Below are 43,156 nucleotides of genomic sequence, written 5' to 3' on the forward strand. Positions count from 1 at the left end.
GGCAAACGTAGGGGCTATGCTTTTTCTGGACGGCGGAATGAGGTTCGCCTCTTCTGAGGGTCGTTCGTCTGCCGTATATTGATCTTATCCGGAAGATCTCTGTATGCTATCTTTCTTATGCAAACGGTTTGCTGCGCTGATCCCGACTCCTGGTTGGATCTTGCGACAAACACGATACCGTTCTAAAAGCAGAAGCCCGAAGCTCTTGGTAGAACTCCGGGCTTCCGTATCCTGACGATTGTCAGCGGTATGTCTTACTTCAATTCGTAGGCGATCTCCATGATCTTCACCACCTCGCCCGAGCGGTTCTTGATCGGCGAGAAAGTCGAACGGATATTGATCAGCTCACCTTTCCGGTTCTGGCGTTTGAAGGCGCCCTTCTTGGGATAGCCGTTGGCCAGATCTCTCCAGAACTGACGGTAGTCTTCGCCGTTCTTCTCTTCTTTGGATGCCAGGATGCGGTGATGCTCGCCGAGCACTTCGTCCTGCGTGTATCCAAAGAGCTCCAGGAAGTTGCTGTTCACTTTTACGATCGTACCATCGGGGTTGTAGTCTGCTACGGCCAGCGAACCGTGGATGGCGTTGAGCGTGCTTTCGGTCTCGCCCTGGCTGCGCTGCATTTCTTCCTGGGTGGCTTGCAGCTCTTCCATATTCTGGCGCATTTCTTCCTCCTGCGCGCGCATCTGTTCGGTCATCTCCTGCGACTCTTCCAGCAGGCGCTGGGTGCGGGCGTTGATCTTCACGGACGAGATGGTCGACGCAATGCTCTCGGCGATCTTCTGTACAAATTCGATCTCGAAGTCGCGGAACTCTGTAAATGAAGCGATCTCCACGACACCAAAGATCTGGTCGTTCACCTTCAGCGGTACGATGACCACGGCGGTGGGATTGGCATCCCCCAAACCAGACACGATGCGTACGTAGTTCTGCGGCACTTCCGTGAGGTATACGGTGTCGCCTTCCTGCCAGGCCTGACCGGCCAGGCCTTCGCCGCGGTGAATCTTATGGTTGAGATATTTCTTTTTATCCCAGGCATAACATGCCTTCATGGACATGGTCGGCTCTTCGTCTGCTGCGGTGTCGTCCACAATATAGAGGGCGCCCTGGTTGGCTTTGAGGTATTTTACCAGGTTGCCGATAATCTCGTCGGCCAGTTTGTTCAGGTCGCTGTTGTTGGTACGAAGGATCTCGCCGAATTTGGCCTGACCTTCTGTTGCCCAGTTACGCTTCTTATCATCTTCGGCCACCTTCGAGAGGTTGTCGCGCATGTTGATCAGGGCGTTACCCAGTACGTCGTGCTCGCTGAGCGGCTGGAACTCCGTCTGATAGTTGCCGTTACCGATGTTTTCGGCAAAGAGGCTGGTGGATTTCAAGCCGGTAACAAGGTTGTCCATGGCCACGGCCATTTCGCCGATCTCGTCGTTGCTGACATTGGCTTGTTTATCTTCTACGAGCTCACCACGGCCGAGCTTCACGACCACGTTCTTGAGGAAGTTCACCGGGCGGGTAATGGCGCGCATCAGGAAGATGGCGCTCAGCAGGCCGATCACGATGATGCCGGCGCCGAGAATAAGTGTATAGTTACGCAGGCTCTTGATCGAGCTGATCACATCCTGGTCGGATTGATCGGTCACCTTGCTTTGCTGGGCGTCGATATGGTTCAGGCGACGGATCAGATCGGAAGTACGCGGAATGATCTGGCTTTCGATCACGTCTTCGGCCAGGAGCTTGGTGATGGGGTCTTCGTAGTTCTCAAACGACTGGAGGGGAGCCATGATGGACTCCTTCTGAATGTTGATGAGTGTATCGAACTTGAGGAATACGGTATCCATGGCGCGGCGTTGCTCTTCCGACTCCCACTTGGGCATGAGCTTGGTGAGCTTGTCGTAGAGGGCCGGGTAGTCGGTCTTCTGAAGTGCCTTGAGGGCTTCTTTATCTTCCTGGTTGGTTTGCAGGTACACCCAGTTGGTGACGAGCATTTTGGACCGCGTCACCAGGAGGACAAAGTCCTGAATGGCCTCTTGTGACGGACGGTAGTTTTCGCTGGAGCTGTTAACAACGCTGTCGATCCCGTTACCCTTCCAAAAAATGATGGCGCCATTGACAATGAACAGCGCGATCAGAATGATGAAACCACCGAGTATCTTGTTGCCGATGGTTAATCGAAGACGCAACTTCTTCTGTTCTTTTTCTTCCATAGGTTAGTTTAGATCATGATGCCCAGCCGGGTCAGCTCATTGCTGACCTTTAAGTTTTGCCTGTTTACCGCCGCCTGGTTTAGTTCGAAAGCCAATTTACCATCTTTGACGATAAAGTTTATATCGCTGCCTTTGACGCCAAGTCCAGGCTCTTCGGTCACGATCAGGATGGACTGGCTGGCGACCTTGGCGAGTACGTTGTCAATCAGTGCCGACTTGTTCGAAGGCACGTAGAGGATATTGCACCGGCGGATCTCGCCCGGGCTATTGATCCTGGTCACCTTGATGGTGCGATCACCTCCTACCTTTTTCGCGGCCGCCATGTTCTTCAGCTCGTCGTAGATCGGCGAGTCGCCCAACACCAGGATCTCGAAGTCACCCTGGTTATAAGCATCCGGCCATTGCACGTAGCGTGTGAAGCTGTAAATGAAAACGGATTGGAACTTGTGTGTTTGGGTGAATCCTGGCAGAAAGGCAAAAAAGAAGAGTAGAGTGGATAGAGTCTTTCTCATGCTTTGGTAAGTATACTGCTTCTTTGATACGCTTGCAAAAATATGCCCGTTCATAATCTAAAATGTTTAAAATTTCGCCGATTTCTAACGTCTGAGGGTATTGCGAGAACTTGGTCGATTTCTATGACTGTGCAATTCCCGGCGTTTCTCGTGAGGCGCGCAGACCGTCTGCCTTTGGTGTAAAGCAAAGCGGATGCCATCCGGGCCACCCGCCGCTGCTTTCTGTTAGCATTTGGTATGTTGCCCGCAGGTATCGATTAAAGTTACTAAATCGCCCGGACGTGGAAAATCCCTTTTGTTACGCGTTTTAACACGATGGCTTTTGTAAAAATTGTCAATAAACGTACAGAAGGTACGTAGTGCTGAAGCTACGATGGGCCCGCCTTCGCTAAAGCTATGGCGGGCAGGCAGGCCACCGTGGTAAACGCTATGGACGAGATGTGAGTGGTGTATCGGGTGGTAGAATCTGCGGGATAATCGTTAGCTTCGCGCAAAATTTTTTATCAGTCGTGCAGTACGATGTTATCATTATCGGTGGTGGTGCCGTGGGGCTTGGCACCGCATTGCAGATCCTGCGTCAGCAGCCGAAGGCCCGGGTGGTGGTGATCGAAAAGGAGACGGCCGTGGCCCGTCACCAGACCGGCAACAACAGCAACGTCATCCACTCGGGTATTTATTACAAACCGGGAAGCTTGAAGGCCCGCAACTGTATCCATGGCTATGAGCTGCTGCTCGATTTCTGCCGTGAGCATGACATCCCCCATACCCTGTGCGGCAAAGTGATTGTTGCAACAGAGGAGAAGGAACTGCCCCTGCTCCAGAACATCTTCGACCGGGGCCAACAGAACGGCCTGGCCGGCTTAAAGATGCTGACGGGCGACCAGGTGCGCGAATACGAACCCCACGTAGCGGGTATTGCCGGCATCCACGTGCCGCAAACGGGCATTGTGGACTACCGCGTGGTAGCCGAAAAGTACGCCGAGGTGATCCTCCGCCAGGGCGGCCAGATCAAGCTGGGTGAAAAGGTGATCGACATCCGTACGAGCCACGATGCCGTAGCGGTGGTTACGCCGGCGGCTACCTATACCGGCAAGCTGGTGGTGAACTGCGGCGGTCTGTACTCCGACAAACTGGCACGCCTGACGACTCCCGGTCTGAACGTGCGCATCATCCCTTTCCGCGGCGAGTACTATAAGCTTAAAAAAGAAAAAGAGTACCTGGTCAAGACCCTGGTTTACCCGGTGCCCGACCCGAACTTTCCCTTCCTGGGTGTACACTTTACGACCATGCCGGGTGGCGGCGTAGAGTGCGGCCCCAACGCCGTGCTGGCTTTCCGACGGGAGGGCTACACTAAAACCGCCATCAACCTGCCGGAGCTGGGCGAGACGCTGGCCTGGCCGGGGTTCCGCAAGATCGTGGCCAAGTACTGGCAGACGGGCATGGGCGAGATGTATCGCTCCTGGTCCAAGGCAGCTTTTACCAAGGCCTTGCAGAAGCTTATGCCGGAGATCCGCGAAGAAGACCTGGAAGAAGGTGGTGCCGGCGTACGTGCGCAAGCCTGCGACCGCACGGGTGGACTACTCGATGATTTTATGATCCTGGAAGAAGCCCGGGCCATACACGTATGCAATGCCCCTTCGCCCGCCGCAACCTCCTCCCTATCCATTGGCGAGACGGTTTCGCAACTGGCGTTGAAAAGACTTTAAATTAATAGACGGCCCTCGCAGAAAGAAGCCTTCCGTTGTAGCGGAAGGCTTCTTTGCTTTTATGCATGCGGTTCGATCTAAAACTGATCGGGCCATACCTCCCACGCCAGGCTGTCGCGCAATACGCGCAGCTCGTCCTTGGCGGTGTTGGAGATGGGTGCAATGAAGGTAGCGCCATACGGCTGCTGGCTGAGGTACATCTGACCGCCGGTACGGTTCTCGGCTAGTGATGCCGTGTATACCTGGTGAATGACGTTGTTCAGGCTGGACGCGGAGAAGCCCGAGTCGAGGAACAGGCGCACGCTGAGCAGGTCGTTGTCGGCCGGCACCGTGATGTAGCGCGTTCTGCTGGCACCGAGCTCGATGGTCTGCAACAGCGTGTTGTTGGAGAAGTCGATGTACGTGGGCGATTGTGCAAACGCGTTGGCAAAGCTCTGGAGGTTGCCGACATGATCGAGCGCAATGTCGGAGATGCCGCCGTAGTCATAGAAGAATCCGAGTGTTTCCACCTTGTCCAACTCGCCGGTAATGCTTACAAAGTAATAGCCGGGTGTATCATAGAGGTGTGTCAAATAACATCCACATGTCGTCGCTTCAATGGGGGAACCGTCACCCCAATCGATGGAGAGGGCGGCATCGGAGGCCCCGAGGTCTAGCTGCACTTCCTGCTGACCGCCTGTTACAAAGGTAAGCGCCGGTACCAGGTCAATGTCAGCCAATCGCCCACCTTGTTCCTTTCGCAGCGAGCGCATGGTGAAGGTCCTGACGACCTTCTGAAAAGCGTCTGCTTTCACGACCAGCGAATAGACCTTGTCCTGATCGCCGTTGAATGCGATGCGATCCTTCAGTTTTTTCAGCAATTGACTGTAAACGGTGTCTTTTCCGTCGAGGACATATACTTTGGCAACCACTTCCGATGAAGCGGCCGGCCGCTTTCCATAGACAGCCGGGGCATTCAGCTGAATGGAAATACCTTCGGCGTCCGCCGCCGTCTTTACGCTTTCGTCTTCCTTACAGCCCGACAATGCAAGCGCTATTGCCGTCGCCGCGATGATACCATTCGTCCAGTTGATTTTCTTCATACGCTTGTTTTTAAGTAATGTTTATATGCTGATGGGTGTGGGGATGTCCAACGTGCGGGGTGTACACCTGTCCCATAAAAAAAAGGGCCTGACATTCCGCACCTTCCGGTCTGATCTGTCGCCGTTACTTCTGCTCCACACGGCGTGGAGCAGAAGCTTTGCTACGGCGGCTCTATGTGTCGTTACTCGTCGATCGATGTCGGCCAGATCTCCCAGCCATAGGTGTCGCGCAAGGCGCGCAGCTCCTGGAAGGATTGCGGCGAAGGCCATGCGATAAAGCCCCAGGTGCTATACGGCGTGTCGCTGAGGTACAGCCAGCCACCGTGCGCACCGGTCGTTACGGCATTTACGTACGCCGCGTGGATGACCTCGTCCATCGAAGCGGGTGAGAAGCCCACCTGGGCCACAAGGTCTACGGCAAACAACGGCGGCGCTTCCGGCAACACGAACGAGCGAACATCGCTATAGGCCATATGAATGGATGCGATGTGCGGGTTATGGCTGAAGTCGATCACCTGCGGCGAGTCGGCAAAGGACAACGCGAATAGCTGAAGCGCGGGCAGATAGTCGAGTGTGAGCGAACGCAGGGCGCCGTCGTCGTAATAATACTCGACGCCGGACACACTGCTCAGGTCGCTGCCGTAGACGCTGACAAAGAACTGGCCTTCGCGTCCGTACGCGTGCGTTAACCGGTTTGTGATATCGCGGATGTCGGCTACCGGCACCACGTTGCCATCACCCCAGTCGATAAACAGGTTGTCGGCCGGCCCCTGCAGGCGGAAGGCGAAGTCGTTGCCCCAGCGGGTTACGAACGTAAACGCCTGCTCGAGTGTGACGGTCAGCGGACCGCCCGACAGGCTCGGGATCAGTTCCTGTAGTACAAAGGGCACCACCTGTTTGCGATAGCCCGGCTGTACCAACACCAGTTCATAGGGCCGCTCCTGGTTGCCCACAAAGGCGATGTCGTTCGTACCGGCCGGCAACTGCTGGCTGTAGATCGTATCGGTGCCGTCAACAATATAGGCGTGGACCGACGCGAGCACCAGCGTCTCCCCTTCCGGCTTAAACACCGACAGTTTGAAATACGGGAAGGGCGCCACCGTAATGTTGAAGCTGGCGTAGCCGAAGTCCTCCGGGGTATATCCGTCGGCAACGGGCAACACCTCTACGCCCAGCTCGGTAACGTCTTCGTCATATACCGTGAAGGGTACCGGCAACGGGTCGTCTACCCACTGTGCGAGCGACGAGCCTTGTTTCGGGGTGGCGTACGACACCTGGCTGTCGGCTACGATAAACTCCGTGAGCGTGTAGTTACCCGGTGCCAGTGACAGCGGCTGACTGACGACGCTCTCACCCAACGTGATGAGTGTGACCTCCTTCAGGTCAAACACCACGTCACCGGCAGCGTTTACGACGGTGACATACAACTTCGCGCCCGAAGGCAAGGCGGACGCCTTTCTTCCGGTGGTACTACCGTCTTTCCCCGGCTGGGGCCGGATCGCAAAACGAACGTCGCCGGGCCGGGCCGGACTTTTCTCATCATCCTGACACGATGGAAAGAGCATCGCGCATGCAAGCATGCTCAAGCAAAAGAACCAACTGACTTTTTTCATACGATTTAGGGGTTGAATGTTAAGGGTTATGCGGTATTACCGTGATCGCTAAAATTCATCCGGGGAGATACTCCATCCGTAGACATCACGCAGCGCGCGAAGTTTCTCCAGCGCATCGGACGAAGGTGTTACGATCAAACGGCGTGGGACCGTATACATCGTCTCGAGGGCCAACGTGCCTACGGGCATGCGGCCCTCTACCGCCGCCCGGTAGGACACATCGATAATATGGTCGAGAGAGCTTTGCTGGAACGTGTCGTTGTTCCCCATCAGAAGGATATAGCGCACGGTCGCATCTTCTGCCAGCACGATCGAACGGGCATTGGCGATGATCATCTCGATCTCGTGCAATACGGGATTATGGGAAAAATCTACGACGGGAGGCGCTGCGGCAAATCCCTGTCTGAATCTCCTCAGCGCCGGCAGGTTGTCGAGGGTAATTTCCTTCAGTGATCCGAAATCATAGAAGAATCCCAGCTCCTCAATGTGGTTCAGGTCGTTTCCATACACGCTGACGAAATAATGATCTTTGTCGCCCGTGTATTCGTGCTCGACCTGATCGGCTATTACCGGAACGAGCGGCTCGATGGTGCCGTCACCCCAATCTACCGTCAGCTCGTCCAGCGAGCTTCCCACCACGCTGAACGCCGCACCACGATTATAACGCGTCACAAATGTAAACGCCGGCCGAAGGGCTATCTCCAGGGCCTTCTTGCCCGAGCTTATCAGCGTTTCCAACAACGTCGGAAGCGTAAAGTCCACGGTATACCGGGCATATCCGGGCTGCTCCAATACCAGCTGATAGATCGCTTCCATATCTCCCACGAATGCGATCGCGTTTATACCCGCCGGCAGCGCCTGGCTAAAGACCGTGTCGGCCCCTTGAAGTATTGACGCACGTACGGGTATAAACGCCAACCCGTTTTCGTTCAGCGTGAATACCGAGAGATTAAAATAGGGATATGCTGCTACTTGTATCCCGAAACCTACATATCCGAAGTCCTGCGGTGCGTTGGTCTCGTCAAACGGCAACACCTGCACCTGGAGTCCGGCAATGGTATTGTCCTCGACGGTGAATGCGATCGGTAGCGGGTCCTCCACCCACTGTGCCAGCGGCGACCCTTCCTGCGGCGCGACATATGACACCTGGTCGCCGGCCACGATGAACCTGGTTAAAATATAGTCTCCCGTATTGAGTGCTAACGGCTCGCTTACAGCATAGCCGCCCATGTTGACCAGTGTTACCTCCCGCAGCGAATAGACTTCTTCGCCGGCTGTAGTTGCAATAGAGACGTACAGCTTCGCCCCTTCAGGAAGGCTTTGTGTGACCCGACCGTCGGGGGCATCGGCCGAAACCCGGTGCTGCAGCGTAAACCGGACAGTGCCCGGCCTGGCGGGGTTATTATCATCTTCCTGGCAAGACGACAGGAACGCCGCGTATGTCAGCAGGGTAAGGCAAAAGACCTTATGTATTATTTTCATAGTCTGATCATGTTTATGTTTTGACGGATCGTAATAAGGCTGATGAAGTGTGTTAAAGCTGTCTTTTTTCATAACGTCGTTAAAAGGATAATTTTAGAAAATATAGAACACGCACGCACGTACCTCGCGCGCGCCGAAAAATGGCGAGTATAAAGGCATACAGCAGCCATCACAGCACATGGAGTGTGCTGCTTGCCTTGACATGGCTACCGATACATCTGTCTACTGACGCTGTGGAAAAATTTCGGGTAAGACAGGATCCTCTTCCGAAGAGCGGAAGACCCGGGCGGGTGAAACAAGATCAAGATGCCAACTATAGCTTTTCATATCGTAGGGATTTAAGTATCCATCGTTTGTAGTACGGCCACGCCTGAGGGAAGAGATACGCCACGGTATACCTATACACTGCCTGTTCCTCTTTTGAGGAAGCGTTTCTACAACCAGTCTATATGCGAGGAGCTCCCGGGAAGTTTGTTCAACGTTCTTTACACTTCAATACTTTCTTGCGGTACTTCAGCGAGAGCATGTAAATGTATCACTAATTGCCATCAATTGTTAACCTGAATAAAGAAAAAATATTGGGGAAATATAATGGAAAGGCTCCGCCCCCATGCGTGTGGGGGCAGAGCCTTTCATTCCGTACGTACATTCCGTACGTTGTAAATGCTATGTCAGAAATCGTACGGCCAGACCAGCCATCCGTGCAGGTCCCGCAGCTCGCGCAGCATCGCCAGTGACTCTTCGGTGACGGGTCCCACGAATTCCCCCGCGCCTTCGGGCATCGTACTGAGGTATAGAAAGCCCTCGTATCCATAGGTCATTTGTCCACGGTAGGCGGCTTGGATGGCAGCGTTCAACGATGCTTCTGACGTTCCCGCGTTGCCGACCAGGTCTACAAGACTCAGGCGCGCGTCTTCCGGCAGATCGAACGAGCGGATGTCACTATGAGGAAATGAGATCAGGCTGATCCGGGGATTGTGTCTGAAATCCACATATACCGGCGATCGTGTCTCGGCTGCCGCGAAGATCAGAAGATTGGGCAGGTTCACGAGTGAAATTTCCGTCGTAGGCCCATTCCCGTACGATTCCAATGCCGAGATACTCTCCAGGTCGCCGTAGATACTGACGAAGTGCAGCAGATGATCATCGGTGTAGTAATGCACAAAGGATCCGAATATGCTGGAGGTCATCGGCTCCACGACACCGTCACCCCAGTCGATCGTCAGGTCCTCCCCATTGCCCGTCAACCGGAACGTATAGAAATACGTACCGTAGGCGGTGAACGTCAATGCCGGCGTGAGTGTCACCGAAAGGGGCGCGCCATCCAGCGCTTCCAGCAGCTCGCCCAGCACAAATGTCTGGGTATGCTGGCGGTACGAGGGCTGCGTCAGCGACAAGGTATACGTCCGCGAAGGATCACCGACAAAGGCTATCGCGTTCGTGCCGGCGGGGAGCGTTTGTTTGTAGACCGTATCGGCACCGTCGAGTATGCTGGCGCGCACCGGCGAGAACACCGGGGTGTGGCTGCTATCGTAGGCAAACACCGAGAGCCGGAAGTACGGAAAGGGCGCGACGTTGACGCGAAAGGTAACATAACCAAATTCATCGGCGCTGTGTTCACCGGTGGCGAGCACCTGTACATCCTGTCCCGTCACGGCGTCCGCCGTGACGGAGAAAGATGCCGGCAGTGGGTCTGCTACCCAGGCAGCCAAGGGCGAGCCTTCTTTGGGCGTGGCGTAGAGCGTCGTACCGACAGCATCTGTTACCAGGAAATCTGTGAGCGTGTAGGTACCGGGTGGCAGCGGTAAAGGCTCGCTGACATAGTCCTCGCCGAGGGTAAGCAACGCGATCTGCTTCATTGTATATACTTCGTGACCACCCGCATCCGCGATCGTTACGTACACGGACGCACCGGCCGGCAGGACGGCTCCCACCCGGCCGTGGCTTGCTTCTCCGACCGCGCGGGCATCGATGGTAAAACGTACATTTCCCGGCACGGCCGGGCCTTGTGCTTCATCATGACATCCCGAAACGAGGACCGTCAGAACGGACAGCATGACGAATAAAATCCAGCTATTGTTTTTCATGCGAAAGGGGCTTAGGGTTAAAATCCTTCGGGCCAAATCGTCCATCCATATTCCCGGAGTGCGCTGAGCATCGCCAGTGATTCTTCGGTGACAGGGGCCACGAATTCACTTCCACCGGGGGTGGAACTGAGATACAGCGAGCCGGTGTATCCCCGCTCTATTTGTCCGAGGTAGGCCGCGTGGATGGCGGCGTTCAACGACACTTCCGATGTGCCGTCGTTGCCGACCACGTCTACCACCCGCAGCCGCGCGCCTTCCGGCAGATCGAACGAACGAACTTTACTATAGGGTACTGAAATTGTCTGGATCAGGGGATTCTTTTTAAAGTCCAGGTGGGTGGGTGATCGTGTCAGAAAAGCGGCGGCGAAATTCTGGAGGTTGGGCAGGCTTACCAGGGAAATTTCGGCGATGTCCGAGCTTCCATAGTAAAACTCTACGAGGGTGATACTGTTCACATCACCGTAAACACTGACAAAGTGCAACGGATTGCCATCCTCATAGAAATGGGTCATGTAGTCCGCGGCAGGTTCTTCCATGCCATCGCCCCAGTCGACCATCAGGTCTTGCAGATTGCCCCCGAGCCGGAATACATATTCGAACCCGATGTTTTGTGCCGAGGTAAACGTCAATGCGGGTGTGAGGGTGACCAAAAGCGGCGCGCCGTCCAGCGCCTCCAGCAGCTCGCCCAGCACAAATGTCCGGGTATATCTACGATAGGACGGCTGCGTCAGCGACAAGGTGTACGTCCGGGACAGATCGCCGACGAAGGCTATATCGTACGTACGGGCCGGCAGCACCTGTTTATAGATCGTATCGGTACCGTCGAGTATACAGGCGTGCACGGGCGTGAACGCCAGGGCGTTGGTCGTGTCGTGGGCAAACACCGACAGTCTGAAATACGGAAAAGGCGCGACCTCGACGCCAAAGGCGACATAGCCAAATTCCTCGGCGCTGTATTCGGCGATGGCCAGCACCTGTACATCGAGCCCGGTCATGGCATCCTGCGTTACCGAGAAGGATACCGGCAGCGGGTCTGTTACCCAGGCGGCCAGCGGCGAGCCTTCTTTGGGTGTGGCGTAAAGCGTGATACCGGCGGTATCTGTCACCAGGAAATCTGTGAGTGTATAGGCACCGGGCGACAGCAGCAAAGGCTCGCTGACATAGTCCCCGCCGAGGGTAAGCAAGGCGATCTGCTTCAGCGTATATACTTCTTGACCACTCGCATCTGCGATCGTTACGTACACCGACGCACCGGCCGGCAGGACCGCTCCTACCCGGCCATGGCCGGCACCCACGACCGTGCGGGCGTCGATGGCGAAGCGTACATTCCCGGGCGTAGCCGGGCCGTGTGCTTCCTGTTCTTCGTCACGGCATCCGGGGAGGTAAACCGCTACCAGGATGAACCATAAAAGCCAATAATTTCTTTTCATTTTTATAACTTGTTGTAAGGTTGTTGTTGATCCGGACAGGCATCTACTGGTATATCGTCCAGCTGAGCTCACCCATGTGGCCCAGCCGGTCCATCGGGTACGGAGAAGGCGGCCCGATGATGCCTTGTCCCGGGCCTGCACTCAGGTTAATCTCGCCGTTGAATATCTGTTGCTCGAACGCATGGTCGTGTATATCCAGAATGATCTGATCCAACACTGGCACCGGAAAGTCTGCATTACCCTCCAGGCTCATCCATCGGATCAACGGATTGTTACGGATATCGAAGTATCGGATGTCGGAGTATGCTACGTCCAACGACTCCAGCACGGGGTTATGCGAGAGGTCGACCGAGTCGGCTCCCGTAGTGTTCGCCATGCTAAAGCTTCGCAGTCCCGGCAAGGCCCGCAGGGAGTAGCGGTCGCTTTGCGTATCGGTGAAACTTAAATATTCCACGGCCGCGAGGTCGCCCGCAACACTCACATGATACTGTCCCGGCTGTGCATAGGTGTGTTGAGGCAAATAGGTCTCGCCTCCGCTCGTCGTAGGCGGAAGCACCTCTTCGGTGCCGTCGCCCCAATGGATGACAAACGGCGTGGTCTCACGGCCCGTCTGCATGGTAAACCCGAAGTAGGGCGACCGGGAGGATGCCGTAAATGTCAGCGCGTCTTCCAACGTTACCTGTAGTGGCGTGCCGTTCAGCTCGGCGAGCAGATCGGCGAGCACAAAGGTGCGCATATAGGTTTTGTACGATTCTTTCATTAAGACAAGTGTATACGTCGCCGCCAGGCTACCGGAAAATTCGATGTCGTTGATGGCCGCAGGAAGGTAGTCCTGTAGTAACGTATCACCTTCGGACAGCAGGTACGCATATACCCGCGCAAACTCGGCGCTGGAATCGCCTGCCCGGAAGACCGCGAGCCTGAAACGCGGGACGAGCATAACCTCCACCGTAAAGGTGACATAGCCGAACTGTGCCGGTTGGTAGACATCGGTCGGCAGCACCTCTACGTCCACCTGCGCAATGCCGTTATTGCTCACGGTAAAAGCCAGTGGCAGCGGGTCGTCCACCCACGGGGCCAGTTCCGAAGCTTCTTTGGGTGCGGCATACACGGCGTCGCCAGCGGCGTCGGCCACCAGGAAGTCCGTGAGCTCATAGTTACCGCCGGGCAATGCCAGGGGCTCGCTGATATACTCTTCGCCGAGCTTGAGCAGGCGTACCGGCTCCAGCGTATATACGTCGTCTCCACCTTCCCGGCGGATGCTTACGTACAACGAGGCTCCGTCGGGAAGCGACGTCGCCATGCGTCCCTGGCTGGCGGCCACGGTGGGGCGTAGCGCAAAACGGATGGTACCCGGCCTGGCCGGTGCCGGATCGTCTGTGCAGTGCTGCCATAGAAATGCCAGCACGAGGATGATACTAAATCGGGCGGTCTTTTTCATGCATAGTGTTGTTTGACGGAGGGAAAAAAGGCCCCGGGGCCAACGGCTCTTTTGTGCCGTTGGCCTCCGAAGCCCTCTCAACAAAAACGTGATCGCTATCCTGTCAAAAATCGGCTGGGTCGATCGTCCAGTCGTATGTATCGCGTAAGATGCGAAGCTCCTCCATCGCTTCGGGCGACGGTGGTCCGATGAACGTGGTCATCGAAACGGGAAAGCTGTGCGCCTCGAAACTACCATTTCTGCGATTATATTGTACTGCGGTGCTATATAAATGATGGATGAGCGCATTGAGCGACGGCACGGAGAAGTCTAAAATGCCAAACATCACGACCGATCGTATCTGCGGATTGTGCGACAGGTCCAGCTCGACAATGTCGCTGACGGCGATGTAAATACTTTCCAGGGCAGGGTTGTGCGAGAAATCGATGGTAGCGGGAGTTACGGCAAAGGTCGCCACAAAATCTTTCAGGCCGGTGAGGTATTCTACGGACATCTCAGTCGTACCGCCATAAGCATACGCAAACGCAACCCGTTCTACCTTATTCAACGTGGCGCCGGAGATGCTGACGAAATGGCCGCCGGGGGTTGCATAGAGATGTTCCGGTCGACTCTCAAATGTTTGTTGCGTAATGATGTCCTGCGTGCCGTCGCCCCAGTCGATATAGAGGGTATCGATGTCGCCCTCCAGGGTAAAGTAGACATCCTGATCCGTCAGGCGGAAGGTGAACGCCGGTTCCAGCCAGACGGTGTGTGGTGCCCCGGCCAGCGCGCTCAGCAGATCCTGTAAAACAAAGGTCTGCGTATACTTTTTATACGAGGGTTGAAGTACTACCAGCGTATAGGTGCGGGTCAGGTCGCCGTCGAACAGGATGGCGCCGGGCGCCGCACCGACGTGCTGACGATGAACGGTGTCTGCGCCGTCGAGAATGTATACCTGCGCCGGTGAGAAGACGAAGCCTGTGGGAGTCGGCTTAAATACCGCCAGGCGGAACGACGTTCCCGGCACGATGCCGACCTGGAAGGTGAGATAGCCAAACGCTGCCGGCGGGTAGGCACTCGTGGACACTACCTGTACGCTGAGGCCCGTAATGGCGTTGTCGTTCACACCGAAGGCCATGGGCAGCGGATCGTCCACCCAGCCGGCCATGTCCGAGCCTTCTTTGGGTGTGGCGTATACCACCTCGTCGGCAGCGTTGACCACCAGGAAGTCGGTCAGGTCGTAGTTGCCCGGTGGCAGCGCCAGCGGCTCGCTGATATACTCCTCGCCCATCTTCAGCAACGTGACATGTTCCAGGGTATATACCTCACCACCGCCGGCTTCCTGAATGGTTACATAGAGCGATGCGCCTTCGGGCAGCGATGCGGACACGCGCCCGCCGGGACCGCCCGTGGGGCTGATGGTAAAGCGGACATTACCCGGCTTTGCCGGGGCCTGATCTTCGGTACAATGCTGCCATACAAAGGCGAGCAAAAGCAGGATGCTGAACTTGATGATCCTTTTCATTTTCTTGTCCTTTATGTACTATAAGGGAGGTATACCCGGAACGATCGTCCATCCATACTCCATGCCGATGACGTGCAGCTGATCGAGGGCTTCCGCCGACGGCGGGCCGATGAATGTATAGTCAAAACCGGTCTCCAGGTTGAGATATCCGCCGATAATGGTATGTTCTACGACGTGTTGGTACAGGTCGTCGATCACCTTGTTCAACACCGGCACGGCAAAATCTACATTCCCCGAAAGGTCGAGCGAGCGCAGCTTGGGTGTATGGCTGATATCTACGTACCGCAGGTTGGAATATGAGCAATTGAGCTCCTCCAGTTCCGGCGTATGCGACAGGTCAAGGCTATCAGCCCCTACGACACCGGAGCCAACGTTTAAGCCCATGGAAAGGATCTTCAGTCCGGGCACCTCGCGAAGCGAAATGTTATCCGTGGCGCCGAAACCAAACACCATGGCCACCAACCGCACAGCGGCCAGGTCGCCCGACATGCTGACGTGATAATTACCGGCCGCCGCATATTCATGATAGAACGTCTCTGATTCGATCACGTCAAATTCTTCCACCGCGCCATCCCCCCAATCGATCGTAAACGACGTGCCGGGGATCGTCTCATCCACGCGGATCCAATATTCAAAGAAATCATTCCGAAAGATCGCCGTAAACGTCAGGGCGGGCGCCAGCGTGACCTGCCACGGCGCGCCGGCGAGCTCCGTCAACAGGTCGCGCAACACGAAGGTGCGGCTGTAGGTCATGAGCTCGTCTTCCATTAACACCAATGTATAGGTCCGCTCGGGGTTGCCGGGGAAGATCACATCGTTCTGGCTGGCGGGAAGGTGGCGATGATATACCGTGTCGCCTTCGTCGAGCAGGTAGGCATGTACACGGGAGAACTCGGGTCCGTCGTTCCCCTGCCGGAACACCGCCAGCTTGAAATACGGGAATGGCGCCACGTGTACGGCAAAGGTGGCATAGCCGAATTGCTCGGGCAGCCGGGCATCGACCGGCAGCACCTGCACATCGACCTGGGCGATGGCATCATCGCTCACGGCAAACGCCTGGGGCAACGGATCGTCTACCCAGGGGGCAAGCTCCGATCCTTCCTTCGGCGTAGCGTATACCACGTTGCCGGCACCGTCGGCCACCAGGAAGTCCGTCAGCTCGTAGTTCCCGCCGGGGAGCGCCAGCGGCTCGCTGATGTATTCCGTGCCGATCCGGAGCAGGCGTACCGGCTCGAGGGTATATACTTCGTCGCCACTGACGCGGCGGATGCTGACATACAGCGAAGCGCCGTCGGGTAAGGACGTTGCCTGGCGTCCCTGGCTGTTGGCCAGGACGACGGGATTGAATGCGAATCGGATATTTCCTGGTTTGGCGGGTTCGTCTTCCCGGCAGCCCGGGAAGACGAGAGCCAATACCAAAAGACTGACAAGCCAACTGATCTGTTTCATTTTCGAGAGGGGGTTAGAGAGGTTTCATGTTTTTGATGTTACCCCATACGTTGGATACGTATGGACATAGCAATAGCGTGAAAGGCCGGAGCGGCGATTCAGCCGTATCCTACCGGCCTGGGAGCCGGCATTGACACACGATCAGCGAATATCAGGATGCATTATCTGGCAGACGCGCGCAGGGCCAGGCCAGTATAACGGAAGAATACACAAAGGGCGGCGCCGCGTGCGGCAGTCGACAAAAAAGCCAGCGATTTTTTTTCATAGACAGTGGGTTTTTAAGATTAAAGACGCCAGAAGAAAACGGACTATGTACAAAGGGGATACTTGCAGGGGCCTGATCACGACCATCACCAGAAGACTCAATATCACCTAATCCCTGGAAGAGTATATAAATGTAGGACTAAATATGATATTCGCTACACCCGCAGGGATAAAAATTAAGGAACTAAGCAGGCGTTATTACGCTTATACAGACGGCTACCCGGCATTGGGTATTTTCAGCAACACGCGTACCTTTGAGATCCATGAATACACTTACAAACGAAGAGATCAAGCGCTACGGAAGACACCTGGTGTTGGAAGAGTTTGGCATGAACGGACAACAGCGACTCAAGCAAGCGCGGGTGTTGGTGGTGGGTGCGGGAGGCCTGGGCTCTCCTTCCCTGCTCTATTTAGCCGCCGCCGGCGTAGGTACGCTCGGCATCGTCGACTTTGACACCGTCGATCTTTCGAACCTGCAACGACAGATCCTGTTTACGACAGCGGACATCGGCCGCAACAAGGCGGTGGCCGCCGCCGGACGACTGCAGCAATTGAACCCGACCATTACCCTCCGTACACATACCGCGCGTATTACGGCGGCGAACGCGCCGGAGCTGGTGGCGGCCTACGACGTTGTGCTGGACGGCACCGATAACTTCCCCACGCGGTATCTGTTGAACGATGCCTGTGTGTTACTGGACAAGCCGCTGGTATACGGCTCGATCTTACGCTTCGAGGGCCAGGTTGCCGTCTTTAACTTCCGGTATGCCGACGGCCGTTACAGCGCCAACTACCGCGACCTGTTTCCGGTGCCGCCCGACCCGGCGTCGGTGCCCAACTGCGAGCAGGCGGGCGTACTGGGCGTGCTGCCCGGCATGATCGGCAGCATGCAGGCCAACGAGGTGATCAAAATACTCACCGGCGTGGGCGAACCCCTGGCCGACCGGCTCTTGTTATTGGACAGCACCACCATGCGTCAGCAGGTGATCCGCATCAAGCCGCAGGGCGGCCGCGACAGCATAAAACAATTATTGGATTATGATGAATTTTGTGGGATAAGTGCTGATAAATCCAAATCTTTGAACGTTAATAATCAAGACTATACCATGAAAGAAGTTACCGTACAGGAGCTGAAAGAGATGATGGACTCCGGAGCAGATTTTCAACTGATCGACGTGCGGGAGCCGCATGAATTCGACATCTGCAACCTGCAGGGCGAGCTCATCCCCCAGGCCGACGTTCCGCACAGCGTAGACCGTATTTCAAAAGATAAAAAAGTCGTGATCCACTGTCGCAGCGGCGCCCGGAGCGGCAACATGGTACAGTGGCTTGAAAAGAACCATGGCTTTACCAACCTGTACAACCTGCAGGGAGGCATCCTGGCATGGGCCCGCGATATCGATCCTGAAATGCCGACATACTAAAGGAATCAGTATGAGCGTGATAAAAAAGGCCGCCCCGAGGATATCAGGGCGGCCTTTTTATATACCCGCGCTTTCGCGTTATTCCAGCACTTCGAAGCTGTACGTGATCTTTGCGTTCTTTTCCAGGGTACGCGCTACCGAGCAGTATTTTTCTACCGATAAGCTTACAGCTTTTTCGGCTTTCTGCGGATCGATGTTTCCGTACAGGCGAAAGTGCGCGTGCACCTCGGTGTAGAGCGACGGTACGGCGTCCTTCTCACGCTCGCCGGTAATGGTGATTTTGATGTCGCGCAGGTCCTGGCGTTGTTTCTTTAGTACGCTGATGACGTCAATGCCGCTGCAGCCGCCCATGGCGGCCAATAACATCTGCATCGGGCGCATGCCGTTGTTGCCACCGCCGATGTCGGGCGAGCCGTCCATCTCTACGCGGTTGCCCTGCTCATTTACCGCCTCCATGTGGTAGGCGTCGTTCAAGCGATTTACTTCTATCTTTATCATAAGGCTTTTACTTCTGTTTGTTGTTGCTGGGGCCACACCAGGCTGCCGGTCACCATGGCCACCAAACTTACCAGCGTGGCCGGCACCAGGCTGGGCCACTCCGTTTCGTATAGTTCAGCGATAATCCATGTTGCCATGCCCAGCGCCATGGCCAACAATGCTCCTGTGCTGCTGGAGCGTTTCCAGTAGATGCCCAACGTGAGGGGGGCAAACAGCGACACCAGGCTGAGGATGGACGACTCGCCCACCAACTCGTAAATATTGCTGCGCATACACGCCATGGCGGTCGCTACACCGGCAAAGACCAGTACCGAAAGGCGGGTGAGCAGCAGGAACTGCTTGTCGTTATAGCGGTGCCGTGTCAGCGGCTTTACCAGGTTTTCGGAAAAGATCGATGCCGGCGCGAGGATGGCGGAGCTGGCCGTGCTCATAATGGCCGAGAGCAGCGACCCGAAGAACAGGATCTGCACCGGCAGTGCCGTGTGCGCCAGGACCATGTTGGGCAACGCCATCTGCGGGTCGCCGGCGATCATTTCCGGGTAAAGGTGTTTGGTGCAGAGGCCTATAAAGATCGGGAACATGGCAATCGTCAGATACAGGAACGCCGCATAGTAACACGAAAGTTCCGCGGTGCGCGCCGAACCTGCCGACATCGATCGCTGAAAGACGTCCTGCGAGGGAATAGACCCCAACCCCAGGACCGACCACGCGGCGAGGTATGTCACGATCTCGCGCAGATCCCACGCCGGCAGAAAACGGAACGTTTCGGCGGGTACCTCGTGCAGGATGTTGTCCAGGCCGCCCGCTTTGCCCGTCAGGATCACCGCCAGGATGACCATGCCGAGGATGATGATGACACTTTGGATAAAGTCGGTAATGGAGATGGCCCACATCCCCCCGATGTAGGTATATACCGTAACGACCACCGCGCTGATCACGATCCCCTGCCACAACACCAGGTCCGTCACGGCGGTGAGCACCAACCCCATGGCCACCAGCTGGGCGGCGATGTAGCCTACGTAGGGAATGGCCAGGAACAAGCTGGCGATGAGCTCGGTGGTCTTGCCGTAGCGCACCTTGAAGAAATCGCCCAGCGTAAGCAGGTTCATGTGATACAGCTTGCGGGCAAAGAACAAACCGAACAAGAGCAGGCAGAGTGCCGCCCCGAAGGGGTCTTCCATGACGGCGTACAAGCCGCCCTGGATAAATTCCGACGACGCGCCGAAGACCGTTTCCGACCCAAACCAGGTGGCGAACAACGCCGCCGAAGAGATGGCGATCGGCAGGCTTCTCCCGGCCAGCATAAAATCGCCGGAGGTTTGCACCCGGCGGGACGCCCAGATCCCTACCAGCACGGTCAGGATGAGGTAAACAATGATAAAAGCAAGCAGCAACGTACTACAAGGTTATGGCATGACCGCTAAAATTAGGAAAGATCGCCGGGAATTCCGCATACCCTGCCCTCCTAACGACGCTCTTGCTTCTTCAGCTGAAATGTGCGTGTGACGTTAAAGCCCAGGTGGATCTTACCGTCGAAGAAATCGCCCTGGGTCTGCGTAATGAAGGTACGCTCCGTCAGGCTGGTGGTGTTGGTCAGCACGAGCTGGAATACGTGGCCTCCGGTCTCGATGTCGATGCCGAACCCCAGGGAGTTATACCGGGGCGACAACGTTTGTGCCTCCAGCACATCGTTGTCAGGTGGATCGAGACGGTAATAATATTCCGTCGTAAGCGCTACGCTCCGCGTGAGTTTTAACCGGCCACCGACGCCCAGCGCCACGTGGTCGTTGCGTTCAACGGTCTTGCTGACGGCATTCTTGTGAATGAACGTCGGCATGAGCTGCAGTGACAACCGCGGCGAGAACTTGCGCGCCAGCAGCAGCTGCCCGGTGTATGCGAGCCGGTCAACCGTTTCGAAACCTTCCGGTTCGTCGTCGCGCCGGGGTGAAATGCTATAGGCCACGCCCCCGAGCGCCGTCAGGGTAAAGGGGAAGCTCTTCTGGCCCGAGCGTTGCGAAAGGGCCTTGTATTTCACGTAACTGTCCATGATCTTGTCTGCCGAGTTACGGCCGATGCTCACCGACAGGTTGTCGGTAATGCCGTAATCCAGGCCGAGGCGCACAAAGGCTTCGTCCAGGCCGAACATCTCGTACACGCCGCCGTCGAGCGGGCCGAAGCGGTGGGCAAAGATGAACTCCAGCGTACCGGCCTGCTTGGTCTCGATCGTGTGGCCGTTGACCAGCCGTGTGCCCTTGAACGTGGCAATGGTATAATCCGTCCCGGGTTTGGTTTTGTTAAGCTCGTCCAGCAGGTCACCCTGGGCGTGTGCCAGCAGTGGCAGGAGGAAGACAAAAGGTAGTATTCTTCTCATCATAGCATTATTGGGCGCGGTAATTAAAATCGACGGTGACCTCTACCTGCTGGGCAATATTCTGCCAGACGATCTGAGGCACCTTGATGGCGTAGTCCTGAAGCTTGAGGATAAAATTTGCCTTCATGGCCAGCATCCCGCCTTTGCGTTCGACGGTTCCGGGGAATTGCACGTCCTTCGTCACACCGTGAATGGTCATCCTGCCGACGGCGTTCACTTGCTGCAGACCCTCTACCGCCGGGTCGAACCCGACGATCTTTCCTTCGAAGGATGCCCGCGGATATTTTTCCGACTCCACGTACTTCTCGTTGAAGTGGACCTGCATCAGTTTCTTGGGGAACTGAAAGTCTTTCATGTTGAGCAGGTAGGCGATCTCCCCTTTTGACGCATCAAAGATGCTGCTCACGTTGGTGTTGGTGGCGGCAATGTCTTCGATCACGCCATCGGAATGAAACGATATGCTGGATTGCTCCAGCACAAACCGCTGCTGGGCGAAGCCGCGCGAGCCTGTGAGCAAGAGGCTGATCGAGAATAAAATGGTAAACCTCATGCGCACTAGTCCCCTCGTGCTCCGTTTTCGATCCAACAATACAAGGCGTTCTTTTCAGATTCCGTCAGGCTTCCTGTCCGCGGCATGTGGTCGGGGTCGGTCGCGGGTAGTTGTGTACGGCGTTGGACCTCCGCGGCGTGCTCCTGCAGATTGCTGAGCACTTTCCAGTCGGGAATTCCGCTCGCGCCGTCGTGGCAGCCCGTGAAAGCACATTTGGTGTTGATGACGGGAACAATGTTCTGGGTGTAATCTACATCGGCCGTGGTACAGTCTACACCGGCGGGGGCCGGCTCATCCTGATTGTGGTAGACACAGGCCTGCGTAACGGCAAGCAGCAGTACCCAGGCACACAGAGGGGTCTTCATATTCAAATATACAGTAACTTTTCAAGTGGCAGTAACTGCCGGGAAGTTTATCGCGGGGGCTGCCGGCGGGCTGACAGGGCTCCTATGGGTTTCCCCGGGGCGGCGACGGGGCAGGGATAACTTTAGTACGGCTTATCCCCGGCTTTGGTGTGGCTTTGGTATGGCTGAATATCGCTGTAAGGTCGCTATAAGGTCGCTGAAAGGTCGCTGAAAGGTTGCCGAAAGGTTGGTCCTTTATCTGAAAACATCGGTGTGCATGCTATACCTTATAAATCGGGTCTTGCTGTACGGGATGTATAGTATACAAACGGTATAAAATGAGAATCCCCCGAAATCCTGGACTCCGGGGGATAATCACTGTCTATAGTTGGCTTTAATCTTGAATCAAAGGTATAGTGTCATTGCTTTCCGGCCATGCCCTAATCGGCCACTTGATGGTAACGCAGATGAACGGAATATTACGGGGGATGAAGAGCATTTGGCGCCCTGTACAAATGAAAATCCCCCGAAGTTCTCGACTAAGGGGGATTGTCATGTCTATAGTTGGCTTTAATCTGTACCAAAATTAGGTTTTTTTTCGATTTCTACAACCGATTGCGCAATAAATACTACAAAACTTCTATCGCCCGGTTCATTTCCCCAAAATTATCACTGTCTTGCCAACGTTACCGGTGGGTTGCAGAATCGGCGGCGGCGGTGTCACCCTTTTGCCGATAGGTGTCCCTGATACGCTCCTGCAGCTGTGGTTTTGAGCCGGGAAACGTCGTCCGCCGGCTGATATCATAGCTCACCCAGGCGATACCCGCCACAAACACGACTGCCATGCCGGCAAAGATCTTCTTACTACGTGTCATATATACTCTACTACTTTGTCGGCCAGCTCCACGTTGTCGGACAACAGCTCGTAAAACTGATCCTTGTTCAACTTGAGGATCACCGATGTCGAGGTCGCCAACAATATATTCGTGTTCACATCGTTCGGAAAGCCCAGCATCTCACCGATAAACTGTCCGGGCGCAAAGGTGCTCACGTGCTCGCCCCGCTGTTGCAGGGCCACCTCTCCTTTTACCAACACGTAAAAGTGGTTGTTCGCCCGCTCGTCGAGGGTCAGCGACTCGCCGTTCTTCAACCGCAGCTCTTCGCTCAGGTCGGCCAGGTATGACAGGGTCACGCCGGGCACACCCTCGAAAATATCGCTCTTCTGGAAGAGCAGGATCTTTTCAAATCGTGTCATGCGCCGCGACTGGATGATAAGTGTATCGAGCTCACGCTTGATATCGGCGCCTAGCCGCTTCGTGTTCATCTCGTATTCGGCCGTGCTGATCTGGTGCAGGGCCCACGCCGACACTTCCCGGATGAGCAGGTCGGGGTTAAACAGCTGGGCGATCAGGTCGAGCTTAAATTCTTCGATGCGCTGCGTACCGATCTGGAACAGCACACAGGCCTTTGTCCACCGGTTGGACTGCGTAAAGTCGCGGTTGATGATGAACTTCAGCACCAGGCGCGAGTCGAGCTTGATGCGCGGGTAAAAGTTCTCGAGCCGGCTGATGCGTTCGGCTTCGGAGATGTCGTCGAGGATGGGGATGACGCGCTGCTTCAGCTGTTCCGACAAAAAGACATCGAGCAGCTCGATGGCGTACGTCACACCTTCGGCCGTGCCGCTGTCGATGTTCTCTTTCACCAGCTGGATGGAGCGCGTGTCGTACAACATCGTCAGCAGCATGTAAATGTGCTCGATGTCGCCGTTGATCTCGTGCTGCAGGGCCGTTTTGATCTGCTCGCTGAAGCTTTCGTGGCCAACTTCCTGGATGGCGCTGAGGTTCCAGCTGATGTCGGCCATATCCGACTCGATGGCGTATTTGATGCGGGTGATCTGCGAGATGCCCGCTTTAAACCCGCACTCGCCCAACGACAGCAGTACCTGCGACACGACGACTTTGTTGGGGTAGTCGATCTTGTTCCACAGGATCTCCTTGGCCCGCTGCCCTCCTACCCGGCCGATGACTTGCACGATGCGGAGCATCATCTGTGTGCTCTGGCCACTGCGGTAGAACGCCGTGTCCAGGGCCTGCAGGGTCGGCGCACCGATCTGCACCAGCGCGTTCATGGCCTGGTTGCTATAGATGGCGCTGCCCAGGTTTTCGATCACCGCGTTGATGATCTCGGGCGTATACTTCTGGATCGAGGTCTTGATGGCCGTGTTGCGCACGGTGGGCTCGCTGTCGATCAGCAGCTCCAGGAGGAACGACGTGCACTCGTCCCGCGAGGTGTGCTGCAGCAGCTCGGCCGCATAGTGACGGTCGTTGACGTTGTTCGACCGGGCGAGCTTGCGGATGCGCGCTTGTGTGATGTCTCCCCCGTGCTGAATGATGAGCTGCAGCTCGCTACGGCTCAGAATGTTCTTTTGCGCGCTGTCGACCCGATTCTCGTCCAGCCGGATAACATACTGGTCCGACACCGACAGACCCTTGAGCTCGTTCATTTTCTCCTGTGCGTAGTGGCGTACCGGTTCAGCTTCGTTCCGCATCAGGCTGTTGACCCACACCCGCACGTGGCCGGCGTTGATCTTTTCCAGGAGCTTATACGAGAACACGGCCTTTGACCCCTGGGGGATGTCGAGCATGCGCTCCAGCTTCTGGGTGATCTGCGTAAATCCTTTTTCGAGCTTCTCCTGCCGGATGTCCGATCCTTCGAGCTTGATGCGGATGTTGTTGCGATACCCCTGGTACATCCCGCCCACCACGACGAAATAGGCCCCGGCCAGCAGGATCAGGAATGCCGAGATATAGAGCATGTTAAAGAACGGCACAAACGCCAACCCGAAGATGGCCAGGCCGGCTACAAAGCGGGCCACCTCGTTCATCAACCCTTCTACCTTGGACTGTACGCTGAAGCGCAGCCGGTTGTCGAGGGGAATAAAGAAGAGCTTGAACACGGGGTTCTCGAGCGAGTCGCGCAGCGTCCAGTTGAAGAGGCGCGTCAACGCCACGAACAAAAAGAAGTATATAAACCCCGTAGGGGCCAGTTCTTTTTCAAACCCGAAGCTCAGGCCGAAGCCGATACAGCCCGCGGCGAACAGCGCCGTGACGGCCGGCAGGATGATGAGCGATACGCGCAGCCCGTAGTTGCTGATGATGCGCTGGTTTACGAACGTCTGCATGATCAGGCTGATGCCGTACACCGCCCCCACGAAGAACGAGTTGAAGTTGGTCAGCGAGCGCTCGTCGGTATATTGTTTGGTCACCAGCTCCTGGAAGGAATACTGGCTGAGCACAAACATCACCATGGAGATGAGCAGGAACACGCACAGTGTGCGAATGTACTTGTCGCCAAACAGCTTGACCAGCCGTGTTTCGCGCCGGACGGCCACCCCGAACTCGCGGGGGTCGTTCTTGGACAAGGTAAAGGACGACGCGATGGCCAGCAGCAGGACACACACCATGGCAATGCTGATGGCGCACACCAGCAGGTAGTTGGAGGTATCCTGGATGATCTCCGACGTGAACGGAATGGCTACCAGCGTGGCCAGGATGGCGGCGATGAGCTGGCCGGTATCGATCCAGCCGATGATGCGCTTGGACTGGCGGAAGTTAAACAGCCGGCCGAAGATGCCCCAGAAGCTCAGCAGCAGGATGGCCGTCATGGGGCCGGACATGCAATAGAGCGCGAAGATGAAGTAGTTGTGCCAGGCCTGGTCCCCGAAATTCAGCAGCCAGTAGGCCCCCAGTGTAAAGGCCAGGATGAGCGTAACAGCCCCCAAGGCCAGCGTTGTAAACCGGATACGGTTTTGAAAAAAGGCGAAAGAAGAGGTGGTGATGATCCCGAGGCCCCCGGCCACCAGAAAGGCTTTGTCGAGGTAGCTGCCCATGCGGTTGAGGAACAGCGAATCGGCGGTAACCTGGTACGTGGCGATAAACACACCCATGAAAAAGCCTGTACAGAGCATCAGTACAATCTGCTTTTGCTCTTCGCTCTTGATGCGCAACGCGTTCGCTAGCCCTTTCGCCATACGGGGATAATCGTCAAAGATAAAAAAATCCGGCCCCGATGAAACATCAGAGCCGGATTTTAGCAAAGGTTGCAGGTGTACCCGTGACGGGTATACCGGCTTATTTTGTAGCCGTGGAGTCTTTCTTCGGCGCTGTGCCGCCCTTCTCGGCAGTATACTCGCTGTTCAGACCAGTGATCACATCCTGCGATATATCCAGGGCATCGTTGGCCCACAGCACGTCGCTGGCGGGGTCGCGCTTCAGCACCACGTGCAGACCTTTCTCTTTGCCATACTTCTTGAGGTACTCCGTCACGCGGGTGTACAGCTCGCGGTTCAGCTTTGCTTCCTCTTCCATCAGCGCCTGGCTCAGGCTTTGCTGATACATTTGCAGATTCTGTTGCTTTTTGCCCAGCTCCTCTTCTGTAGCGCGTACTTGTCCCAGGGTCATGCTCGATACATTGCGTTGGTACGCTGCGATCTCGTTCTGCAGGCCTTGTGCACGGTTACGGAAATCCTGCTCCATCTTCTTGGTCTTATCCTCCAGCGTGATCTTTTCGGCTTTCAGGTACTCGTAGTACTTCAGTACGGTGTCGGAATTGATGTAGGCCACCGACAGCTCGCCCGGCTCCACGGAAGCACCTGCCGTGCCGCCAGCCGGCTTATCTTTTGAAAAATGAAGGAAAAACAGGACACCAACCGCAATCAGCAGCACGATGTTGAGGATCAAGGAAAGATTCTTCATGGTTAAGGTTCAAGTTCAGGGCGCAAATATGGTCAGAATTTAATAAACGGCAAACGGGTGCGCCCCGCTGACCTTAATCGGCTTCCTGGGTCTGAAACGTATAGAGGGTGGCGTCCAGCTTGAGGGTGTCGTCGTTGAATTCGCGGATGAATTTCTCGACCACCTTGGGGGTAATGACCTCCACGTGCAGGCCGGCATCGAGGCTTACGCCAAATTCGACATTGGCGTCGAGGTCGACATGCTCTTTTACTTTCACGGCTTCATCCTCTTCGAGCTCCATGATCACTTCGGCCATAAACAGGCCTATCTCCTCCTCCAGCGGATCGAGCGCTTCGAGGTTTCCGTTCTCGTCTTCGTCGTAGGTGATCTTTTTGTATTGCGGGAAATGCTTGGCTGCGCGGTGCTCTGCAATTTCATAGAGCTCGCTCTCGTGCTGCAGGCGCAGCGTATAGATCACGGCGTCGTATACTACGTCGCGGCCTTCGTACTTGCCTATAAAATAGAAGTGGGCATACTCGTCCGAGTTCTCGTCGTCTTCGTCATAAATAAAGCTTCTCCCCGAAGCTTTTATCCGGGCCCGGTAGTCGTCTAAAACGTCCTGCGTAAATCCCATGTTCTCTAATGCTGGCATACCGCGATTATCCTTATGATGTCTTTTGCTTTAATTTAAAAAATAAAATGGTAAACGCCGCAATTTTTCCGGCGCAACGCGGGGGCTTTATTCTTGTCGCAATTTCCGGGTGCGGGCGTAAAAAAGCAATGTCGAATTCGTGTTTATTTGAACCATTCCGCGTACATCGGGTAATTTCCCGCCGTACGGCGGATCACCGCCCGCATCTCGTCTGTGATGTCTTTTACGCGGCGGGCGGGCATGCCTGCATAGATGCTGCCCGGCTCCACCTGGGTGCCTGCCAGTACCACGGCCCCTGCTGCGATGACCGAATCACTGCCGATCACGGCGTCGTCCATGACAATGGCGCCCATGCCGATGAGCACATTGTCGTGTACCGTGCACCCGTGCACAATGGCATTGTGGGCAATGGATACGTTGCTGCCGATCACAGTTTTGGCCTTCTGGTAGGTACAATGGATGACGGCGCCGTCCTGAATGTTGGTGTTGTCGCCGATCGTGATGGCGTGCACATCGCCCCGCACCACGGCGTTAAACCACACGGTGCAGTTGTCGCCCATGACGACCTCCCCCACCACGGTGGCGTTGTCGGCCAGAAAACAGTTTTTCCCAAAGCGGGGCTCATGCCCACGAACGGATTTAATCAGCGCCATGTTATGGATGTGTCAGATATGATATTGGCGGCAAGGTACAAACCGAATTCCACAGTGACTACGCGCATTTGGCGCAAAACAGCGTTCTCCCCGATAGTTTCACTGACAAGATGTCACTTTTAAACACTAAAAATTGTATTTTTGCGATTTACTGAGCAACGACCATCGACCATGAAAAATCTGATCGAAGACCTGGATGTCATAACACCCCGTGAGACCGAAGCATGTGAGACCTTCCAGGTGTCCAAGGATCAAAACACCGGCAAAGCCCGCAAGCTGTATATCGAGAGCTATGGCTGCCAGATGAACTTCTCCGACAGCGAGATCGTGGCCTCGATCCTGCAAAAGGAAGGCTTTGACACTACCTCGGATATATTACAGGCCGACGTGGTCTTTTTAAATACCTGCTCCATTCGCGAGAAAGCCGAGCAGACGGTGCGCCAGCGTCTGACCGTAATCAACTCCATGAAAAGGCAGAAGCCCGAGATGCTGGTGGGTGTACTGGGCTGTATGGCCGAGCGCCTCAAGGCGAAGTTATTGGACGAGGAGAAGATCGTTGATCTCGTGGCCGGGCCGGATGCTTACCGCGATCTGCCGGCCCTGATCGGCCAGGTTGACGAAGGCGAAAAAGCTATCAACACCTTCCTGTCACGCGAAGAGACCTATGCCGACATCAGCCCCGTGCGGTTGAATTCCAACGGTGTTACGGCCTTCATTTCTATCATGCGCGGTTGTGACAACATGTGCTCCTTCTGCGTGGTGCCGTTCACCCGCGGCCGCGAGCGCAGCCGTGATCCGCAGTCCATCGTGGCCGAAGCGCAAGACCTCTTCAACCGTGGCTACCGCGAGGTAACGCTGCTGGGGCAGAACGTGGACTCCTATAAATGGAGCCCTGAGAACAACAACAAGGCCTGGCTTGAAAAGCACGGCGTTAACGAGGTAATCACCTTTGCCAACCTGCTCGACCAGGTGGCCCGGGTGAGCCCCGACCTGCGCATCCGCTTTTCGACCTCGCATCCTAAAGACATTACCGATGATGTGCTGCATACCATGGCCCGTCATGAAAACATTTGTAAAAACATACACCTTCCCATGCAGAGCGGCAACACCCGTGTGCTGGAACTAATGAAGCGCGACTACACGCGTGAATGGTACCTGGAAAAGGCCATCACCATACGCCGGATCCTCGGCGAAGATTGCGGCCTGTCGTCGGACATGATCGCCGGCTTCTGTTCGGAGACCGAAGAAGAGCACCAGGATACGCTCAGCCTCATGGACGCCGTGCAGTATGACTTCGCCTATATGTTCTTTTACTCCGAACGCCCGGGCACACCCGCCGCGAAGAAATACGCCGACGACATTCCGCTGGACGTAAAGACCCGCCGCCTGAATGAGATCATTGCGAAACAACGCGCACACTCGCTGCTGCGCAACCAGCGCAGTGTGGGCAAAGTACACAAAGTACTGATCGAAGGATTTTCAAGAAAATCGGAAGACTACCTGCAGGGCCGCGATACGACCAACAAGGTAATTGTCTTCCCGCGTGAACAATACCAGAAGGGACAGTACGTCCAGGTATTGGTAGAAGAGTGTACCGGCGGCACGCTGATCGGCCGCGCAGTACAATAACCAACAACGAAGTTATGGCAATTACAGACACCGAGATACAGAATGTAAAACAGCGGTTTGGCATCATTGGCACGTCGCCGCTGCTCAACAATGCCGTCAATGTGGCCGTACAGGTGGCCCCGACCGATATGTCCGTACTCATCACCGGCGAAAGCGGTAGCGGTAAGGAATCGTTCTCCAAGATCATTCACCACCTGAGCGCGCGCAAGCACGGACAGTTCATCGCCATCAACTGCGGCTCCATTCCCGAAGGCACGATCGACTCCGAGCTTTTCGGACACGAAAAAGGGTCTTTTACCGGCGCCCACGAGGCCCGCAAGGGGTACTTTGAAGTGACCAACGGCGGCACGATCTTCCTGGACGAGATCGGCGAAATGCCGCTGGGTACGCAAGCCCGATTGCTGCGCGTGCTGGAAAACGGCGAGTTCATTAAAGTAGGCTCTTCCAAAGTACAGAAGACCGATGTGCGCGTGGTGGCGGCAACCAACGTCAACCTTATGCGCAACGTAGCGGAAGGCAAGTTCCGCGAAGACCTCTATTACCGCCTGAGCACCGTACCGATCTATGTGCCGCCGCTGCGGGAACGTGGCCGCGACATCGAGCTGCTCTTCCGCAAGTTTGCATCGGACTTTGCCGAGAAATACCGCGTCAAGCCCATCTCGCTGACAGACGACGCCAAGGACGTGCTGCTGAAGTATCGTTTTCCGGGCAACATCCGCCAGCTCAAAAACCTGGTGGAGCAGATCTCCGTGCTCTCGACGGACGAGAAGGAGATCAATGCCGACACGCTGCAGCGCTACCTGCCCAAGGAAAACAGCCTGCCGGCGCTCTATAAAAACGCCGCCACCGACAAGGACGGTGTGTCGGAGCGCGACATCTTATACAAGGTCCTGTTCGATATGAAAAAGGACTTTAACGATCTGAAGAAGCTCGTGCTGGATACCTACTCCAACCAGGGCAAAGCACAAGTGGTGAAGGATCACCCGGACCTGTTCGACGGTGTCGAGGCCACCGAGCATCACCATCACCCGGCAGCGGCGTCGGAGCCGGTGCTGCTGAACGTGTCGCCCTCGCTGCCCGACGACGACGCCCATGTGGAAGATATACACGACATCAGCCACGAGACCGAAGACGATTCACTCTCGATCGAGAAGAAAGAGAAGGAGCTGATCCTGCGGGCGCTGCAAAAAAATAACAACCGCCGTAAATATGCGGCACGGGATTTGGGAATTTCCGAGCGAACCCTATACCGTAAAATCAAGCAATATGATCTGGAAGAATAATACCGTCACCACGATGCAGGTGACGGCCATTGCCCTGGTAGCCTCGCTGGCCGTTGTCTTACAAAGCTGTGGTGTCTACTCGTTCAACGGCTCGGCCACCCAGGCGAAGACCATTTCGATGTCGGAGTTCTATAACAACGCCGACCTGGGGCCCGCCAACATGGGCCAGACCTTTACCAACGACCTGAAGAACTACCTCATTCAGAACTCGAACCTGTCGGTGGTGCAAGACAACGGCGAGCTGCAGATGGACGGCGAGATCACCGACTTCCGCCTGACGCCCATTGCGCCGGTGGCCACGGGTGATCAGGGCCAGTTCAGCAACGCCTCGTCGACCCGGCTGACCATTACCATCAAAGTGACGTACGTCAACACGCTGGACGAGACCATGTCCTTTAAGGACAAATCGTTCTCGTTTTACCAGGATTTTACGAACGATCAGAACTTCACTGACATAGAAGAGCGACTGACTAAAGACATTTTTGCACGTCTCGTCAACGACATCTACAACGCGTCTGTTGCCAACTGGTAAAATTTACTATTTTTACCAATCAGGCTCATTTACTGTGGAAAAAGACCTCTTCATACACGTACTGAAACACTACCCCGAGAGCTCCTCGGCGGAAGCGCAGGCCGTCCTTTCCCTGAAGGAGGCATTTCCCTATAGCCAAATGCTGCACGTCCTGTCTGCCCGGGTAGCCAAGGACCACGGTTTTACCAGCCACCAGGCGGAGCTGCAACAGGCGGCCGTCTATGCTGCCGACCGCGGCGTGCTGCGCGAAATGATGACGCTGGAAACCTCCCCCATGCAACTTGCGCCGGGATCCCTCGACGTCATTCCCAGCGTTACGTATGCCAATCAGCCGGCTGCCACCGCGCCGCCAGAAGCGGACGACAATTTAGCCGAAGAGGTGATCCAGGACCTGGAACGCCTGCACGCGCTAAAAGCAAACTTTGAATCGCTGTTCACGGGCAGTGCCACGCCGGCGCCATCGCAGGAAGCCTCTGCGGCGGTTGTGCTGCCGCCCGTTACGGGCGAAGAAACGCACGAGGAAGGCGATGCGGTCGATCCGGAGCATGACCAAAGCCCGATAAAATCCAGGAAGCAGCGCATCATCGAGCTGGCACGGGCCGCCGCCCATCAACACGCCGCGCCACCGGAGGCGGAAACACCTGCCACGCGCAAACGCGGTAAAAAAAAGGATAACAACGGCGAAGAGCTGATCGATGAGATCGCCAACAAGGAAGCGCTGGCGCCGGAAAACGATAAGCAAAAAGAGCAGCTGGAGATGATCGATCAGTTCATCCGCAGCGCGCCCAGCATTGCACAATCCAAAGAAAAACCGCTGCCACCGCCACAGGGCGACCTTTCTACCATCAAAACCGGCGAGTTTGGCGACAACATCGTATCCGAGACCCTGGTTGAGATCCTGCTCAAGCAAGGAAAGAAAGACAAAGCCATCGAGGTTTTAAAAAAGCTTATTTGGAAGTTTCCACAAAAAAAGGCTTACTTTGCGGCGCAAATTGAAGATTTGAAAAAATAACTTATGTATACACTTGTCATTAGCCTGATCATCCTGTTCGCTGTTTTATTGGTGCTTGTTATCCTGGCACAAAACTCCAAAGGGGGTGGTCTCACCAGCCAGTTCGGAGGCTCTGCGGCCAGCAACATCATCGGCGTAAAGAAGACTGGCGACCTGCTGGAAAAACTGACCTGGACGTTCATTATCGCCATCATGATCCTGACGCTGTCCACCAACTACATCGGCGTAAGCCGTGGCACGGAAGGCAGCAACAAAATGCTGGACCGCGCCGGTGAGCAAGCGCCTGCGCAAACTGCGCCGGATCTGAACAGCCTTGGTACCGACAGCGCTGCCGGCGCCCCGGCCGAAACTCCTGCTCCGTAAGCACATTCATTACAAAAGAATAGAATAAGGGCATCCACCAGATGCCCTTTCTTTTTGTCAAAATTTAAAGCATCTTCGCGGCAAACATACCGACATTCATGAGCCAGACAACAGACCTGAATAATCTTCGTAAGCTAAGCTCTCAGATCCGCCGAGACATCGTTCGCATGGTACACGCCTGTCAATCAGGCCACCCGGGCGGCTCGCTGGGTTGCACCGACTTCTTTGTAGCCCTGTACTTCAAGATCATGAAGCACGACCCCAAGTTCAACATGAACGGCAAGGGCGAAGACATATTCTTTCTTTCCAATGGCCACATCTCGCCGGTGTTCTATTCTACACTGGCACACGCCGGCTACTTTGATAAAAAAGAGCTCGCTACCTTCCGGATGCTGAACTCGCGCCTGCAAGGCCACCCCGCTACACACGAGCATCTGCCGGGTATCCGGATCGCCTCCGGATCGCTGGGCCAGGGCCTGTCGGTCGCCAACGGTGCGGCACAAGCCAAAAAACTGGACAAGGACGACCGCTTCGTATACGTCCTCATGGGCGACGGCGAGCTTCAGGAAGGTCAGGTTTGGGAAGCTGCCATGTACGCCGGCGCCAATAAAGTAGATAATCTCATTGCCACAGTTGACTATAACGGCCAGCAGATCGACGGCCCTGTAGACAAGATCCTGTCGCTGCTCAACCTGCGCGCCAAGTGGGAAGCCTTCGGTTGGATCGTGCAGGAGTTCAACGGCAACAACCTGGACGAGGTCGTAGCAGGTCTGGAGAATGCCCAGAAGCTTGCCAAGAACGGCAAGCCGGTGATGAACCTGATGAAGACCGAAATGGGCTACGGCGTAGACTATATGGTCGGCTCGCACAAGTGGCACGGTGTTGCTCCCAACGACGAAGAGCTCAAGAAGGCGCTTGCTCAGCTGGAAGAGACCCTGGGCGATTACTAAGCGTTAGAAAAGCTTATATAAAAAAGCCTGACTGTCAGACGACGGCCAGGCTTTTTGTTTACGTGAGGGCGATATTACTGCGTAATATGCTCTACCGACTTAGTCAAAATCTCTGTCCAGGTCATCGACGTATTGTCTATCAGGGCAGGTTTTACATCTACATCAAAATAGCTGGTGTACCCGGCATATTCCCGCAATTCCGTCGTGTAGCTAACGGCATTCTCCGCCAGCTCGGCGAAGGATCGCTTCATGTTTCCCGAGCTCAGGGTCACGCTCGCAGGGATTACCGGAACATTGACCTCATATTGCCCTGTCGGGCCGTGTATCCTCCAATCCGATTGATTACCATCCAATGAAGCCAGCACCTGCAATCTCACCGCATCGGCCGTACCGGTTGTCTCCCAGGTAAATCGATTGTCGTTTTGAGCATAGAGAAATGTTGCGTCCATATACTTCATCGTCGTCGCCATTTCACTGCCCTTATTCGAATAGACATTAGAAACGTTGCCGGACCGCGCCGACAGCGTTACGCTGTAGGACGTAAAAAAGTCGGGCATAACGGGAATGGTTTGGAATTCCTCCGGGCTTTCAAGAGACCGCACGCGCGACGTGGTATAATAGCGAAAATCGCCATCGCTGTTGATACCGGTAATTTGCCATGCGGCAAATTCCGCATCGCCGGGCCACGGAACGTCTATCGCTTCCGCCAGATTAAATTCGTTTAACTGAACCGTATAGGGTGTATTCTGCTCGTATTCGCCGTACAGATACTGAAAAGGCGCAGCATTCTTGGCGATCAGTACCTTCGACTTTTGAGACCATGTCGTAAAGCCAATCTTTACCCCGGTGTCGGTACGTTCAAATTGCTCAGCGGTAGAATACGGTACTCTCGGTCCTGAGTTTGTAATAGAAAGCCGATCACCCTCATAGCCGTCCACGTTTACCGTTACCTTGCCCACCGCGGCTCCTGGGGTGCTGATCGTCGCAAATCCGTATTGCCCAAACGGCACCTGGGCATAGGTGTCGACGCTTGTATACTTCGCGTGGTAGTTGCGGATCACCGTGAGGGTTACGTTGTCTTCGGCAAAGTTTTCGGCCGCCTCAAAGGTGTGCGTTGCATTGTTCTTCAACTCGGCTGCGTCGAGCACGTTGCCTTGCTTATCCGATAGCACCATCCACGCGCTGGCGCCCGTGGGCACTACATTACCGGTAACCGTAAACGCCAGTTTTTTTGCTTCCGGCGTCTCGTCCGGATCTTCGTGCGTCTCCGGGTCCCCGGCGGGCGCCTTGGTTCCATCATCGTCGCTACACGCAAATGCCATCATGGCTACCAACACAACCATTGGCCAACATTTCATTTTCATAGATACTTCGGATTATTGTTAGATATAGGGTAAAGATACACGCTTCCCCCACACGCCATTCAACGCAACGGGTCCTGGCCAACGTCTGCCATGTATGTTTTTATACCCAAATAAAAAGGCCACCCCGGGAGGGTGACCTTTTTGCCTTATGGGAGGCTCAAATCCGGTGTGTCTTTGAAAATATCTATAGGAACTTCATTTTCTATATACGTAATATTTTCGTGTCGCTGTCCGAATCATTCCGGAGAATTATCAGAGTCGCGTATAATTTCATACTCCGGTTAATTTATACCCCCGTAAACAAATAGTATACAGTCGCCTGTATGGGTGGCTTTCACAGCGATCTATTTCTGCTTCGCCAACCGGTACAGCATGAACATCATCGCGACAAAGAATGCTACGCCCAGCAACTGATACGCATCGCTACCGATACCTGCCACCAGGTGGTGCTCCACATTCATCGAGTCCATAATCGTCGGAAGGGATACCGCCAGGATGGCCACCAGTACCCCAGTCAGGGCGCCACCGGCAATCAGACCTGTGGCAAATAAGCTGCCGCGGCTCAGTTCGTCTTCTTCTTTCTTCTCGCCCTTGCGTTCTGCATTCCAGTCGATATATCCTTTCAGCGCACCCCCGGCAAAGATGGGCAATGTAGTAGAGAGCGGCAGGTACAGCCCAATGGCAAACGCCAGTGCCTTGACGCCGCACAGCTCCATGGTAATGGCGATGAACACCCCAACCATCACAAACTGCCAGTCGAGGTTATACGACAGAATACCCTTGGCCAACGTAGCCATGAGCGTAGATTGCGGGGCCGGATATTTGTCGCTTCCAATCGCGTGCTGCAGGCCTTGCGCGACCATGTCGGGTGTAGGCGTATCGAGGATTTGCACAACCACACCAATAGCAACCGACGAAACAATGGCACCGATAAACAATGCCAACTGCTGGTAGCGTGGTGTAGCCCCCACGATATAACCCGTCTTGAGGTCTTGCGAAGTCCCACCCGCGTTGGAAGCGGCGATACAGATCATCCCCCCCACTACCAGTGCCAGCGGCTCATAAAACTTGCCGGACCAGCCCACGCTGGTAAAGATCAAACATGTACCCATCAGCGTGGCGATGGTCATACCCGAAATAGGATTGTTACTCGTGCCCACCAGCCCGACGATACGGCTGGATACCGTCACAAAGAAGAACCCGAAGACGACGATCAATATGCCGATAATGAGCTTTTGCAAAATATTGTCGCCGGGGATGATGTTATCCGGAAGCATGGCCGTCAGCAATACCAGGGCAATGCTACCGATGATAACGACCTTAAAGGTAAGGTCACGTTCCGTACGCACCACGTTGGTCTGAGTGCCCGCGTCGCTGCGCATGGAAGCAATGCTTTCGCGGAAAGAAGAAACGATCGTCGGAATGGTCTTGAGCAGGGTAATAAAACCACCGGCTGCTACGGCACCCGCACCGATCTGGCGAATGTATGCCCAGTAGATAGCATCAGCATAGCTACTAAAAGTATGCGCACCGGCATCCCACGCGCCGCGCCCGCCGGACGTGTTGATGTCGGCCAGGTAGCCCAGCTTTACCAACTGAAGGGCGATGGTATCGGGCGACACCAGCGTGGTCAACAGCGGCGTAAGCGCCCACCAGGCCAGCACCGAGCCGGCCACCAGGATGCCCGAAATGCGGGGACCGATGATATAGCCCACCCCCAGGTACTCTGGCGTAATCTCACCACGCGTCGCCGCCGACGGCCAGTACCGGTTGGCCTGTGTCGTGACAAACGACGGCACCTCGGCAATGACGTGAAATACTTTTTGCAACAAGGCATACACCATGGCCACGCCCATGCCGATAAAGGCAGTCTGCGCGAACACACCGCCTTTCTCGCCGGCCTGCAGTACCGACGCGCACGCCGTTCCTTCCGGATACGGCAGCACGCCGTGTTCTTTTACGATCAGCGACCGGCGCAGCGGCACCATCATGAGCGTGCCCAGCATTCCGCCAAAGGCCGCCAGGATCAGGATCGTTAAGTAATTGAAATAATGCTCGCCAATGCTTTCGCCGCTGGCATCGGGCGAAAGGAACAAAAAGCCCGGCAATGTAAACACCACCCCCGCTGCGATCGACTCACCTGCCGAGCCCGTGGTTTGAATAATGTTATTTTCGAGGATCGTCGTCTTGAGAAACTTCCGTCCCAGCGTAATGGCGATCACGGCAATGGGGATCGAGGCCGTCACGGTGAGCCCCGCTTTCAACGCCAGGTATACTGTCGACGCACCGAACAAAATGCCGAACAAAGAACCGACCAGTACGGACTTCACCGTAAACTCCGCCATCGTCGTCTCCGGCGGCACATACGGCTTAAACGTTTTATTTTCCATAGGATAGGTATAATGAGTTACACAGTCATTAGCGGATGTCGCCCATCAGCTTGCGGATAGGCTTGGCCAGCACCAGCACGATCACCCCTGCGACCAACATGATCTTCACGATCAGCGCAAACAGGTCGGTCATCAACGAGGGATCCTGGGCGAGCACCTCTTCGCTAAACTCCCCGGCATACAACCCTGCAAACAAGTTGCCCAGGGCCAGGGCCATAAAGAACACCCCCATCATCTGTCCCACCAGCCGCTTCGGCGCCAGCTTGGTCACTCCGCTCAGGCCAATGGGGTATAAACAGATCTCGCCGAAGGTATGCAGCATATAGGTCACCACCAGCCACGATACGCCCGGCTTATTGCCTTGCATGACAATCCCCGCCGCGCCCATCATGACCAGGTAGCCCAGGCCCATCCAGAACAAGCCCATGGCGAGTTTCACCGGCGTAATGGGGTTGAGCTTGCGCTTGGCCAGCGTAGACCACAGCCACGTGAAGACCGGCACAAACAAAAGCACAAAGATGGGCGGCGCCGACTGCAGCCAGCTGGCAGGCATGGTAAAACCACCAAAGAGGCGGTCGGCATAGCGGTCGGCAAACAGGTTGAGCGATGAGCCCTGCCCTTCATACCCGGCATAGAACGCCGTCGTCACGACAAAGAATATAAAGATGGCCAGCACTTTTTTCTTCTCGTCGGCCGTGAGGTTCTCGAAGATAAATACGTAGGCGAAGTATAGCAGCACGCTGATCAGCAGCACCACGCCGGAACCTTGCGCAAACACGACAGGGTTGATGGTAATGGTACGGGTCCACAACAGGGCCACCAGCGTTGCGAGGCCTATCCCGATGATCCACAACGCATAGCGGATGTTCCTCTCCAGCGCCTTTTGCCGTACGGGGTCGGCATGCCGGCTTGGCTCCAACCCTACTGTACCGAGATAATTGTCGGTAAGCTTATACTGGATCACACCCAACACCATGCCGACGCCGGCGGCGGCGAAGCCATAGTGCCAGTTGACATTTTCACCGAGGTAGCCCACGATGATGGGCGAGATCAGTGCGCCCGAGTTGATGCCCATGAAGAAGATGGAAAAACCGGCATCGCGCCGCACCTGGTCTTCCGGCGGGTAGATCTCGCCTACCATGCTGCTGATGTTGGGCTTCAGCATGCCGGTGCCCAATACGATAAAGAGCAGTCCGAGGAAGAAGGTTTCCTGCGAGGGCAGCGCGAGGCAGAAGTGTCCCAGCGCAATGATGCAGCCGCCATACAGGATCGAGCGTCGCAAACCGAAGAATTTATCGGCCAGCCACCCCCCGGGTAGCGCCAGCAGGTAGACGAACATGGTGTACAGGCCATAGATAGCGCCGCCGGTGCGGTCGTCCAGGCCCATCCCGCCTTTTTCGACGGAGGCAACCATGAACAGTAACAGCAAGGCCCGCATTCCGTAGTAGCTGAATCGCTCCCACATTTCGGTAAAAAACAACGTCGCAAGGCCACGCGGGTGGCCAAAAAAAGTTTTGTCTGTATTCATGAAAACAGATGATCAGCTTAGGTATAGGTCTCCCGGCAAAATGTTATTCCAAAATCGCCCGAAAGTAGGGCGAGAAATTGGTTTTCGCAAATGACCATTCCGGTCGCAAAGGAAACAAAAAATTCATTGCAAACGATTGAAACACTATAAAAATAGCTAACTTTGTTCAACTCATTAACCCAACAAACATGTTAGAATCCGGAACTAAGTCCCGATCCGTCGGGACGGACAGCTTTGGTATTCCCAAAGGAAAAGCGCATTGGAATTTATCGCCCGATGCGCTGGCGGAGCAAGCGCTCAGGCTGGGACAAGCGAAGAAGACGACCAGTGGCGCGCTGGCAATCGACACGGGTGAGTTCACCGGCCGGTCTCCGAAAGACAAGTTCACCGTGAAAGACGCCCTGACCCAGGACGCCGTCTGGTGGAACCAGTTCAACATTCCCTTTGCCCCCGACAAGTTTGCCCAGCTGCACGAAAAGATGCTGCAGTACTTTGAAGGCAAGGAGTTCTACGTGCGTGACGCATACGCCTGTGCCGACCCCCGCTACCGCCTGCGCGTGCGCGTGGTAAACGAGTACGCCTGGTCAAACCTGTTTGTGTACAACATGTTCATCCGCCCGACCGAGCAAGAGCTCGGCAACTTCGAGCCCGAGTGGCTGATCCTCAACGCCCCCGGCTTCCACGCCGACCCGGCGGTAGACGGCACACGCCAGCATAACTTCTCCATCATCGACTTCACCCGCAAGGTGATCCTGATCGGCGGCAGCGGCTATACCGGCGAGATCAAGAAAGGCATCTTTACCGCGCTCAACTTCATTCTGCCTCACCAGCAGAACGTGCTCGCCATGCACTGCTCGGCCAACGTCGGCGCGGCCGGCGACACGGCCATCTTCTTCGGCCTTTCCGGCACGGGCAAGACCACCCTGTCGGCCGACCCCAACCGCAAGCTCATCGGCGACGACGAGCACGGCTGGACGCCCGACAACGTCATCTTCAACTTCGAGGGCGGCTGCTATGCCAAGACCATCGACCTGTCGGAAGAAAAAGAGCCCGACATCTACCGGGCTATACGCCCCGGTGCCCTCCTCGAGAACATAGGCTACAAGCCGGGCACCACCGACGTGGATTACGCCGACGGCACGCGCACCGAGAACACCCGCGTGAGCTATCCCATCGACTATATCTGCAACACGGTACAGCCGTCGCTGGGCAGGAACCCCCGGAACATCTTCTTTCTGACGTGCGATGCCTACGGCGTGCTGCCGCCCATCGCGCGGCTCACACCGGGGCAGGCGGCGTTCCACTTCATCTCCGGCTATACGGCCAAGGTGGCGGGAACGGAAGCCGACGTGACCGAGCCCACCATGACCTTCTCCGCCTGCTTTGGCGCACCGTTCATGCCGCTGCACCCCGCCCGGTATGCTACCATGCTGAGTGACAAAATGCAGGAAGCCGGCGTGCGTGTATGGATGGTCAATACCGGTTGGACCGGCGGCCCCTATGGCACCGGCAAACGCATGAGCTTAAAATATACCCGCGCACTGATCACGGCGGCGCTGGAGGGCAAGCTTGACAACGTTGAGTATGAGAACCACGAGATCTTCGGGTTAGCCGTGCCCCTGTCTTGTCCCGGTGTGCCCGACGGCCTGCTCAACCCGCGCGACACGTGGGAGGATAAAGATGCATACGACCACAAGGCTCAATACCTGGCCGAAGCGTTCCTCAAGAACTTCGAGAAGTTCGCGGCCCTGGCCGATGCCGACATCCTGGCCGGCGCGCCCAAGCTCAAGGCCGATGCCTGATAATACTGTTGTTGGCTGAGAATAGAAGGGATTGATTGATCGATGCCGCCCCCACTGTCTGGGGCGGCATTTTTTTTCCAGTGAAAAGCAAAATTAACCGCTTACGAGAAATACGATGGTTTCCTGCCCTTACGTTTGTAACATGCTTATTAAACGTATTTCAAACAATAAAAAACCATCGCGAAGTATGAAGTCAACATTTTTAACGGGGATCTTTTTCCTGACCCTGGCTTCCGCACCTCTGTTCGCACAAGATGCGCAGAATGCGGCTGCCGTAACCGATGAAGAGCTGAAGAAGTATGCAGTGGCCATGGACTCGATCAACGAGATGCAGACGGAATTGTCGGGCGAGATCAAAGGCATGGTGAAAGAGAACAAAGCCGTACCGGTAGCACGATACAACGAGCTTTACAAGATCATCAACGACGAAACAAAACTACTCGAAGCACAGGCCACTCCCGACGAGATCCGCTTTGTAAAAGAAGTGATCGCCCATCGCGAAGAAGGCACTGCCAAGATCAAGGAAACGTACCAACTGCTGGCAAAGGACTACGTGGGCGTGGCTTCTTTTAACAAAGTGAAGAAAGCCCTTACAACCGACGAAACCCTCAAGACCAAATACCAGTCTATGATGGACGAATTGGGCAAGGACAACGCTATCAACTAACAGCCTGACCGCCAGGTGCCGCCACCGGCGTGCAAGAGGCTGCCCATCCGGGCGGCCTCTTTCGTTTTTACACGTTTTCCGGTTCGGAAACGCGTGCGCCCGTCCGGAACACCGAAAATATTACACCGGTAAAATCCCCGTTGGAAGCTTAACTTTTGGATAAAGTGCTAAATTGCTAAAAGTCATATTTTTGTGCCCTCGTATGACATTGAAAAAAATGCCGAAACCTCTCCTATCTGTCGTTGCTGCCATGACCCTGCTGAGCGGCGTATGTTTCACCGCCCAGGCGCAACACAGTTCCCTGTTTGCACCCTATGATTGCCGCGAGCATGCCGAGCTGTTTTACAGCGAACCGGTAGAGGAAGTGATCGTGCCGGACGACGCCATTACCGTGTCGCTGGAGGTAGAAGAAACTCCTGAGGTCGTCGATACCGTAAACGGTTGGAAACACTGGTGCTACGTCGAAAACTTCCATTATGGAAAAGACCGGGGCGCCATGCCGATGATCACCGATCTGAACGCCCTGCACCCCTACTTTCGCGACCGCATCAAGACACTGATCGAAACATGCAAAGCCAAGGGCATTACCCTGGCCGTCGTAGAATCTTACCGCACCCATGCCAAACAAAACGAGTACAAGGTCATGGGGAAGAAATATACGAACTCCGGCGGCGGCAAATCCAAACATCAGTATGGCCTGGCCGTTGACGTCGTGCCCGTGGTAGACGGCGTGGCCGTGTGGAACAACACCGCCCTCTGGAAACGTGTGGGCGTAGAAGGTGAAAAGCTCGGCCTCCGCTGGGGCGGGCGCTGGCGCAAGCCTTATGACCCCGGTCACTTCGAGTGGACCGGCGGCCTTACCTCCACCCACCTGGCGGTCGGCCAGCTGCCGACCATCCCGCGCGTAGAAGACCTCTATCCCTGCATGGCCGAAGACATCCGCATCCTGCGCCGGTACTGGAAGGAATGGGAAACCGCGCAGAGTGCGATGACACGTAAATAATCATGAGGCTAACGTTTCCCGAAAAATTCTTCTTCGGAACGAGCACCGCGGCCGTCCAGGTCGAGACAGCCTTTGAGCACGACTGGCAGGGCATCAAATGCCGCGACGGCCACGTGTTCGACCAAACGACCGACCACGAGCTACGCCTGGAGGAAGATGTGAACATCATCGCCACGCTGGCCCCGCACTACCGCATGAGCCTTATGTGGAGCAAGCTGCAGCGCGAGCCCTACGGTGCCTTTGACGAGCCTACCTGCCGGCATTACCACACGCTGCTCCAAAGCCTGAAAGCGCGCGGCATCACCATCATGATGGTGCTGCACCATTTCTCCAACCCCCTGTGGTTTGCCAAGCGCGGCGGCTGGGAGAAGGAAGAAAATATCCCGCTGTGGATCGACTACGCCCGTCGCGTGATCGACGAATACGGCGAATACATATCGTACTGGAATACCTTTAACGAACCGAACGTCTATGCCAGCTTCGGCTGGATCACGGGCTTCTTCCCGCCGTTCAAGATCAACCCCCTGGCGGCCGGCAAAGTGGTGATCAACATGGGCAAAGCCCACGCCCAGCTCTACGCCTACCTCAAGCCGCGGTTCCCACACCACCCCGGTCTCTTATCCACATCAGACGCTGCCGA

At 55.6% G+C, this 43,156-nt stretch carries 35 protein-coding genes; 12 read left to right on the top strand and 23 right to left on the bottom strand.

Annotated elements, in window-relative coordinates; genetic code table 11:
• Positions 1-254: 254 nt before the first annotated feature.
• Complete coding sequence (locus KK078_RS10445; RefSeq protein WP_254090210.1) at positions 255-2,198, bottom strand: GAF domain-containing protein; 1,944 nt, start codon at positions 2,196-2,198, stop codon at positions 255-257.
• 8 nt (positions 2,199-2,206) lie between these two features.
• The gene (locus KK078_RS10450) at positions 2,207-2,710 is read right to left on the bottom strand and encodes a YfiR family protein (RefSeq protein WP_254090211.1); all 504 of its coding nucleotides are present in this window, start codon (positions 2,708-2,710) and stop codon (positions 2,207-2,209) included.
• A gap of 509 nt (positions 2,711-3,219) precedes the next feature.
• Here KK078_RS10450 and lhgO point away from each other — a divergent pair.
• Complete coding sequence (gene lhgO, locus KK078_RS10455; RefSeq protein ID WP_254090212.1) at positions 3,220-4,416, top strand: L-2-hydroxyglutarate oxidase; 1,197 nt, start codon at positions 3,220-3,222, stop codon at positions 4,414-4,416.
• A gap of 77 nt (positions 4,417-4,493) precedes the next feature.
• Here lhgO and KK078_RS10460 read toward each other — a convergent pair whose 3' ends face one another.
• The 8 genes from KK078_RS10460 to KK078_RS10495 form a co-directional block, all read right to left on the bottom strand.
• Entirely contained in the window at positions 4,494-5,498 is a 1,005-nt protein-coding gene (locus KK078_RS10460) for a hypothetical protein (RefSeq protein WP_254090213.1), read from the bottom strand.
• Between the two features lie 182 nt (positions 5,499-5,680).
• Entirely contained in the window at positions 5,681-7,111 is a 1,431-nt protein-coding gene (locus KK078_RS10465; protein WP_254090214.1) for a hypothetical protein, read from the bottom strand.
• Between the two features lie 48 nt (positions 7,112-7,159).
• A complete protein-coding gene (locus KK078_RS10470) occupies positions 7,160-8,593 on the bottom strand; it encodes a hypothetical protein (RefSeq protein ID WP_254090215.1) in 1,434 nt (477 codons plus the stop codon).
• 671 nt (positions 8,594-9,264) lie between these two features.
• The gene (locus KK078_RS10475; protein WP_254090216.1) at positions 9,265-10,680 is read right to left on the bottom strand and encodes a hypothetical protein; all 1,416 of its coding nucleotides are present in this window, start codon (positions 10,678-10,680) and stop codon (positions 9,265-9,267) included.
• A 17-nt stretch (positions 10,681-10,697) separates the two neighbouring features.
• Positions 10,698-12,110 carry a hypothetical protein gene (locus KK078_RS10480; protein ID WP_254090217.1) on the bottom strand — a complete coding sequence of 471 codons (1,413 nt, stop codon included), beginning with the start codon at positions 12,108-12,110 and terminating at the stop codon, positions 10,698-10,700.
• 43 nt (positions 12,111-12,153) lie between these two features.
• Positions 12,154-13,551: a hypothetical protein gene (locus KK078_RS10485; RefSeq protein WP_254090218.1), complete on the bottom strand. Its 1,398-nt coding sequence runs from the start codon at positions 13,549-13,551 to the stop codon at positions 12,154-12,156.
• Positions 13,552-13,654: 103 nt separating this feature from the next.
• Positions 13,655-15,055: a hypothetical protein gene (locus KK078_RS10490; protein WP_254090219.1), complete on the bottom strand. Its 1,401-nt coding sequence runs from the start codon at positions 15,053-15,055 to the stop codon at positions 13,655-13,657.
• 18 nt (positions 15,056-15,073) lie between these two features.
• Positions 15,074-16,504: a leucine-rich repeat domain-containing protein gene (locus KK078_RS10495; RefSeq protein WP_254090220.1), complete on the bottom strand. Its 1,431-nt coding sequence runs from the start codon at positions 16,502-16,504 to the stop codon at positions 15,074-15,076.
• A gap of 527 nt (positions 16,505-17,031) precedes the next feature.
• Between KK078_RS10495 and moeB the strand changes: the two genes are divergently transcribed.
• Entirely contained in the window at positions 17,032-18,192 is a 1,161-nt protein-coding gene (gene moeB, locus KK078_RS10500; protein WP_254090221.1) for a molybdopterin-synthase adenylyltransferase MoeB, read from the top strand.
• Positions 18,193-18,270: 78 nt separating this feature from the next.
• Here moeB and KK078_RS10505 read toward each other — a convergent pair whose 3' ends face one another.
• From KK078_RS10505 to KK078_RS10550, 10 genes are all read right to left on the bottom strand, one after another.
• On the bottom strand, positions 18,271-18,690 hold the full coding sequence (locus tag KK078_RS10505; protein ID WP_254090222.1) for an OsmC family protein: 420 nt from the start codon (positions 18,688-18,690) through the stop codon (positions 18,271-18,273).
• Positions 18,687-20,084, bottom strand: a complete 1,398-nt coding sequence (locus tag KK078_RS10510) for a sodium:solute symporter family protein (RefSeq protein WP_254090223.1) — start codon at positions 20,082-20,084, stop codon at positions 18,687-18,689. Before KK078_RS10510 ends, KK078_RS10505 begins: the two co-directional genes overlap by 4 nt.
• Positions 20,085-20,155: 71 nt before the next feature.
• Positions 20,156-21,064, bottom strand: coding sequence for a DUF5777 family beta-barrel protein (locus KK078_RS10515; RefSeq protein WP_254090224.1), 909 nt, complete (start codon positions 21,062-21,064; stop codon positions 20,156-20,158).
• A gap of 4 nt (positions 21,065-21,068) precedes the next feature.
• Complete coding sequence (locus tag KK078_RS10520) at positions 21,069-21,611, bottom strand: YceI family protein (RefSeq protein ID WP_254090225.1); 543 nt, start codon at positions 21,609-21,611, stop codon at positions 21,069-21,071.
• 5 nt (positions 21,612-21,616) lie between these two features.
• The gene (locus KK078_RS10525; RefSeq protein WP_254090226.1) at positions 21,617-21,976 is read right to left on the bottom strand and encodes a hypothetical protein; all 360 of its coding nucleotides are present in this window, start codon (positions 21,974-21,976) and stop codon (positions 21,617-21,619) included.
• A gap of 665 nt (positions 21,977-22,641) precedes the next feature.
• Positions 22,642-22,830: a hypothetical protein gene (locus KK078_RS10530; RefSeq protein ID WP_254090227.1), complete on the bottom strand. Its 189-nt coding sequence runs from the start codon at positions 22,828-22,830 to the stop codon at positions 22,642-22,644.
• On the bottom strand, positions 22,827-25,985 hold the full coding sequence (locus KK078_RS10535; protein ID WP_254090228.1) for a cyclic nucleotide-binding domain-containing protein: 3,159 nt from the start codon (positions 25,983-25,985) through the stop codon (positions 22,827-22,829). Before KK078_RS10535 ends, KK078_RS10530 begins: the two co-directional genes overlap by 4 nt.
• A gap of 100 nt (positions 25,986-26,085) precedes the next feature.
• The gene (locus tag KK078_RS10540) at positions 26,086-26,709 is read right to left on the bottom strand and encodes an OmpH family outer membrane protein (protein ID WP_254090229.1); all 624 of its coding nucleotides are present in this window, start codon (positions 26,707-26,709) and stop codon (positions 26,086-26,088) included.
• A 73-nt stretch (positions 26,710-26,782) separates the two neighbouring features.
• Positions 26,783-27,340, bottom strand: coding sequence for a hypothetical protein (locus KK078_RS10545; RefSeq protein ID WP_254090230.1), 558 nt, complete (start codon positions 27,338-27,340; stop codon positions 26,783-26,785).
• A gap of 143 nt (positions 27,341-27,483) precedes the next feature.
• The gene (locus KK078_RS10550) at positions 27,484-27,993 is read right to left on the bottom strand and encodes a gamma carbonic anhydrase family protein (RefSeq protein WP_254090231.1); all 510 of its coding nucleotides are present in this window, start codon (positions 27,991-27,993) and stop codon (positions 27,484-27,486) included.
• A 171-nt stretch (positions 27,994-28,164) separates the two neighbouring features.
• On the opposite strand from KK078_RS10550, the gene miaB reads away from it, so the two are divergent.
• The 6 genes from miaB to KK078_RS10580 all read left to right on the top strand — a co-directional run bounded on the left by miaB (position 28,165) and on the right by KK078_RS10580 (position 33,762).
• Positions 28,165-29,622, top strand: coding sequence for a tRNA (N6-isopentenyl adenosine(37)-C2)-methylthiotransferase MiaB (miaB, locus tag KK078_RS10555; protein WP_254090232.1), 1,458 nt, complete (start codon positions 28,165-28,167; stop codon positions 29,620-29,622).
• A 14-nt stretch (positions 29,623-29,636) separates the two neighbouring features.
• Positions 29,637-30,905: a sigma-54 interaction domain-containing protein gene (locus tag KK078_RS10560; RefSeq protein ID WP_254090233.1), complete on the top strand. Its 1,269-nt coding sequence runs from the start codon at positions 29,637-29,639 to the stop codon at positions 30,903-30,905.
• A complete protein-coding gene (gene lptE / locus KK078_RS10565) occupies positions 30,889-31,437 on the top strand; it encodes an LPS assembly lipoprotein LptE (RefSeq protein ID WP_254090234.1) in 549 nt (182 codons plus the stop codon). Before KK078_RS10560 ends, lptE begins: the two co-directional genes overlap by 17 nt.
• A gap of 34 nt (positions 31,438-31,471) precedes the next feature.
• Complete coding sequence (locus KK078_RS10570; RefSeq protein ID WP_254090235.1) at positions 31,472-32,449, top strand: hypothetical protein; 978 nt, start codon at positions 31,472-31,474, stop codon at positions 32,447-32,449.
• A 3-nt stretch (positions 32,450-32,452) separates the two neighbouring features.
• Positions 32,453-32,812: a preprotein translocase subunit SecG gene (gene secG, locus KK078_RS10575; RefSeq protein WP_254090236.1), complete on the top strand. Its 360-nt coding sequence runs from the start codon at positions 32,453-32,455 to the stop codon at positions 32,810-32,812.
• Between the two features lie 98 nt (positions 32,813-32,910).
• Positions 32,911-33,762 (top strand): transketolase, encoded by an 852-nt coding sequence (locus KK078_RS10580; protein ID WP_254090237.1) that lies wholly within the window; start codon positions 32,911-32,913, stop codon positions 33,760-33,762.
• A gap of 74 nt (positions 33,763-33,836) precedes the next feature.
• Here the strand turns inward: KK078_RS10580 and KK078_RS10585 are convergent, their stop codons facing one another.
• The 3 genes from KK078_RS10585 to KK078_RS10595 form a co-directional block, all read right to left on the bottom strand.
• A complete protein-coding gene (locus tag KK078_RS10585) occupies positions 33,837-35,126 on the bottom strand; it encodes a hypothetical protein (protein ID WP_254090238.1) in 1,290 nt (429 codons plus the stop codon).
• A gap of 344 nt (positions 35,127-35,470) precedes the next feature.
• Positions 35,471-37,516: an OPT family oligopeptide transporter gene (locus KK078_RS10590; protein WP_254090239.1), complete on the bottom strand. Its 2,046-nt coding sequence runs from the start codon at positions 37,514-37,516 to the stop codon at positions 35,471-35,473.
• A 28-nt stretch (positions 37,517-37,544) separates the two neighbouring features.
• Positions 37,545-39,044: a peptide MFS transporter gene (locus KK078_RS10595; protein ID WP_254090240.1), complete on the bottom strand. Its 1,500-nt coding sequence runs from the start codon at positions 39,042-39,044 to the stop codon at positions 37,545-37,547.
• Positions 39,045-39,232: 188 nt separating this feature from the next.
• Here KK078_RS10595 and pckA point away from each other — a divergent pair, with 188 nt between their 5' ends.
• The 4 genes from pckA to KK078_RS10615 all read left to right on the top strand — a co-directional run.
• Positions 39,233-40,846 (top strand): phosphoenolpyruvate carboxykinase (ATP), encoded by a 1,614-nt coding sequence (gene pckA / locus KK078_RS10600; RefSeq protein ID WP_254090241.1) that lies wholly within the window; start codon positions 39,233-39,235, stop codon positions 40,844-40,846.
• A gap of 187 nt (positions 40,847-41,033) precedes the next feature.
• Complete coding sequence (locus KK078_RS10605; RefSeq protein ID WP_254090242.1) at positions 41,034-41,513, top strand: hypothetical protein; 480 nt, start codon at positions 41,034-41,036, stop codon at positions 41,511-41,513.
• A 217-nt stretch (positions 41,514-41,730) separates the two neighbouring features.
• On the top strand, positions 41,731-42,516 hold the full coding sequence (locus KK078_RS10610) for a M15 family metallopeptidase (protein WP_254090243.1): 786 nt from the start codon (positions 41,731-41,733) through the stop codon (positions 42,514-42,516).
• A gap of 2 nt (positions 42,517-42,518) precedes the next feature.
• Positions 42,519-43,156, top strand: a 638-nt coding sequence (locus KK078_RS10615) for a family 1 glycosylhydrolase (protein WP_254090244.1), incomplete at its 3' end; no start/stop codon positions are given.

The organism is Dawidia soli (assembly GCF_018598185.1).
GTDB lineage: Bacteria > Bacteroidota > Bacteroidia > Cytophagales > Cyclobacteriaceae > Ohtaekwangia > Ohtaekwangia soli.

Coding starts and splice junctions, on each gene's coding strand:
- KK078_RS10450 (WP_254090211.1), bottom strand. CDS start 2,710: ATGAGAAAGACTCTATCCACTCTACTCTTCTTTTTTGCCTTTCTGCCA.
- moeB (WP_254090221.1), top strand. CDS start 17,032: ATGAATACACTTACAAACGAAGAGATCAAGCGCTACGGAAGACACCTG.
- KK078_RS10470 (WP_254090215.1), bottom strand. CDS start 8,593: ATGAAAATAATACATAAGGTCTTTTGCCTTACCCTGCTGACATACGCG.
- KK078_RS10525 (WP_254090226.1), bottom strand. CDS start 21,976: ATGAAGACCCCTCTGTGTGCCTGGGTACTGCTGCTTGCCGTTACGCAG.
- pckA (WP_254090241.1), top strand. CDS start 39,233: ATGTTAGAATCCGGAACTAAGTCCCGATCCGTCGGGACGGACAGCTTT.
- lptE (WP_254090234.1), top strand. CDS start 30,889: ATGATCTGGAAGAATAATACCGTCACCACGATGCAGGTGACGGCCATT.
- KK078_RS10595 (WP_254090240.1), bottom strand. CDS start 39,044: ATGAATACAGACAAAACTTTTTTTGGCCACCCGCGTGGCCTTGCGACG.
- KK078_RS10540 (WP_254090229.1), bottom strand. CDS start 26,709: ATGAAGAATCTTTCCTTGATCCTCAACATCGTGCTGCTGATTGCGGTT.
- KK078_RS10475 (WP_254090216.1), bottom strand. CDS start 10,680: ATGAAAAACAATAGCTGGATTTTATTCGTCATGCTGTCCGTTCTGACG.
- KK078_RS10480 (WP_254090217.1), bottom strand. CDS start 12,110: ATGAAAAGAAATTATTGGCTTTTATGGTTCATCCTGGTAGCGGTTTAC.
- KK078_RS10585 (WP_254090238.1), bottom strand. CDS start 35,126: ATGAAAATGAAATGTTGGCCAATGGTTGTGTTGGTAGCCATGATGGCA.
- KK078_RS10605 (WP_254090242.1), top strand. CDS start 41,034: ATGAAGTCAACATTTTTAACGGGGATCTTTTTCCTGACCCTGGCTTCC.
- KK078_RS10465 (WP_254090214.1), bottom strand. CDS start 7,111: ATGAAAAAAGTCAGTTGGTTCTTTTGCTTGAGCATGCTTGCATGCGCG.
- KK078_RS10560 (WP_254090233.1), top strand. CDS start 29,637: ATGGCAATTACAGACACCGAGATACAGAATGTAAAACAGCGGTTTGGC.
- KK078_RS10505 (WP_254090222.1), bottom strand. CDS start 18,690: ATGATAAAGATAGAAGTAAATCGCTTGAACGACGCCTACCACATGGAG.
- KK078_RS10490 (WP_254090219.1), bottom strand. CDS start 15,055: ATGAAAAGGATCATCAAGTTCAGCATCCTGCTTTTGCTCGCCTTTGTA.
- secG (WP_254090236.1), top strand. CDS start 32,453: ATGTATACACTTGTCATTAGCCTGATCATCCTGTTCGCTGTTTTATTG.
- KK078_RS10545 (WP_254090230.1), bottom strand. CDS start 27,340: ATGCCAGCATTAGAGAACATGGGATTTACGCAGGACGTTTTAGACGAC.
- KK078_RS10530 (WP_254090227.1), bottom strand. CDS start 22,830: ATGACACGTAGTAAGAAGATCTTTGCCGGCATGGCAGTCGTGTTTGTG.
- KK078_RS10610 (WP_254090243.1), top strand. CDS start 41,731: ATGCCGAAACCTCTCCTATCTGTCGTTGCTGCCATGACCCTGCTGAGC.
- KK078_RS10520 (WP_254090225.1), bottom strand. CDS start 21,611: ATGAGGTTTACCATTTTATTCTCGATCAGCCTCTTGCTCACAGGCTCG.
- KK078_RS10515 (WP_254090224.1), bottom strand. CDS start 21,064: ATGATGAGAAGAATACTACCTTTTGTCTTCCTCCTGCCACTGCTGGCA.
- miaB (WP_254090232.1), top strand. CDS start 28,165: ATGAAAAATCTGATCGAAGACCTGGATGTCATAACACCCCGTGAGACC.
- KK078_RS10580 (WP_254090237.1), top strand. CDS start 32,911: ATGAGCCAGACAACAGACCTGAATAATCTTCGTAAGCTAAGCTCTCAG.
- KK078_RS10535 (WP_254090228.1), bottom strand. CDS start 25,985: ATGGCGAAAGGGCTAGCGAACGCGTTGCGCATCAAGAGCGAAGAGCAA.
- KK078_RS10590 (WP_254090239.1), bottom strand. CDS start 37,516: ATGGAAAATAAAACGTTTAAGCCGTATGTGCCGCCGGAGACGACGATG.
- KK078_RS10495 (WP_254090220.1), bottom strand. CDS start 16,504: ATGAAACAGATCAGTTGGCTTGTCAGTCTTTTGGTATTGGCTCTCGTC.
- KK078_RS10445 (WP_254090210.1), bottom strand. CDS start 2,198: ATGGAAGAAAAAGAACAGAAGAAGTTGCGTCTTCGATTAACCATCGGC.
- KK078_RS10485 (WP_254090218.1), bottom strand. CDS start 13,551: ATGAAAAAGACCGCCCGATTTAGTATCATCCTCGTGCTGGCATTTCTA.
- KK078_RS10550 (WP_254090231.1), bottom strand. CDS start 27,993: ATGGCGCTGATTAAATCCGTTCGTGGGCATGAGCCCCGCTTTGGGAAA.
- KK078_RS10460 (WP_254090213.1), bottom strand. CDS start 5,498: ATGAAGAAAATCAACTGGACGAATGGTATCATCGCGGCGACGGCAATA.